Origin of the sequence: Mesorhizobium sp. M0243, assembly GCF_040321775.1 — a bacterium.
GTDB lineage: Bacteria > Pseudomonadota > Alphaproteobacteria > Rhizobiales > Rhizobiaceae > Mesorhizobium.
Genome location: NZ_JAMYSF010000039.1, coordinates 1 through 44,230, shown reverse-complemented (window position 1 = coordinate 44,230; position 44,230 = coordinate 1). Strand labels below are relative to the sequence as shown.

Below are 44,230 nucleotides of genomic sequence, written 5' to 3'. Positions count from 1 at the left end.
AAACACGGGGGCGATCATGCCCCCGTGTCGTCAAAAAGCTACCAGCCAAATATCCTGTCAGAACACTGAAGGTGCCTAAGTGAACTGCATTAGCCTCGACGGGCGGCCTTTGCTTGGTATCGCAGAACGCGCTCGTTTTAGCGCGAATAGAATTCGACGACCAGGTTCGGTTCCATCTGCACGGCGAACGGAACGTCCGCAAGGCCAGGGATGCGCGAGAAGGTCGCGACCATCTTGTTGTGATCGGCTTCGATGTAGTCCGGCACGTCGCGCTCGGCGAGACCGACCGCTTCCAGAACGATGACCAGCTGCTTGGACTTTTCGCGCACTTCGACGACATCGCCCGGCTTGCAGCGATACGAGCCGATATTGACACGCTTGCCGTTGACGTTGACGTGGCCGTGGTTGACGAACTGACGGGCGGCGAAAATGGTCGGCACGAACTTGGCGCGGTAGACGACCGCGTCGAGACGCGATTCGAGCAGGCCGATCAGGTTCTCCGAGGTGTCGCCCTTGCGGCGGTCAGCCTCTTCATAGACCTTGCGGAACTGCTTTTCCGAAACATCGCCATAGTGACCCTTCAGCTTCTGCTTGGCGCGCAGCTGCAGGCCGAAATCGGAAAGCTTGCCCTTGCGGCGCTGGCCATGCTGGCCAGGACCGTATTCACGCTTGTTGACCGGGGACTTCGGGCGGCCCCAGATATTTTCGCCGAGACGGCGGTCGATCTTGTACTTCGCGGATTCGCGCTTGCTCATCGCATTCCCTTTTCAAAACAATACACCCGGAACCTCATGGTCCGGGTGAAGGAAACGCGCCCTCCTCTGGCCTCCGTTTTCGAGACCTGACAGGGTTTTCCCACGCAACGCGGCGGAAAACCCACGGGACACGTCAGTTCAAACAAGATAGTAGAATTGGATTTCCACGCATCTTGCCCACATAAAGAAAACCACCGGGCATTGCGGCCCGGTGTTGGCGCGCTGATTAAACGGAGATTTAACCGGTGTCAAGCTTGTGGCTGGCGTAGGCCATGGCGACGATATAGCGTCTCTGGGTTGAGTACAGTGCCGGATGTGGCGGGAGGTTGCGCCAGCGGCATCAGGAAGGGACCGGAGCAGAGGAGCTACATTCGCATGAAGAAATTCTTCCTTACCCTGACAGGAGCCGCTGTGTTGGCGGGATCCATGGCGGTCCTGACACCGGAGCCGGCGGAGGCCAGGCATTGGCAAGGACACCGGCATCACCAGGCTTGCCGCATCGTGATCAAGAAGAAGGTTATCTGGCGGCACGGCCACAAGAAGGTCATACGCTACAAGATCAAGCGCTGCAGCGGGCGCTGGTAGGCTCCTATCCGGTCTCAGGCGGCCGATATCATTTCAAAGCCCGCGGTCTTGGCCGCGGGCTCTTTGATTCCGGATGCTTAACCCTTAGTCTTTCGACTTCTTCTCCGGCAGGCCCTTGCGCTTCGTTCGGCGAATTCCTCGAGCTGCTTTTCGCTCATCGATTCGTACATTCCCTTGGAAGCGCCCTGGAGTTCGCTCTTCTTGGTCTCGCCGCGCTTGGCCGACAGAGCCGCGCCGGCGGCTTTCTGCTGGGCTTTCGAGGTGGCTGGCATGGCTCTTTCTCCCGTTAGAATCTGGAGAAAAACGCAACGACTGCCGTGATGTTCCGCTTCGGAATCACGACATCGCCAGCCCGAAGCCCTGTATTAGGCGACGGGTCGGAAAATCGGCTCTTTTCGATGTGAAGACGGCAAGGTCGGGGCCTTCAGGCAGCATCTCGCCACGACCGCTCGGATCGATGTCGGCGAGAAGCGACAGCGCCCGGCGCGCGATCGCTTCAGCGGGGTCGAGCCAATCGACCGGCCAGGGCGCCGTCTTGCGCATGCGATTGGCCAGAAAGGGGTAGTGTGTGCAGGCGAGCACGACGATATCCGTACGCAGCGCATCATGTACGACGAAGCACGGCGTAATCTCGGTGCGCACGGCTTCTTCATCGACGAAGCCCTCACGCATGTAGATCTCAGCCAGTCCCGCCAGCCTGTCGCTGCCGACCAGGCGGACATGGCATTTCTGCGCCCATTTGCTGATCAGGTCGCGCGTGTATTGGCGCTTGACGGTGCCAGGCGTCGCCAGCACCGAAACCAGCCCTGAGCGCGTGCGTTCCGCCGCCGGCTTGATCGCAGGCACCATGCCGACGAAAGGATGCTCGGGAAATCTATCGCGCAACGCATCGATCACCAACGTCGAGGCGGTGTTGCAGGCGATGACGGAAATGGCCGGCGCAAAGCGCTCCAGCAGTTTGCCGAACAATTCGAGTATATGCGCCCTCAGCGCCGGCTCTTCCCAAGCGCCGTAGGGAAACGCAGCGTCGTCGGCGACATAGATGAAGCGGCGGTCGGGCATCAGCACGCGTGCCTCGCGCAGCACGGTAAGCCCGCCGATGCCCGAATCGAACATCAGGATCGGCCGCTCAGTCATTGTCGGTTCCTTTTCCGCCAAGCGGCGGTATGTCATCGTCCTTGCCGGTGTCGGCAAAGCGCGCCGCCTCCGCCTTGCGGGCACGCGCGGCGGCCGCGGGCAAGCGCCGCGGATCGTCGCCAGGGGACCCGTCGCCGCGCGGCATCGCCGGAGAAAACCTGTCGAGCGACGAGATGATGCCGCGCAGCACCTTGAGCTCCGGTTCGGCAAAGCCGGGGCGTGTGAGCACCGCGCGCAGATTGTCGACCATTTTCGGCTTCTTCGGCGCCGGCCGGAAATAGCCGCGCGCTTCCAATGCGCCTTCCAGATACGCAAACAGGCCGTGCAATTCTTCCTTGCTTGCCGGCTTCATGTCCGGGCCGGAAAAATTGGTCTTGGTCTCATCTTCCAGGCCGGACTTCATCCATTCATAGGACATCAGCAGCGCGGCCTGGGCGATGTTGAGCGAGGAGAAATCGGGATCGACCGGGAAAGTGACGATCTCGTCGGCCAAGCCGACCTCGTCATTGTAGAGGCCGAAGCGTTCGCGTCCGAACAGGATGCCAGTGCGTTGTCCCATTGCATGATGGGTCCGAAGCATCCTGCCCGCCTCCACCGGCCCGCGCACGGATTTGAAGCCGTCGCGCTGCCTGGCCGTGGTTGCGAAGACAAAATTCAAGTCGGCGAGCGCCGAGGCCAGGTCGTCGAACACTCTCACGGCGTCGATGACATGGTCGGCGCGGCTGGCCGCCGCGCGTGCCTTCTCGCTCGGCCAACCATCACGCGGGTTGACCAGGCGCAGCTCCGACAGACCGAAATTGGCCATGGCGCGCGCGACCATGCCGATGTTCTCGCCAAGCTGCGGCTCGACGAGGATGATCGCCGGGCCGGCGACTGCAATGCTATCGGGATCTTTGATGACGGGCATGATTGTCAATGAACTGCTGTTTGCGGCATTTCAGCGTCCCTGCCATATTCGGCCGGGAAAATGAAGCATTCGCAAATGACGACGGCTCTGGCCTCCAATTCGTGACCGATCGCCGTTTGCGTGGCCAAAAGCGCTTTGATATACGGGCGACATCTCCCGGCCCAACGCCACGCGGGCAAGGCCGTCCCATATCCCAGCAACGAGGCATTCTTTCCATGGCGAAGATCAAGGTGGCGAACCCGGTCGTCGAACTCGACGGCGACGAGATGACCCGCATCATCTGGCAGTTCATCAAGGACAAGCTGATCCACCCTTATCTCGACCTCAAGCTTGAATATTACGACCTCGGCATCGAGCATCGCGACGCCACCAACGACCAGGTGACCATCGATTCGGCCAACGCCATCAAGAAACACGGCGTCGGCGTGAAATGCGCGACGATCACGCCCGACGAACAGCGCGTCGAGGAGTTCAAGCTGAAGAAGATGTGGAAGTCGCCGAACGGCACCATCCGCAACATCCTCGGCGGCACCATCTTCCGCGAGCCGATCATCATGAAGAACGTGCCGCGCCTGGTGCCCGGCTGGACCAAGCCGATCATCGTCGGCCGTCATGCCTTCGGCGACCAGTACCGCGCCACCGATTTCCGCTTCCCCGGCAAGGGCAAGCTGACCATCAAATTCGTGGGTGAGGACGGCCAGGTGATCGAGCACGATGTGTACGACGCGCCCGGCGCCGGTGTCGCCATGGCCATGTACAATCTCGACGACTCGATCCGCGAGTTTGCCCGCGCCTCGCTGAACTACGGCCTGCTGCGCAACTATCCGGTCTATCTGTCGACCAAGAACACTATCCTCAAGGCCTATGACGGCCGCTTCAAGGACATCTTCCAGGAGGTCTACGAGGCTGAATTCGAGGCCGAGTTCAAGTCGAAGAAGCTGTGGTACGAGCACCGCCTGATCGACGACATGGTGGCCTCCGCCCTGAAATGGTCGGGCGGCTATGTCTGGGCCTGCAAGAACTATGACGGTGACGTGCAGTCCGACACGGTTGCTCAGGGTTTCGGCTCGCTCGGCCTGATGACATCGGTGCTGATGACACCGGACGGCAAGACCGTGGAAGCCGAAGCCGCGCATGGCACCGTCACCCGCCATTATCGCCAGCATCAGAAGGGCGAGGAAACCTCGACCAATTCGATCGCCTCGATCTTCGCCTGGACGCGCGGTCTCGCGCACCGCGCCAAGCTCGACGACAATGCCGACCTAAAGCGTTTCTCCGAAACGCTGGAAAAGGTCTGCATCCAGACGGTCGAGTCCGGCTTCATGACCAAGGACCTGTCGCTCTTGATCGGCCCCGACCAGCCCTGGCTGTCGACCACCGGTTTCCTCGACAAGATCGACGAGAACCTGCAGAAGGCGATGGCCTGACAAGTAAGCAAGATGGGCAAGCCCATCGTCTACGGGGTGGAGTACAGCGTCTATGTACGCATCGTCCGCCTCGTACTCGCGGAAAAAGGCATCGACTACGAGCTTGTGCCGGTCGATGTCTTTGCCACTGATGGCATTCCCGCCTGGTATTTCGAGCACCACCCGTTCGGCCGCATCCCGGCCTTCGAGCATGACGGGTTTCGCCTCTTCGAGACAAGCGCGATTGCGCGCTATGTCGAGGAGGCGTTCGACGGGCCGACGCTGCAGCCTGCCGACGCGCGCGGCCGCGCCAGGATGGGCCAGATCATCGGCATGCTCGACGCCTATGGCTATCGCGCGATGGTCTGGGATGTTGCCGTCGAGCGGCTGGAGAAAGAGGCCCCCGACGAGGCGCTGATCGCCAGCGGGCTGCGCCAGGCCGAAACGGTGCTCGGGGTGCTTACCTCACTCAAGGCTCCCGGACCGTGGCTGCTCGGCGACCAGCTCACGCTGGCCGACCTGCACGCGGCACCCATCATCGCCTATTTCCTCAATGTCGCCGAAGGGCAAGGCCTGTTGGCACGGTTCGCGGACATCCAGGACTGGTATGCGCGCATTGCGGCTCGGCCGAGCTTCGTGCGGACTGAACAAGCCCGCGATAAGTATTGAGAGGCCTGCGGGACAGCGCCCCCCTCTGTCCTGCCGGACATCTCCCCCACGAGTGGGGAGATTGGCAGCGTCCGCTAAGGCGCCTATTCCGGCGCGGTTTTATTTCCACGTGGGAGATTGGCGAAAGCCGACGCGACGTCCGATCTCCCCACTCGTGGGGGAGATGTCCGGCAGGACAGAGGGGGGCGCTGGCCCTCCAACCGTTGCTATAAATTCAGCCCACTAGCCTACGCCGCTTCGAGTGCCGCCCTCACCGCTGCAATCGCATCATCGGCCTTGGAAGCGTCGGGGCCACCGGCCTGGGCCATGTCGGGCCGCCCGCCGCCGCCCTGCCCGCCCAATGCGGCGGAGGCCACGCGGACAAGGTCGACGGCGCTGAAGCGGCCGATGAGGTCGTCGGTGACGGCCACCACGACGCTTGCCTTGTTGTCTTCGCCGGCGCCGACGAAGACGACGACGCCGGAGCCGAGCGAGCTCTTGCCGGCATCGGCCAGCGGCTTCAAATCCTTCGGCGAGACACCGGAGACCGTCTTGCCGAGGAAGCCGACACCGGCGACCGTCTCATTGGCGGCTGGAGCATCGGCTGACGATCCCCCGCCCAGCGCCAGCTTCTTGCGCGCCTCGGTCAATTCCTTCTCGAGCTTCTTGCGCTCTTCGAGCAGCGTCTCGACGCGCGCCGGCACATCGGCCGGCGAAATCTTGAGCACGGCCGCCGTCGCCTTCAAACGCCGGTCCTGCTCGTCGAGATGTTTGCGCGCGGCTTCGCCGGTCAGCGCCTCGATGCGGCGCACGCCGGCGGCGACCGCGCTGTCCGACACGACACGCACCAGGCCGATATCGCCGGTCGCCCGGACATGCGTGCCACCGCAGAGCTCGACCGAATAGGGCCGGTTGGCCTTGGCGCCGTGCACCCCGGTGCCCATGGACACGACGCGCACTTCGTCACCATACTTCTCGCCAAACAGCGCCATGGCGCCTTCGGCAATGGCATCGTCGACCGACATCAGGCGCGTGGACACCGGGCTGTTCTGCACGACGATCTCGTTGGCCATGCGCTCGACCTCTTCGAGGTCCTCCGATGAAATGGGTTTGTTGTGCGAGATGTCGAAGCGCAGGCGCTCGGGCGCCACCAGCGAGCCCTTCTGCGCGACATGGCTGCCCAGCACCTCGCGCAGCGCCTCATGGATCAAATGCGTCGCGGAATGGTTGGCGCGCAACCTGGAGCGGCGCGCATGATCTACCTTCAGTTCGACGGCGGCGCCCGTCTTGACCGTGCCGCTGGCAACCTTGCCGATATGCACGAACAGCCCGTCGGCCTTTTTCTGCGTATCGGAAACCTCGATCGAGAAGCCCTCGCCTGAAATAACGCCGGTGTCGCCCATCTGGCCGCCGGACTCGGCATAGAACGGCGTCTGGTTGACGACGATCGCCACTGCGTCACCCTTGCCGGCGCTGTCGACGGTCTTGCCGTCCCTGACCAGCGCCTGGATGATGCCTTCGGCAGCTTCAGTCTCATATCCGAGGAACTCGGTGGCGCCGGCCTTCTCGCGCACGGAGAACCAGATGGTCTCGGTCGCCGCGTCGCCGGACCCAGCCCAGTGCTTGCGCGCCTCGGCCTTCTGCTGCTCCATCGCATTGGTGAAGCCGGCAAGATCGACAGAGATGCTGCGCTGGCGCAGCGCGTCCTGCGTCAGATCGAGTGGGAAGCCATAGGTGTCGTAGAGCTTGAATGCCGTCTCGCCATCCAGCATGTCGCCGGCATGAAGCGTTTCGGTCGCCTCCGAAAGCAGGCCGAGGCCGCGCACCAGCGTCTTGCGAAACCTGGTCTCCTCGAGCTTCAGCGTCTCGGTGATCAACTGTTCGCCGCGCAGCAGTTCCGGATAGGCCTGACCCATTTCGCGCACCAGCGCCGGCACCAGCTTCCACATCAGCGGTTCGTTGGCACCGAGCAGCTGCGCATGACGCATGGCGCGGCGCATGATGCGGCGCAGGACATAGCCCCGGCCTTCGTTCGAAGGCAGCACGCCATCGGCGACCAGGAAGGAGGACGAGCGCAGATGATCGGCAATGACCCGGTAGGACGCGACAGTCTCCTTGTCGGGACCATGCCCGATCGCGGACGAGGCCGCGTCGATCAGGTGACGGAACAGATCGGTCTCGAAGACGCTTTCCACCCCTTGCAGGATGGACGCCATGCGCTCCAGGCCCATGCCGGTGTCGATCGAGGGGCGCGGCAGGTCGATGCGCTCTTCTTTCGTCACCTGTTCATACTGCATGAACACCAGGTTCCAGAATTCCAGGAAACGGTCGCCATCCTCCTCCGGGCTGCCGGGAGGGCCGCCCCAGATGTGCTCGCCGCGGTCGATGAAGATCTCCGAACACGGACCGCACGGGCCGGTATCGCCCATCGCCCAGAAATTGTCCGATGTCGCGATGCGAATGATGCGGTCGTCGGAAAACCCGGCGATCTTCTTCCAGAAACCGGCCGCCTCGTCGTCCGTATGATAGACGGTGACCAGCAGCTTGTCCTTGTTCAGCCCGAACTCCCTGGTGATCAGGTTCCAGGCGAGCTCGATGGCTCGCTCCTTGAAATAGTCGCCAAAGGAAAAATTGCCGAGCATCTCGAAGAAGGTCAGATGGCGCGCAGTGTAGCCGACATTGTCGAGATCGTTGTGCTTGCCGCCGGCGCGCACGCTCTTCTGGGCGGTCGACGCGCGCGAATAGGGCCGCTTCTCCAAACCGGTGAAGACATTCTTGAACTGCACCATGCCGGCGTTGGTGAACATCAGTGTCGGATCGTTGCGCGGCACCAGCGGGCTCGACGCGACGATCTCGTGACCCTCCTTGCGGAAGTAGTCGAGAAATGTCGACCGGATCTCGTTCACGCCACTCATGAATGCTGCCTTTTCGGAAGAGCCGCCGGCAAACCGGCGGAAATGGGCTCTGCGATTTTAGAAGATTAGGACTTGGCCTTTTAGCCGCCGCGCCTCACCCTGTCCAGAAACACGGAGTTGGTCCAATCCACGGCCTTTGCCGGCCATTCGAACCGGCCTGTTTTCGCTGCCGAAACGCAAAACCGCCGGCACTGGGCCGGCGGTTTCGAAACGCAATAACGCGGAACTCAATTACATAAGCCTGAGATAATAGAACGCGATTATGGCCGAACTCCGGCCGGCATCGCGCACGAAGCTGTTACATGGCGCCGGATTCTTCCTCGAAACCGTCGTCTTCGCCGCGCTCAGGGCCGCCATTCTCGAGGAATTTCTCGGCGATCAGCCCGGCATTCTGCCTGATCGACAACTCGATCTCGCGTGCCGTGTCGGGATTGTCACGCAGGAACAGCTTGGCATTTTCGCGGCCCTGGCCGAGACGCTGCGAATTATAAGAAAACCAGGCGCCAGACTTCTCTACAATACCGGCCTTGACCCCGAGATCGACCAGTTCGCCGGTTTTGGACACGCCCTCACCAAACATGATGTCGAATTCGACCACCTTGAAGGGCGGCGCCAACTTGTTCTTGACCACCTTGACGCGGGTCTGGTTGCCGACAACCTCGTCGCGGTCCTTGATCGAGCCGATGCGGCGGATGTCAAGACGCACCGAAGCGTAGAATTTCAGCGCGTTGCCGCCCGTCGTGGTCTCGGGCGAACCAAACATGACGCCGATCTTCATGCGGATCTGGTTGATGAAGATGACCATGGTGTTGGAGCGCGAGATCGAAGCGGTCAGCTTGCGCAGCGCCTGGCTCATCAAGCGGGCCTGCAGGCCGGGCAGCGAATCGCCCATCTCACCTTCAATTTCGGCGCGTGGCGTCAGCGCCGCGACCGAATCGACCACCAGCACGTCGATGGCGCCGGAGCGCACCAGCGTGTCGCAGATTTCCAGCGCCTGCTCACCGGTGTCCGGCTGCGAGATCAGAAGGTTTTCGAGATCGACGCCAAGCTTGCGGGCATAGACCGGATCGAGCGCATGCTCGGCATCGACGAAGGCGCAGATGCCGCCCTTCTTCTGGGCTTCGGCCACGGTGTGCAGCGCCAGCGTCGTCTTGCCCGAGCTTTCCGGCCCGTAGATCTCGATGATGCGACCGCGCGGCAAGCCACCAACACCAAGCGCGATGTCTAGGCCAAGCGAGCCGGTCGGCACCGTTTCAATCTCGACGACCTGATCGTTGGCGCCGAGCCGCATGATCGAGCCCTTGCCGAAAGCCCGCTCGATCTGCGACAGCGCCGCATCCAGAGCCTTTGATTTGTCCACTGCCTTGTCCTCTACAAGCCGCAAAGAATTCTGAGCCATGATACATCACCCCTTGGTCGTCAATGAAGGCCGGACAATCCGTAATCCCTGCCTATTTGTACCTTTTTTGTTCTCATTTGGCAAGAGGGGTCAAATATCTGAAAAACAAAGAATATCCGGATTTGTTCTTTTTTTGTCCAAGGATTCGATCAGGGATGCACCACACATTGGGCCAGACGGCTCGGTTGTTTCGATCTGCCGAATCGCCGCCTTGCATGCGAAGCTCCGTTGCACAGCCTAGCGCTTGTGCGGCTGGAATAACAAAGGTCATATCGCCGGCATGCTGAAATCCGCGAAAATACTGGCCGTAGGCGGCGCCCATATCGACCGGCGCGGCCAGGTGTCCGGCGCTTACGTGCCGGCTGCCTCCAATCCCGGCACGATGCGCGAGGATGTCGGCGGCGGGGTCTTCAACGCTTTGCGCAGTGCGGTGCGGCGCGGCGTCTCCGCGTCGCTCATATCGGTTCGCGGCGGCGATGCCGCTGCCGACACCGTTTCGCGAGCCATTGCCGAGGCAGGCATTACCGACCTGTCGGCGGTCTTCCTCGACCGCACGACACCGAGCTACACGGCGCTGATCGACAGCGAAGGCGAGCTGATCGTCGGCTTTGCCGACATGGCGCTCTATGATTTGGCGTTTCCCAAGCAGATCAGGCGCTCCAAGGTGCGGGAGGTGATCGCTGCCGCCGATGCGATCCTGTGCGACGCCAACCTGCCCTCTTCGGCGCTGGAACGGCTGGTCGCGCTCGCCACGGGCAAGCCGGTTTTCGCCATTGCAATTTCGCCTGCCAAGGTAACGCGGCTGATACCGGTGCTGAAGGAGCTCTCGCTCGTCTTCATGAACCGGCGCGAGGCCATGGTGCTGGCCGGCGTCGCCGCGACTGCCACGGAGCGCGAGGTCGTCGACGGGTTGCGATGCAGCGGCCTCGTCAGCGGCGTGGTGACGGCGGGCAGCGAGCCCATGCTGGGCTTCGATGAAGCCGGCGCCTTCTCGATCCTGCCGCCGCCGCCAAGAAAGGTCGCTGACGTCACCGGGGCCGGCGATGCCCTGGCGGGCGCAACGGTCGCTGCTTTGCTGCGCGGACTGCCCCTGCGGTCAGCACTGCGCGAAGGCATTGCCGGGGCGACGCTTGCCATCGAAAGCGCCAACGCCGTTCCGGAGTTCACCGCGGCTGATTTCACTGAGGCATTGGCTCTTGTGCCGGATGCCAGGGAAGTGGCATGAGACCGGCAAATTCATAGTGCCACGATGTTGCCTGATGTCCCGACGGACGCGCTGCATTCCGGATTGGAGACCCTGATGACCCCTGAGACCGCCCGCCCCTTCATCGACATCCACGCGCCGGTGGCGCAGGCCCTGGCTGCCGGGCGGCCGGTGGTGGCGCTGGAAAGCACCATCATCACCCATGGCATGCCCTACCCCGACAATGGCGCCATGGCGGCCGATGTCGAAAAGATCATCACCGACGGCGGCGCCGTGCCGGCGACCATCGCCGTGGTTGGCGGCCGCATAAAGATCGGGCTTTCGGACGGCGAGCGCGAATCGCTGGCGATGACGGGCGACGCCATGAAACTGTCGCGCGCCGATCTCGGTTTTGCCGTGGCGCAAGGGCGCACCGGTGGCACCACGGTCGCCGCCACGATGATCGCGGCGCATATGGTCGGCATAAAAGTGTTCGCCACCGGCGGCATCGGCGGCGTGCACAAGGGCGCCGAAAAGAGTTTTGACATTTCCGCCGATCTCGACGAGCTGGCGCGCACCCCGGTCATCGTCGTCTCGGCCGGCGCCAAGGCCATCCTCGACATCGAAAAGACGCTGGAGGTGCTGGAGACGCGCGGCGTGCCGGTGATCGGCCTTGGCTGCGAGACGATGCCCGCCTTCTGGTCGCGGCAGTCGCCGTTCCGCGCGCCGCTGACCTTGCACGAGCCGGAAGCGATCGCGCATTTCTACCAGACGAGGGCAGCGCTGGGGCTCGCCGGCGGCATGCTGATTGCCAATCCGGTGCCGGAAAACCATGAAATCCCGGCTGAGGAGATGGCGGGCTATATCGACGCCGCGCAAAAGGCCGCAGAAGCGCTCAGCGTGACCGGCAAGGCGGTGACACCGTTCCTGCTGTCGAAAATCCTCGAACTGACCGGCGGCAGGAGCCTGAAGACCAACATCGCGCTGGTAGAGAACAATGCGCGGCTGGCGGCGAGGATTGCCAAGGCGTTGTAGGCCAACGTCGGCGGGACAGCACCCCCCTCTGTCCTGCCGGACATCTCCCCCGCAAGGGGGGAGATCGAATGTCGTCAACGCCTCTGCAATCTTCAACGTTGAAAAAGCAGGCAGACGGTGAAACCGCCAATCTCCCTCCTTGCGGGGGAGATGGCCGGCAGGCCAGAGGGGGGGGTGCTGTCCCGCTAGCGTTCCAAGGCTGGCATCACTTCCCCGCCCGCCGTCCAGCCGCATACGCCCGCCGTACCCAGGCCGCCATCTCGTCGGGATCATCGAAAGCGCTGTCGGGAACGCCCCAGTAGGGCATGGCGACCAGCTTGCCGTGGCGCGAGCCGGTATAGGTCCATTGCGTGCAGCCGGCGGCCTCGAACTCGGGCGCGCTTTGCTCGTCGGCCTTCAGCATCAACTCACCGTGCAGCACGATGGCGACGATGACACCGTCGAAATAGATGCCCTTGCCGCCGAACAGTTTTCGGATGCTGACAGGGCCGAGGCCCTCGAACAGTTCGGCGATGCGTTCATTGTCCATGCCGCGATCATGTCACCGGCGTTTGGCCTTGTCATCGCCGCAACCAAAATCATGCTGACAGGTTGTGTGAGGTCGATCGGAGTTTCCCGCCATGCCCGTCCTGCTCAAAGGGTCCTGCCGCTGCAATGCCGTGCGTTTCGAGGTGGAGAGCCACACGCCGGCGCCATTCATGCTGTGCTACTGCTCGATCTGCCGCAAGCAGCAGGGCGGCGGCGGGTTTGCCATCAATCTCGGTGCGGACAACGAAACACTGAACATCAGGGGCAAGCGCAGCCTCGGCGTCTTTCGGGCGGAGATCGAGGACGACGAGCATCCGCATTGCGAAATCTCGACCGGCGAGCGCAATTTCTGCAAGAAATGCGGGGCGGCCCTTTGGCTCTACGATCCGACATGGCCGGAACTGGTGCATCCCTTCGCCTCGGCGATCGACAGCGATTTACCCATTCCGCCAAGCAAGGTGCACCTGATGCTGAAATACAAGGCGAACTGGGTGGAGCCGGAGGTTGGCAAGCATGACAAGGTCTTCGACGTCTATCCCGAGGAATCGATCGCCGACTGGCACAAGCGGACGGGCATGTGGGTGGATTAGCGTCCTTCACCCCGTTTACGGCGGGGCGATTGCATATGGGTTTTTACGAAGAGGACCCCCACCCTAACCAAAAGGGGGAGGGAACGCTGCCGCGCGCCATCCTTTTGGCGTCGAAACCTCGGGGATTTGCGGAATCAGCGCCTACCGAGTCTCCCTCCCCCTTGTGGGGAGGGATTAAGGGTGGGGGTATTCGTAGAGCGCAAGCCAGTCATATGCGATCACCCCTGCCGCTTACGGGGCTGGAAGATCAGGCCGAGGCGCGTGCTTCTGCCAGCGCCTTGAGGTCCGCCGGCTTCAACTCGACGGACTCACCGCAGCCGCAGGCCGAACTCTGATTCGGATTGCGGAATGTGAAGCCAGTGCGCAGCGTCGTCTGCTCGAAATCCATCTCCGTGCCGAACAGGAATAGCGCTGCCTCGGGCGCCACATAGACATGCGCGCCATCGCGCTCGATATGGTCGTCCTTGGTGTTGGGCTCGGTCACCAGATCGACCGTATATTCCATGCCGGCGCAGCCGCCCTTCTTGATGCCGAGGCGGATGCCGTGCGCGTTGTCGCGGGTGGCAACGATCTCGCGCACCCGGTCGGCGGCCTTTTCGGTCATCGTGATGACGGCGAAGCGTCCCATTCTTTTTCCTTCCATTCCATGCAGGTTCAAGGCCTGCCGAATGATTCCTCACCTAAAATGGTGAAGTTTTATCCCTGGCGCAAGTGCACCAGCCTCTGTCGGGCTAGTACCAACCCACCGCGACCTGCGCCTCTTCCGACATGCGATCGGCCGACCATGGCGGGTCGAAAGTCATGTTGACCTCGACGCCGGACACGCCTTCGACGGCGCCGACGGCGTTTTCCACCCAGCCGGGCATTTCGCCGGCGACAGGGCAGCCGGGCGCGGTCAGCGTCATGTCGATCTTGACCGAGCGATTGTCCTCGATGTCGATCTTATAGATCAGGCCGAGTTCGTAGATGTCGGCCGGAATTTCCGGATCGTAGACGGTCTTCAGGGCCGAGACGATGTCGTCGGTCAGCCGCGCCAGTTCGTCGGCTGGAATGGCCGATCCCGAAACCAGCGCATTGGGCGCGGTTTCCGGAATGGTCTCGGCAGCGATGCTTGCATCATCCATGGTCGTCACCCAAAAAAATCATCATCCGAAGAATTTGCGCGCTTTTTCGAGCGCCTCGGCCAAAGCGTCGACTTCGGCCCTGGTATTATACATGCCGAACGATGCCCTGCATGTGGAGGTTACGCCGAAGCGTTTCAACAGCGGCTGGGCGCAATGGGTGCCGGCGCGGACAGCAACGCCCTGCCTGTCGATCACCATCGACACGTCATGCGCATGAATGCCTTGCAGCTCAAACGAGATGATGGCGCCCTTGCCGGGCGCATCGCCGAAGATGCGCAGCGAATTGATGGCGCGCAGCCGCTCATGCGCGTAGTTCTTGAGGTCTTCCTCATGGGCGGCAATGCGCTCGCGGCCGATTTTTTCCATATAGTCGAGCGCAGCACCCAGCCCGATCGCCTGGACGATCGGCGGCGTGCCGGCTTCGAAACGGTGCGGCGGCTCGTTGTAGGTGACGATGTCTTCCGTCACCTCCTCGATCATCTCGCCACCGCCCATGAAGGGGCGCATGCCCTGGAGAATGTCCTTCTTGCCGTAGAGCACGCCGATGCCCGAGGGGCCGTAGACCTTATGGCCGGTGAAGACGAAGAAGTCGCAGTCGAGATCCTGCACATCGATCGGCATATGCACGGCGCTCTGGCTGCCGTCTACAAGGACGGGAATTCCACGCGAATGCGCAATGCGCACGATCTCCTTGATCGGCGTCACCGTGCCCAGCGCATTCGACATCTGTGTGATGGCGACCAGCTTGGTGCGGTCGGTCAGGCGCTTCTCGAATTCCTCGATGTGGAAGACGCCGAGATCGTCGACCGGCACCCAGACGAGTTTCGCGCCCTGCCGCTCGCGGATGAAATGCCAGGGAACGATGTTAGAGTGGTGCTCCATGATCGACAGCACGATCTCGTCGCCCTCGCCGATGTTGGGCATGCCATAGCCATAGGCGACGGTATTGATGGCCGACGTCGTGTTCGAGGTGAAGACGATGTTGTCGGTGCTCGGCGCGTTGAGGAAACGGCGCACCGTTTCCCGCGCCTTTTCATATGCGTCGGTCGCCGCATTGGAGAGGAAGTGCAGGCCGCGATGGACGTTGGCATATTCCTGGGAATAGGCGTGCTGGATGGCGTCGAGCACCGCCTGCGGCTTCTGTGCCGAGGCGCCATTGTCGAGATAGACCAGCGGCTTGCCATAGACTTCCCGCGACAGGATCGGGAAATCGCGGCGGATCGCTTCGACGTCGTAGAAATCTCCGATCTTGCCTGGAGCGTTCATCAGGTCACCCGTGTGCCACGAACCAGTCGTCGAGCCGCGCTTCCAGCGCCTCGACGATCGCTTCGTCGTCCAGTTCCTCGATCACCTCCGCGACGAAGGCCTTCACGAGCAACCCCCGCGCGCTTTTCTCGTCGACGCCGCGCGCCATCAGGTAGAACAGATGGTTGTGGTCGATCTCGGTCACCGTCGCGCCGTGGCCGCAAATCACGTCGTCGGCGAAGATTTCAAGCTCGGGCTTGGTCGAGAACTCGCCATCGTCCGACAGCAACAGCGTGTTGCAGGCCATCTTCGCGTTGGTCTTCTGCGCATATTGATGGACGTTGATGCGGCCCTGGAACACACCGCGCGCCTTGCCCGTCACCACATTGCGGATCACTTCCGTAGAGGTCGTGTGCGGCACGGCGTGGTCGAGCACCATGGTCACGTCTGTGTGGGTGTCGCCGGCCAGCAGGTTGATGCCGCGAAGCTTGAAATCGGCGCCTTCGCCAGTCGTCCTGACCATGATCTCCTGGCGCACGAGCTTGCCGCCGGCGTTCATGACGAACAGCGTCAGTTTCGCATTCTTGCCGATATGGGCCTTGAACTGCGCCAGATGCGTCGCCGTTTCCGGCTGCTCCTGGACGACCAGCCACGTCACCTCGGCGCCCTCGTCGAGCACGATCTGACTGACCGAGCTGCTCAAGGCAGCGCCATCACCCGTCTGCCGTTCGACGATGACGGCCTTGGCGCCGGCGCCGACGCGCACGGGCAGGCGCACATGCGTCTGGCCGCCGGCCTGCAGGTTCTGCAGTTCGATCGGCTTTTCAAGTTCCACACCATCGGCGATGTCGACAAAATACCCGTCGGCGACGAAAGCCGTGTTCAGCGCGCCGATTGCGTCGTCGCTGCCATAGGGATCGAGCCCCGGTGCGATGCTGCCGTCGACCAGCTTTTCCGAAAGGCGCTGGAAGGTGACGCCTTCAAGGACAGGCACCTTCGCGTCGGACTTGCCGTTCAGGATCGACACCACGGCAGAACCCTCGACGATCGGTGCGATGGCTTTAGCCATGGCGGCCGGGTCGAAGTCCGGCACGGTATTCAGCAACCGCCGCAGGTCGGTATAGTGCCAGGATTCGACGCGCCGCGTCGGCAGGCCGTGCTTGATCGTCTCGATGGCGTCGTCGCGCTTCAGCATCACCGCGCCGTCGCCCGGCAGCAGCGACAATCGGTCGCCGAACGCGTCGATCAACGCTGTCTCGGCCGGTGTCCGCTGGGGCTGTGCGTGCATATTCATTAGTTTGACCTTGCCCTCTGGCATCTCACGCGGCTTCGCCGATCACGCCGGCATAGCCATTGGCTTCCAGGTCGAGCGCCAGCGACTTGTCGCCTGACTTGATGACCTGGCCCTTGTAGAGCACGTGCACGGTGTCGGGCACGATGTGCTCAAGCAGGCGCTGGTAGTGGGTGATGACCAGGAACGCCCGGTCCGGCGCGCGCAGCGCGTTGACGCCGTCGGAAACGATCTTCAGCGCATCGATGTCGAGGCCGGAATCAGTCTCGTCGAGCACGCACAATTTCGGCTCCAGCAGCTTCATCTGCAGGATCTCGGCGCGCTTCTTCTCGCCGCCGGAGAAGCCGACATTGAGCGGCCGCTTGAGCATCGCCATGTCCATGCTGAGCGAGGCGGCGGCTTCCTTCACGCGCTTCAGGAATTCCGGGATCTTCAGCGGCTCCTCGCCACGTGCCTTGCGCTGCTCGTTCATCGCCACTTTCAGGAATTCCATGGTCGCAACGCCCGGTATCTCCATCGGATACTGGAAGGCGAGGAAAATGCCTGACGTGGCGCGCTCGGCCGGATCCATTTCGAGGATCGACTGGCCGTTGTAGAGGATGTCGCCTTCGGTCACCTCATAGTCCTCGCGGCCGGCGAGGATGTAGGACAGCGTCGATTTTCCCGAGCCGTTCGGCCCCATGATCGCGGCGACCTCGCCGGCTTTCACCGTCAGGTTCAAGCCACGGATGATCTCGGTGCCGTCATCGACGATGCGGGCGTGCAGGTTTCTGATTTCAAGCATTTTTTCGTTTCCTGAATATATATCCGGTCAGCCGACCGAGCCCTCAAGGCTAATCCCGATCAGCTTCTGTGCTTCGACCGCGAATTCCATCGGCAGTTGCTGGATCACGTCCTTGACGAAGCCGTTGACGATCAGCGCGATCGCTTCCTCTTCCGGGATGCCGCGCTGCATGACGTAGAATTTCTGGTCCTCGGAAATTTTCGACGTCGTCGCTTCGTGCTCGAACTGCGCCGTCGAATTCTTGGCTTCCATGTAGGGCACGGTGTGCGCGCCGCACTGGTCGCCAATCAGCAGCGAGTCGCAGTTGGTGAAATTGCGGGCGTTGGTCGCTTTGCGATGCGCCGAGACCTGGCCGCGATAGGTGTTCTGCGAGTAGCCGGCGGCGATACCCTTGGAGATGATGCGGCTCGACGTGTTCTTGCCAAGATGGATCATCTTGGTGCCGCTATCGACCTGCTGATAACCGTTCGACACGGCGATCGAATAGAATTCGCCTTGGGAATCGTCGCCACGCAGGATGCAGCTCGGATATTTCCAGGTGATGGCCGAGCCGGTCTCCACCTGCGTCCACGAGATCTTCGAGCGGTCACCCCGGCAGTCGCCGCGCTTGGTGACGAAATTGTAGATGCCGCCCTTGCCCTCGGCGTCGCCGGGGTACCAGTTCTGCACCGTCGAATATTTGATCTCGGCATCGTCGAGCGCCACCAGCTCGACCACCGCGGCATGCAGCTGGTTCTCGTCGCGCTGCGGGGCCGTGCAGCCCTCGAGATAAGAGACGTAAGCCCCCTCCTCGGCGATGATCAATGTGCGCTCGAACTGGCCGGTGTTCTTCTCGTTCATGCGGAAATAAGTCGACAGCTCCATCGGGCAGCGCACGCCCTTGGGCACGAAGACGAAGGAGCCGTCGGTGAACACGGCGGAGTTCAGCGTCGCGTAGTAATTGTCGGAGGTCGGCACGACCGAACCGAGATACTTCTGCACCAGCTCCGGATGCTCGCGGATGGCTTCCGAGATCGAACAGAAAATGACGCCGGCCTGCGCCAGCTCCTTCTTGAAGGTGGTGACGACGGAGACGGAATCGAACACGGCGTCGACAGCGACGCGGCCCGATTTGTAGACGTTATCGCTGACCTCCTCGAGCTCCGAGGCATCGGTCTTCTGCACACCGGCAAGGATTTCCTGCTCCCGCAGCGGAATGCCGAGCTTTTCATAGACCTTCAAGAGTTCGGGATCGACATCGCTGAGCGAGGTCGGGCCGGGCGTGCTCTTGGGCGCCGCATAGAAATAGATGTCCTGGAAATCGATCTTCGGATAGTGGACGCGCGCCCAGGTCGGCTCGTCAAGCGTCAGCCAGCGGCGATACGCTTCCAGACGCCATTCCAGCATCCAGGACGGCTCGTCCTTCTTGGCCGAAATGAAACGGATGATGTCTTCGCTGAGGCCCTTGGGGGCCTTGTCCATCGCGATTTCGGTCTGGAATCCGTATTTGTATTGGTCGACGTCGATCTTTCGGACCCGATCGATCGTGTCCTGCACAGCAGGCATATGCGTTCTCCATCCACGCCGGGGTCAAGGCCCGACAGTTTTCAAACTATGGCACCGCCAAAACCGAACCCCAAGAGGTGCTCGCGGCGGCGTAAGTTTAATATAGTGCGCTTCGACCGGGAATTCACCCGGCCAGCATGAAACGCACGGCTCTACCAGGCCGAAAGGCCCAAATTCGTCCAACCGCTACGCGGCCCGTTCTCTATCCGCCCTACGTGCGGCAATACCCGCAAGCGCGGTGCGGAAAAGCTCAACGTCTTCCGCGCCGGTCGCCGGTCCGATGGACACCCGCAAGGCGCCGAGACTGTCGCCGTATCCCATGGCTTTCAGCACATGGCTCGGTCCGACCTTGCCAGACGAACAGGCAGAGCCGGCCGACAGCGCCACACCGGCCAGATCGAAGGCGATCTGCGCGGTTTCGGCTTTGACGCCCGCAATAGCGAAGAATGCCGTATTGGCAAGCCTTGGCGCACCGGTTCCGAAGATTTCCGCGTCCGGCACCAGCGTTTTCACGATGGCCTCGATCTCGTCGCGGCGCCGGCGCACCGCATCCATGGCCGGCAATCCGGCAAGGGCCTCGCGGGCGGCCGCGCCAAAACCGGCAATGGCAGCGAGGTTTTCAGTGCCGCCGCGATGGCCCTTTTCCTGGCCACCGCCAGTGACCAGCGGCTTCGGCATCATCAGATCCGAAGCCGCGACCATGGCGCCGACGCCCTTGGGACCGCCGATCTTGTGCGAGGACAGAATCAGATAATCGGCGTAACCAGCTGATAGATCGATCGAAACACGCCCGGCGGCCTGCACGGTGTCGACAATGAGGATACCGCCCGCCGCCTTGACAATCCCGGCGATGCGATCGATCGGCTGGATGACGCCGGTTTCGTTGTTGGCGGTGTGGATGGCGACCAGCGGCAGGCCTTCGCTCTTGTCATGACCGCCGAGCACCGATGCCAAGGCGCCGAGATCGGCGATGCCGTTGGCGTCGACACCGATCCGGGTAACCTGCGCTGCCGGGAAGTGTCCGCCATTCAACAGGCAGGGATGATCGGCCTCGGACACGTAAAGCCGGCTCATGCGCACGGTGCCGCGCCCCATCCGCCAGTCTGGTGACAGCAGCGTCGAGGCTGCTTCCGTCGCACCGGAGGTGAACACGATATGCTCCGCCTTGGCGTTGACGAGCGCCGCCACGTCACGCCTGGCGGTCTCGATCAGGCGGCGGGCCGCACGCCCCTCGGCGTGAACCGATGACGGATTGGCGGCGACGTCAAGCGCCGCGACCATAGCCTCGCGGGCCGCGGCAAGCAGCGGCGCACTGGCATTATAATCGAGATAGGCGCGTTTTGCGGCCATTTTCGTCCGTCAAGTCCCGTCAGAAGCCATTCCGATGTCGTATGGCGTTATTTCCTTGAAATTCCAAGGCGAGCCGTCCTATTTACGCGGCTTGCGGCGCGGGTGGCCGGGCTCGATGTCTTGCCACCCAGTTTTGAACAATTCTAAACTAGCTTCTAAGAAGACGCTCGCCCTGCGTCAAGGCCAGAGGAAACGTTCCAGGCACCGCGCGTTCGTATTACCAAGTGGAGTATTTTATGCCTGAGGTCATTTTCACCGGTCCTGCCGGCCGCCTGGAGGGTCGCTATCAGCCTTCCAAGGAAAAAAGCGCGCCGATTGCCATCGTCCTGCACCCGCATCCGCAATTCGGCGGCACGATGAACAACAAGATCGTCTACGACCTCTTCTACATGTTCCAGAAGCGGGATTTCACCACGCTGCGCTTCAATTTCCGCGGCATCGGCCGCAGTCAGGGCGAATTCGACCACGGCACCGGCGAGTTGTCGGATGCCGCCGCGGCGCTGGATTGGGTGCAGTCGCTGCATCCCGATTCCAAGAGCTGCTGGGTCGCCGGCTACTCCTTCGGCTCCTGGATCGGGATGCAGCTTCTGATGCGCCGGCCGGAGATCGAAGGCTTCATCTCGATCGCGCCGCAGCCCAACACCTATGATTTCTCGTTCCTGGCGCCCTGCCCGTCATCGGGCCTGATCATCCATGGCGATGCCGACAAGGTGGCGCCGCCGAAGGATGTGCAGGGCCTGGTCGACAAGCTGCACACGCAGAAGGGCATCACCATCACGCAAAAGACGTTGCCCGGCGCCAACCATTTCTTCGCCAACGATGCCGACCTGCTGCTCGAGGAATGCGCCGACTATCTCGACCGCCGGCTGGCCGGCGAATTGTCGGATCCGCGTCCGAAGCGGCTGAGATAAACAAGAAAAGAACGGACGGCGATGTACGAGCCTCCTCATTTCAGGGAAACGCGGCCGGAAATCCTGCACGGGCTGATCCGGACGCATCCGCTGGGCCTGTTGATTTCCAACGGGTCCGATGGGCCGGTCGCCAACGCTGTCCCGTTCCTGCTCGACGCGGAAATCGGGCCTAACGGCAGGCTGCGCGCCCATCTGGCGCGGGCCAACCCGCAATGGCGCCTGCTGGCCGACAATCCGGCTTCACCGGTATTGATCGTCTTCCAGGGCAGCGATGCCTATGTGACGCCGTCCTGGTACGAGACCAAGCGCGAGACCGGCAAGGTGGTGCCGACCTGGAATTATGCCATCGTGCAGGTTCGCGGCACAGTCAAGGTGATGGATGACCAGGATTGGCTGGCGCAGCAGATCGCCGATCTGACGGCGTCGCAGGAAGGCGCTCGCCAAGCGCCCTGGGCAGTGACCGACGCGCCGGAGCCGTTCATCCAGTCGCAGATCAAAGGCATTATCGGGCTGGAAATCGAGATCAGCGAAATCCACGGCAAGTGGAAGGTCAGCCAGAACCGGCCTGTGGCCGATCGCGTCGGCGTTGCCCAAGGGCTGGAAAGCGAAGACCACCAGTCGCCCGGCATGGCCGGCCTAGTCAGATCCTATGGCGGGCTGGACGGCAACTGAACTTCGGATGCTCAGGCAGCCTTCCTTGTCGGTCCGATCAGCCAAAACGTTGTCTTGCGGACCGGCAGTCCCGAAGGCATCGGCCGGAAGATGAAGCCGAGCCGGGCAAAGACCAGCCCGCAGGCCAGCGCGAAACCGCAGCCAAGGCCGAAGCCGGCGACGGTGTCGCTGGGATAGTGCGCGCCAACGAAGATACGGGTCGAGGCGATGCAGGCAGTGATCGCCAGGGCGATGTACCAGCGCCGCGGAAACAACAGCAAAGCGACCCCGAACACCGCGCCCATCGTCGTACCATGGCCGGATGGAAAGCCGGCGAAGCGCGCATCGAAAGCGAAGGGGTGCAGGGTAAGCACGCCAAAGTCCTCGTAATAGAGCGGGCGAGCCCGGCCAATCGCATATTTCAGCACATTGACGGCGATTCCCGACAGGCCGGTGGCGCACAGCACCAGAAAAGCCAGGCAGGTCCAGTTGTAGAGGAGCATCAGCGAGCGCCGGGAGAGGCTTCGCCAATCCGTCAGGTTCGCGGCGACAAGCAGAAGCGCCGACGGAATGAGATACCAGCCACCCAGGCCGAACTGGGTGAAAAAGTCGGCAGTCCGGGCAAATCCCGCCGACCACTTGCCGTGAAGCATTCCGGCCGGAGTGTCGAGACGAACAAACGCTGCCGCCGTCAGCAAAATCCAGACCAGCACCCAGACCGACCACAAAACGTTCGGGTATCTGGCCGGACGGGTGGCAAGGCGGCTTTTGGCGATCTGCATCGTATCGCGAAAATTGTCGAGCGACCGGCGCCCTACCCCAAGGAGCAGGCTCGAAACGGGCGGGCGTGATTTCACCAGCATAGGAAATTCGACCCCATTGTTGCCGTCATGGGCATCGGCGAGCCGTCACTGGGTTACACGATAGAGGCCGAGCGACAGCTTGTCTCCCGATGAATAGTTGAGGCCGTCGACCTCGGCAACGCGGTTCGCCGACTTGCCTTGCGCCGCCAGCAGCCCATTCAGTTTCTGCTCGTCGCCGACCTGCGCCAGCGCCAGGGCGCAGGCAGGATCGCCGAGCAGATGCTTGGCGACGCCATCGACATCGGTCAGGACGGTCTTGGTGCCGACCAGGAACACCAGGCTCGGCTCGTGATATTCCGCCGAAGCGAGCACCGTGGTGTCGCAAGGCCTGTTGGCCTGGAACGCCGCCTCGATCGCCGGGCTCAGCCAGATCGGCTTCAGCGAAGGCGCGATGACGCCGAACAACAGCCCATAGGTGATGCCCGCGCAAGCCGCGACGGCGCCGATGCGAGGAAGCGGAACCTGCAACTCCCGCGAGAAGGCAAGGTAGCCCGCCCCCAGTGCTGCCGCGGCGGCCGGAATGCTCCACCAGGAGAAGGTGCCGGTGAGGTAGATCGGCGCTCCGACGCAGACCGCCGCCAGGCCAAGGCTGACCACGGCAAGACCGAATGCGGTCGACCACCACAACCAATCCTGCCAGCGCCTGAGCGGCGCATTCGCCTCCTGCGGCGGCAAGGTCAGCAGCCAGCCGATCAGCAGCGCCATGCCGGGATAGGCCGGCAGGACATAGTGCGGCAGCTTGGTCGGGATCAGCTCGAACACCAGCCAGAACGGAATGTACCAGGCCAGGCAGAAACGCAACCGCGGATCGTCGCGCAGACGGTTGAGGGCCTGCAGCCCGGCGCCGACCGCGATCAGACCGAACGGCCACATGAACAAGGAATAGGTCAGCATGTAGAAGCCCGGCGGCAGGCCGTGCGATTCCTCGCCCGAGGCGACCTTGGCCATCATGTCCTTGCCGACGGCATCACTGAGAAAGGCGCCGCCGCTCTTCCAGGTGATGAGGGCCACCCAGGGCAACACGATGAGCACCACCAGAGCGACACCGCGCACGAGCTTCAGCTTCAGGAGCCAGCGCCAGTCGCGCTCGAAGGCAAACAGGGCGGCGACCGTCAGCACCGACAGGAGCGGAGCCACCGGCCCCTTGATAAGGATTCCGAGGCCTTGAGCCGCCCAGAAGATCCACGGCAAATGGGCGGCCACCGGTTCGTTGCGGCGCGATGCCAGATAAATCTGGGCGAGCGCGCCTTGCGCCGCCACGCAGCAGGCCAGCAGCATGGCGTCGGTCTTGGCGTCACGGCCCTCGAAGGCTGTGGCGAAGATAGCCGCCATTATCAGGCCGGCGGCGAGACCGGCATTGGCCCCGAACAGCTTGGTGCCTGTCCAGGCAATGCCGACGACGGCCAAGGCAATGCCAAGCATGGAGACGAGGCGGTAGACCCAGATCGGCGCCGCCGCCCCCTCGCCGCTCAGCGCCACGGCCGCCGATTGCAGCCAGTAGATGCCGATCGGCTTCTTGTAGCGCGAGGCATCCTGAAAACGGATGTCGACATAGTCGGAGGTTTCGACCATCTGCTTGGTGGCCTGGACAAAACGGGATTCGTCCCGGTCGACGGGTGGAAGGCTCGCCAGTCCGCTGAATGTCATCAGCACGCTGAACAGAAAGAGAAAGAGATAGTTCCTGTTCATCGCGGAGCTTTCCGGATCTGATCTGCGGGATGGCCCCGTCGCGGCGCCTCAGGCCCTGCCCCTGCGCGGCGCCTCAATACGCCAGCCCAAACGACGAAGCAAGGATTCGCAAACGCCATCCGCGTGGGCACCAAAACAGGAACCCGCTTTTGCTGATCGCTGGACCTTTGTCTGGCGCGCGATCAGACGCAAAACCGGAAACCACTTTTGCTGATCGCGCTTGGATGCTAAACGCCCGCGTTCATGCACATCCGAGCCACAGCGGCCGGGCGCTTTCGGGAAAGAAACAATGTCCGCCTTCAAATCCGATTTCCTGCGCACGATGAGCGAGCGCGGTTTCATCCACCAGACTTCGGATGATGCCGGCCTCGACAATATCTTCGCCAAGGAGACGGTGACGGCCTATATCGGCTTCGACGCCACCGCCAAGAGCCTGCACGCCGGCTCGCTGATCCAGATCATGATGCTGCACTGGCTGCAGCAGACGGGTCATCGGCCGATCGCGTTGATGGGCGGCGGCACCTCGATGATCGGCGACCCGTCCTTCAAGGACGAGGCGCGCAAGCTTTTGACCCCGCAGGACATCGAAGACAATCTAGCCGGCATCCGCCGCAACTTCATGCCCTACCTCAAATTCGGCAGCGGTCCGAACGACGCCATCATGGTCAACAACGCCGACTGGCTGATGGAGATCAACTACGTCAATTTCCTCCGCGATGTCGGCCGTCACTTTTCCGTCAACCGCATGCTGGCGTTCGATTCCGTCAAGTTGCGGCTCGATCGCGAGCAGTCGCTGTCGTTCCTCGAATTCAACTACATGATCCTGCAGGCCTATGATTTCGTCGAGCTCTACAAGCGTCTCGGCTGCCGCCTGCAGATGGGCGGCTCCGACCAGTGGGGCAATATCATCAACGGCATCGATCTCGGCCGCCGCATGGAGGATGCGCAGCTCTATGCGCTGACGACGCCGCTGCTCACCACCTCGTCGGGCGCCAAGATGGGCAAGTCGGCTTCGGGCGCGGTCTGGCTCGATGCGGAGATGCTGAGCCCCTACGAATTCTGGCAGTACTGGCGCAACACCGAGGATGCCGACGTCGCCCGCTTCCTGAAGCTCTACACGACGCTGCCGCTGGACGAGGTGGCGCGGCTCGAACAGCTCGGCGGATCCGAGATCAATGAGGCCAAGAAGATCCTCGCCACCGAGATCACCGCCCTGCTGCACGGCCGTGCAGCCGCCGAGCAAGCCAGCGATACGGCGCGCAAGACGTTCGAGGAAGGCGCGCTCGCGGAGTCGCTACCGACCGTCGAGGTCGACAAAACGGCGCTTGAAACCGGCGTCGGTATCCTGTCGCTGCTGGTCGCTGCCGGACTGGCGGCATCGAACGGCGAAGCGCGGCGGCATGTGCAGGGCGGTGCCGTGCGCCTGAACGACGAGCCGGTGAGCGACGAGCGCCGCCTGGTGACATCAAAGGATTTGAGTCCGGAAAACATCGTAAAGCTGTCTTTGGGAAAGAAAAAACACATTCTGGTGCGGCCAGTCTGAACTCGATCACCGGTACTCGAAGATCGACCTGAATATTCCAGGCGCGATCACCGACAGCGGATTGATGTCCAGCAGCGGCTTGTTGGCATTGCCCTTGAGCCGGTAGGTGACACCGATCAGGCCACGGTCGCGGCCATTGCCGAGCAGCGCGCCAACGATGGGCAATTCCCCGAAGATGCGATTGAGGCCATAGACCGGCATGAACGTGCCGGTCATGTCCATGTTGTTGTTCTGGTCGTAGAGCGTGCCCTGGAACGTCGTGCCGATGCGCGGACCGCGCAGCACGCCATTGGCCAGTTTCAGATAGCCGCTGCCCTTGTCGATCTCGGCGTAACCGCGTTCGAACTTCACCCGCGACGTGTCCAGCTTGCCCTTGACCGCCTGGTTGAGGCTGCGGTTGTCACCGGCCGGCGTGGTCGAGACGATGGAGGCGAGTTTCGGTTCGTTGACGACGAAAAAGTTGCTGGTGTCGACCTTGCCCTTGAGCGATCCGTCGCTCGGCCCGGCCAGTGCGAGCGTGATCACGCCGCCTTCCATATGTTCGTAGATGTTGAGGAATCTCAGAATGGCGCCGGCGTCCGCGGACTGCATGTTGAGCGTGCGCCGGCCGGCGCCGGTGGTGTTGCTGATTGATATGGCCGCACCTGAACTGGCCGTGGCGCTGACCTTCAGCCCGTTCACCCGCGAGCCGGCCGCGCTGTAGTCGAGCTTCAGATTGGACAATTGCTCGTCGTGGAAACCGGTCAGCCGGTCGACATCGGCGCTGACGGAAATGGCGTCGGAACCGGTCGTCTTGGTCGCTGTGTCGACGTCCGAGGTGAACTGCTTGATGAGCGAGCGGGCATCCAGCGCATTGCCTGATATGTCGACCGCGTAGCCCTTGCCGGATCGCTTCACCGACACCGCAACGTCGTCGCCCCTGTTCAAGGTGACCTTGCTGAACCGCGCCGACGACAAGGCGCCATTGACCAGCACGATGCTGCCGTCGACGGAGAACGTCTTTCCGTCGAGGTCGAAATCGGACAGCGTCATGGTCTCGCCGGACCTGGTCATGACGAAGGTGACCTTGGCGGGGACCCCTGCCCCCTTGCTCCAGCCCGCCCAGGGAATGTCCAGCCTGGCGTTGGTCAGATCGGCCGAGACGTTCTGGTCGCCGCTGCCGTTCTTGTCGATCGCCACCTTTACCGTTCCGGCAAGCAGCGGCTTCAGGCCGGGCATGGCGGCGGCGCGGATCTTGTCGTCAAGCACCAAGGCCACCTTGCGGCTGCGCGCGGGCCCGTCATCCCTGAGCGGCTCGATCAGATCGAGTTCAGCCGGAATGCCGTTCAGCGATGCCTTGGCGGAGATCACCGCCTTTACAGGGTCGACCGTGATCGAACCGTCGGCATCCGTCACGGTCTGTCCCTCGAAAGGCTTGGCCAACGACATACCGGTGTAGTCGAGCGACACCAGCCAATCGAGCTTCGAACTGTCGACGCCCGACTGCAGCGGAATATCAGCCTTGACGTGGCCGGTGACGCTGCCCGACAGCTCTTCCGGCAGAATGCCGACATGGCGCATGGCGTTGATCGGCTCGTAGGATGCGAGTTCGGCGACGGCCGACGCTTCGCCGTCGACGTCGATATCGAGCGCGCCGACGACCGGCGGGCGGTTGGCCGCCTTGACCGTCAGCGTGCCGTTGCTGGCCGCCACGGTGCGGCCGCTGGGCATGTAGACGGTGCCCGAGGACAGGGAGATATCGACATCGTTGCCGTGGAAACCGACGACACCGACCGCGTCGCGTATCGGCGGGATGCGGCCGGCGGTGTCGAAGCGCGATCCCTCGATCTGGAAGCGGCCGAACACCTCATCGGCCGAAAGCGGCACGCCGTTGCCAAGCCGGCCCGGCACAACCTGGAACTGAAGGTTGGCGTCGACGACACGGCCGCCGAACAGATTGGCCAGCACCCAGAGCCGGGCATTGCGCGCCGAAAACCACGGCCACAGCTGCTTGACGTGAGAGACCTGCATGTCGTGGATGTTGAACGCCAAATTGATCCCCGGCACTTTGCCGTCGACGAACGCCACGGCAGCGGTGCCAAGCACCTCGCCGGAGCCGGCGGACCGAAGCGCGATCTGCTCGGCGACCAGTTTGTGGCTCACCGTATTGTAGACCCCGGCAATTCGGGCGAGGAAGGTGAGCGCCGGCTCGGGCGACTCCGAAGGCGCAAGCGACGACCCGTCGCTGGTCAGGTCGTAGCGATAGGAGGGTTCTTCACCCACCGCTCCGCTTGCCGGCTTCGGCCCGATCGACCCGGCGAAATCGAATGTCGAGCGGCCGGTCTTCAGCAGCAATCTGTCGACCTGGATCTTGTTGCTGCCCGCAACCAGCGTCGCATTGATATCGACGTCCGCCGGAAGCAGTCCTCGCGTGCCGAGATCAAGGACAGAACCCGTCGACGACAAAGCGGCCGTCAGCCGCGATGCGTTCGCGCCGAACCCTTCCGATCCCGTCAGCTTCAGCGCGACGGTTCCCAGCTTGCCTGCAGCGGCCGCCATGTCGCCGGTATCGGCCAGATCGACGCTCGCATCCAGTGCCGTGACGCGGTGCGCCGCGATATCGCGGGAGGCGGAAGCGGCAACGGTAGCCGTCCTGCCGTCGATGTCCGCCGTGGACGAGAACTGCATGCCGCCCGGGCCTGACTGCACGACGGTGGCGTCGGTGAGCTTGACGAGCTTGATCGCTCCGGTTTCGGGCAGCACGAATTCGACATTGCGAAGGTCGATCCGGCGCAGCGAATCCTCCCGCACGGCATCGAGTGCGTGGTTGATGTTTCCGAACACCGCGGCGGACAGCTTCTCCGGATCGATGAGGCCGTCCGCATTGCGCAGGCCGGCGGTCCAGTCGCCGCCGGACGGCATCGCAGCCACGACGATGCGGGCATCCGAGATCCTGGCGCTGGTCAGCCGCACATCCCCCCACAGCAGCGGGAACAGACGCACGCCGAAGCGCACGCGGCCGGCATCGGCCATCGGCTTGCCGTCTGATGTCTTCAAGCTGACGTCGCTGACCTGAAGCGCGATGAAACTCGAACCGTCGAGCGTGATGCGGGCAGGCCCGACCGCGACATTGACATCGACGCCCGCCAGTTTCTCGAGCGCCGTTTCCGCCTCGGTGCGAAGCCGGTCGGCCCCGATGCCGGAGGCGCCAACCAGATAAACGAGCATGGCGGCCAGCAGCACGAAAGCGACCAGACCTGCGAACAGTCGCGACAGGATGCGAAAACCGCGTCCGATCGACGCCTGACCGAGCGGCGGCACACGGCAGGCGGACGGAAAGGTCCCCAGGTCGGTGATCTCATCACGCCTGAACCGGATCTTCTCGTGCTGCGGTCGCTCCTGATCCACGCAATTTTCCGTTGTACGAACTCGATCGTGGACGAATCCCCGTCCGACACTATATCGGTGTGGCTTCGCGCGTAACCTCAAACAAGGGCATCGGTATGGCTGACCTCGACGTAGGCGATCTCGCGCCGCAATTCGACCTGCCGCGGGACGGCGGCGGATCAGTCAGCCTTGCCGCATCGTCCGGCAAGCCCATCGTGCTCTATTTCTATCCGCAGGACGACACAACAAGCTGCACGCAGGAGGCGATCAGCTTCTCGCAGCTGAAGCCGGAGTTCGAGAAGGCCGGCGCCGTGGTGATCGGCCTGTCGCCCGACCCCGTCAAGAAGCACGACAAGTTCAAGTCGAAGTACAATCTGACCATCGACCTCGCCGCCGACGAGGAGCGCAAGGTGATCGAGGCCTACCATCTGTGGGTCGAGAAATCGATGTATGGCCGCAAGTATATGGGGGTCGAGCGCGCGACGTTCCTGATCGGCCGCGACGGGCGGATCGCCAGGATTTGGCGCAAGGTCCGCGTCAAGGGCCATGCGGAAGAGGTGCTTGAGGCCGTTCGTGCGCTTTGAGATTTTACCGGCGAGGCCGGCCCGGTTTCCCTTACAACCTTGCGCACGCCTGGCGGGCAACCGCTGCGGACAAGTCGGCGCTGCAAGCCTTTGTTAACCTTAATAATGTGTAGTCAAGCTGTCGTGGTGTCGTAAACGAAAGCTTGGTCCCGTGAACGCAACCGGTCAGTCCGCAGTATTCGGCAGACGTAAGGAGCCCCATACGGTCATCATCGCCCGGGGCAACGAGATCAGGCATTTTACGATCCGACCGTGGCTGGCGGCCTTTATCGGCTCGGCGCTGGCCGCCATTGCCATAGGCTACCTCATGGCCACCTCCTATCTCGTGCTGCGCGACGATTTGATCGGCGCCACCACGGCGCGTCAGGCGCGCATGCAGCAAGCATATGAAGATCGCATTTCGGCGCTTCGCGCCCAGGTCGACCGCATCACCAGCCGGCAGTTGCTCGACCAGCAACTGATGGAAACCAAGGTCAGCGAACTGCTTGAACGGCAGAGCCAGCTGAGCCAGCGTCACGGCCGCCTTGGCCCGCTGCTCGAACGCGCCGAGAGCGAAGTCGGCGCAGCGCCGGCCGAATATCCGGCAGCGGTTGCGAAGCCGGACAAACGCGCCGAAGTGACCGGCAGCATCAAGGAGCCCGCGCGGAACTATGCGGTCGCCAGCCTGAGCGCCGATCCCGGGGCCGGCGACACAAGGCCGTTCTCGCGGTGGTCGACCCGCTCCGATCCGCTGCCCAACGATTCAGCCGCCGATCGTGCCGACAAGCTCTTCGTCTCGATCAACCAATCGCTGAGATCCATCGAGAGCGATCAACTGACCCGCATAAGCACGCTTGCCGACAATGCCTACAAGAGCGCCGATGCCATCACCCAGGCGCTCGAGGCGGCCGGACTGCCCGTCGACAGCGACTTCGGCAAGGGCGACAGCGATGTCGGCGGACCGCTCATCCCGGTCGACAGTTCGATGATGTTCGACAGCAAGGTCAAGGAGTTGGACGAAGCGCTTGACGCGCTCGACCATCTCAAGAAGGAAGCGCGCCAACTGCCGCTGACCAACCCCGCGCCGGGCCACTCCGTCACCAGCCCGTTCGGCGTGCGCACCGACCCGATCCTCGGCACCGCGGCACTGCATTCCGGCATGGATTTCAGGGCGCCGATCGGCATGGCCGCCAAGGTCACCGCGCCCGGCACCGTCACCAAGGCCGGCTGGAACGGCGGCTATGGCCGCATGGTGGAAGTCGACCACGGCAATGGCTTTGCGACACGTTACGGGCATCTCAGCGAGATCGACGTCACCGTCGGCGAGAAACTGGACGCCGGCGCCGTCATCGGCAAGACCGGCAGCAGCGGCCGCTCGACCGGCCCGCATCTGCACTACGAAGTCCGTCACAATGGCGAAGCGATCGATCCCTTGCGCTTCCTCACGGTCGGCAAGAAGGTCGCCCAGTATCTGTAAGCGATCCTGGGCTCCTGCCCCATGCGCCGATGACCATCATGATGGCTGACTAAGGCGCTTCCATCGACAGAAACGCCGTCGCTGCCGCAACCAGGGTGGCCGCGCCGACCTTCAGCGCGGCCTCGTCGACACGAAACCGGGCATGGTGGAGCGGAAACACCGATCCGATCTCCTCGTTGCGGATTCCCAGCCGAAAATAGACCGACGGGCGTTTCTCGCTGTAGTAGCCAAAGTCGTCCGCGATCGTCCATCCGGGCGTTTTGAGGACGTTGTCGGCACCGATGCAGGCCTTGGCGCTGGCGGCAATCAGCTCTGTCATCTCGACATCGTTGACGACACCAGGTTCGCCCTTGTGGATGTCGACCTCGACACGCGCGCCGTGGCTTGTCGCTACCCCATCGGCTATCGTACGAACGCGGTGCCAGGCCCGCTCGCGGGTGGCGTCGCTGCCGCTTCGGATGGTGCCTTTCAACGTGACCTTGCCGGCGGTGACATTGTAGGCGTTGCCGCCGTTGATGGCCGTCACGGAAATCACCAGCGGATCGTACGGGTCGATCTCGCGCGAAACGATCTTCTGCAATTCGCTCACCAGGGAGCAAGCCACGGCCAACGCATCGACACCCTCATGCGGTTTTGCCGCGTGCGCCGCCGAGCCGATGACGACCACATCGAAAGTGTCGCAGGCCAGAGTGTAGGGACCGGAGCCGACGGCGATCTTGCCGGTCGGTGTGTACGGATCGACGTGGACGCAGATGGCGGCGTCGATATCGTCGAGAAGCCCCTCTTCCACCACCCGCCTGCCGCCCGACGGTTCGTCCTCCTCCGCCGGCTGGAAGATCAGGCGAACGGTGCCGCCAAAACTGTCCCGCGACTGGTGAAGATGCGCGGCGACCGCGAAAGCCATCGATGCATGGGCGTCGTGGCCGCAGGCATGCATCACGCCTGGATTCGTCGATGCATAATCGACGCCGGACTCCTCCTCGATCGGCAAGGCATCGATGTCGGCGCGAATGGCGACCTTTCGATTTGACGGCTTGCCGGTGCCGACAATATCGACGGCAAGGCCAAAGCCGGCGACGTCGCGAATGTCGGCAATCCCCTGATCCACCAGCATCTGCCTGAGATAACGCTGCGTGCCGGCCTCTTGGTTCGAGAGCTCGGGATTGCGGTGCAGATGGCGGCGGACCTCGATCATCCGATCGAGAATTCCGGCGGCGATATCGGTCGTCACGGTTTTCGCAACACCACCCGCCGTGGCCGAACCCTCAGGATTTGACATGGATCTCTCGCGGGAACTTCGTCAGGGTCTCATGGCCGGTTTCGGTGACCAGGATGGTCTCGCTGATCTCGATGCCCCAGCCGTCCATCCACATGCCGAGGATGGAATGAACGACATTGCCCGGTTCAAGCACGGTCTTGTCGCCCGGCCTGAGGCTGATCGTGTGCTCGCCCCAATCCGGCGGATAGGCAACCCCGATGGAGTAGCCGATGCGCGATTCCTTCTTCAGTCCGTAGCGCTGGATGACCTTGCGCCAGGCGGCTTCGACGGCTTCGGCTGATGTTCCCGGCCTGACCGCGTCGAGCACCGCATCCATGCCCTCGATCACCGCTTTTGCCGTGTCCGAAACATTTGTCGGCGTCTTGCCAAGCTGCATGGTCCTGGCGAGGCCGGCGGCATAGCGGCGGCAGACGCCGGCAAGTTCCAGCGCGATCGTCTCGTTTTCCCCGAACCGCCTGTCGCTCCACATGATGTGCGGCGCCGAGGCATTCTCGCCACCGAGGATTGTCGGTGGAAGCGCGGTGATGTCGCCGGCAAAATCCGGGCTGCCCGCAATCTGCGCCGCCTGGATGGCGGCGATGGCATCGCATTCGCGAACACCCGGCGCAATCACCTCGAAGGCCCGCGTGACGGCCGCTTCGGCCAGGGTCGATGCCTTGCGCAAATACGCGATCTCGGGCGCCGATTTGACCGCGCGGATCCAGTTCACCAGCAGGTCGGCATCGTGCCATTTTGCGTTGGGAAGTCCGGCGACAAGCCGGGCGTGCGCCTTGGGGGAGAAATAATAGGCTTCGAGTTCGATGCCGATATGTCTGCTCCCCCAGCCCCTGGCGACGATCCAGTTTGCGATCCAGTCCATCGGATGGCGATCGACGCGCTGAACATGGTCTTCCGGGAAGCCAACCACGTTTTCCGGCTTCATCCAGGCTGTCAGAAGACCGCCGGCCGCATCCATGGCGCGCCCGATCCAGACCGGCTCGACCTCTTCGATTGGCACGAGCACGACCTGGGGCGTATAGAACGACCAGCCATCATAGCCGGTGATGTAATGCTGGTTGGCAACGTCGTTGACAACAAGGAGCTCGAGACCGCGCTTGGCCATCTCGGTGCGGATTTTTCGTAGCCGCTGTTGGTACTCGTCGCGGGCAAACGGCAATTCGATCATCTTTGCTCCATGCTTTGTCGGATCAACGGTCGCGGGGTTCGCCCACCTTTGAAACGGTTTCGACATGGCGGCAATCAGCCAGGGCGGCGTGTGAGCAGGTCCTGAACCGAATACGTCCTCGAAGGCCTTCCCTGGAAAACTTCGTCGTGAATTTATTTTTGAATTCCATTTGACTGAATAAATAAGCAATGCAAAGCTGCGCTCTCCTAAGGGGCGCAATCATGGCACTGCGGGGGACCAATCAGGAGTTCGGGCGGCCGTACAACCGGCGCATCGTGCTTGAGTCCATCCGCCTGCATGGACCGATCGCCCGCGGCGAGATCGCCCGGCGCGTCGGCCTCACCGTCCAGACGGTGTCGACCATCGTTCGCGAACTGGAAGATCAGGGCTACATCCTGTCGCTGCGCGAAGAGCCGAAGGGGCGCGGCCTGCCGCCAGCGACGCTCCGGATCAACCCCGATGGGGGCTATGCCGTCGGCATCCACATCACTCCGCTTGGTATCAGCGCCGCCTTGATCAATCTGAGCGGCGACGTGATCGAGAGCATCTACCGCGAGGCGCCAAATGCGACGCCGGACCACGCCTTCGAGCTGATCGGGGCGATGGTGGTGGAATTGACCAGACTACGGGCTGGCGGACGGGTGCTGGGCGTCGGCATGGCCCTGCCCGGCCCATTCGACGTGGAGTCCATGAGTTTCGTGGGGCCGACCACCATGACCGGCTGGAAGGATGTAGCGCTGCGCGAACGGCTGGCGGCCTCCACCGGATTGCCGGCCTTCTTTGAAACCGATATGGCAGCAGCCGCCATGGGCGAGCGCCTCTACGGCCTCGGCGCCCAGTTTTCCGAATATTACTATCTCTATTTCGGCGTCGGCCTTGGCGGCGTCATGGTTCATGATGGCAGCGCCTTGCGCGGCGCCTGGGGAAATGCCGGCGAGATCGGGCACATTCCCGTTATTCCGGGCGGCGAGGCTTGCCCGTGCGGCAACAGCGGCTGTCTCGAAAGATATTTGTCGCTCGAGGCGCTCCGGCGCTGGAACGGCAGCGAGGCGGATTGGGTCGCCGAAGTCGCACCGATCTTTCACAACGCCGTCGCCGTCATCGAGAACCTGTTCGACCCGGAGACGGTCATCCTCGGCGGGCTGGCGTCCGCCGACCTGCTCGAAATGCTGGCTGGTTCGGCCGGAGGCCTGCACAACTCCGTCTCGGCTCGCAAGGACCGCACGACGCCCAGGGTTGTGGTCGCACGCGGCGGGCAGCATTCCGTGCTGCGCGGCGCCGCCGCCCTTGCGGTTTCCGGGGTGCTGTCACCTCGCTTCGGGCAGATGTTCGCGGCCGAACGCGAACGCGAGCGCGACCTTCTCAAAGGCAGGGAGATTGCGGCATGAGTGAACCCCTGCTGGTGCTCGACAACGTCACCAAGAACTATGGCGCGATCGAAGCGCTCAAGGGCATCAGCTTCTCGATCGGCAAGGGCGAGGTCGTGGCGCTGCTGGGCGACAACGGCGCCGGCAAATCGACACTGGTCAAGATTATCGCCGGCGGACTGGAGCCGACCTCCGGCCGAATGCTGTTCGAGGGCAAGGAGTTCCTTGCCCGGTCGCCCGCAGAGGCCAAGGCAGCCGGCATCGAGACCGTCTACCAGGACCTGTCGCTGTGCACCAATGTCGACGTGGTCGCCAATTTCTTCATGGGCCGCGAAATCACCAGACAGGTTTTCGGCATTCCCGTGCTCGACGAGCGCGCCATGGAAGCCGTCGTCGGAAAGGCGCTGGCCAGTGCCGGCACCCGCATTCCCTCGCTGCGCGCCAATGTCGAGCACCTTTCGGGCGGCCAGCGGCAAGCCATCGAGCTCAACCGGTTCGTGCATTGGGGCGGCAAGCTGGTGCTGCTAGACGAACCGTTCGCAGCGCTCGGGGTCGAACAGACGCGGCGCGGCCTCGACATGATCCGCCAGGTGGCGAACCAGGGCATCGGCGTCGTCATCATCACCCATATCATGCAGCAGGCTTTTCAGGTCGCCGACCGGATCGTGGTGATCCGCCAAGGCGTCGTGGCCGGCGATGTCGCACGCAATAAAACAAGTCCCGATGCGGTGATCAACATGATCACCGGGTGAGACGCTTGCCGGTGCCGGACCGACAGGCTGAGGGACAAAGAGGGGTCCGGCTTAAGAGGAGCGAACGACATGAAGCGAATACTTCTTGCTGTCTTCGGTATCCTTGCACTGGCCTTTGCCACGCTCACGCCGGCATTCGCCCAGTCCAAGGGTATCGTCTACTATATGGTGCCGACCCTGCTGGACGAGTTTCAGACCGGCTCGGTGAGCGCGCTGGAACTGTTCCTGAAGCAGACCGGCTACGAGATGAAGACGCTGAACGCCGACAACAAGACCGACGCCCAGCAATCGCAGATGAACGATGTCATCGCGCTGAAGCCGGCGGCCATCATCCTGGCGGCAGTTGACTTCAATGCACTGAAACCGTCGATCGAGGCAGCCCGCGCCGCCGGCATCCCGGTGGTCGAGTTCGACCGCCAGATCACCTCGACGCCATCCGACTTCACCTCTGTCGCCGGAACGGTCGAGATCGGCTACGTCGCCGCGGACCAGGCCGAGAAGCTGCTGAAAGCCAAGAACGGCTCGGTGAAGGGCAAGGTTCTGCAGGTGCTCGGCGATCCCGGCGATCCCTATACGCTCGACATCCAGAAGGGCTTCGAGGAGAAGATGAAGGCGTTTCCGGACGTCAAGATCATCTCGCTTCCGGCCATGCAATGGGAAGCCAGCAATGCCGGCACAATCGTTGCCGACCAGATGTTGGCCAACCCCGACATCGACCTGATCTTCAGCCATGCCGCGCACCTATCAGTCGCCGCCGTCGCCTCGCTCGAGGCGGCCGGCAAGAAGCCGGGCGACGTCATGCTGATGAGCTCGAACGGCGCGCCGGTCGGCCTCGACCTGATCCGCAAGGGCTGGCTCAACGCCGAAATCGAGCAGCCGCTTTACGCGCAGGCCGCGGCTGTCGCCATGTTCATGGACAAGATCGTCAAGAAGCAAGAGATCAAGCCCGGTGAATACGACGTGCTCGGCTTGAAATCGACCGTGACCAAGGAAGCCTGGGGTCCGAACATCAAGATCCCCGGTGCCGCCATCACCAAGGAAAACGTCGACAATCCGGCCTTCTGGGGCAACCAGAAGCCGCCGACGGACACCGTCAAGTCGGTCGAATAGTCATTGAAAGCGCTCCGGGCCGTAACGGCCCGGAGCCTGCCCCTTCACACCGCCGCGTCCGAAAGGATGCCGTGGCGAATTTGAATCCGCGCCTTAACCCGACGAAATCGAGTTGATTTCGCGGGGGCGCCAACCGGATCAGCCCATGAACCCGCGCACACGCAAAGCCCTGGAGTTCGTACTCGACAACCTCGTCTGGTTCATGCTGCTGTTCGTGCTGGTGGTCTTCTCCATCTTCGTCCCGAACTACTTTCAGCTCGGCATCTTCGCCAACATCATCGAGGCTTCCAGCGTGCTCGGCGTCATGTCGATCGGCCTGGCGCTGGTGATCATCGCCGGCCACATGGATCTGTCGGTCGAATCCGTCGCAGCGCTCAGCGCCATGGCGGTCGGCATCCTGTTCTGCTCGTCGGGCATCGGCATGGGCGTGCAGCTGCATCCCGAATGGCTGATGGTTCCGGTTTCGCTGCTGCTGGCGCTGGCCGTCGGCGGCCTCATCGGCGCCTTCAACGGCTATCTGGTGGTCAAGGTGAAGATGAGCGCCTTCATCATCACGCTGGCGTCCTACATCTGGGTGCGCGGCCTCGTGCTGGTCGTGTCGGGCGGCCGCTCGGCGCAGGACCTGGCGCCGGCCATCCGCTGGTTCGGCATCCAGCGCCTGGTCGGCCTGCCGCTCACCGCCTGGATCGCGGTTGGCTGTTTCGTGGTCTTTTCGCTGGTCATGGCCAAGACGCCGTTCGGCCGGCATCTGGTGATGATCGGCGGCAACGAGACCGCGACCTTCCGCGCCGGCATCCGGGTGAACCGCAATCTCATCATCGCCTTCGTGCTTGCCGGCGCCATTGCCGGCCTTGCCGGCTGGCTGCTGGCGATCCGCACGTCGGGCGCCACCGCCAATCTCGGCGTCGGCTTGCTGTTCAACGCCTTCGCCGCCGTCGTCATCGGCGGGGTCAGCCTGAAAGGCGGTGTCGGCACCCTCCCCGGCGTCTATGCCGGCGTGCTTTTGCTCTCGGCCATCAACACGGCGATCAATTTGATGGGCCTGCCGGCCAATTTCACCCAGGTGATTCATGGCCTGCTGGTGTTGGCCGCCGTGCTGCTCGACGCCTTCAAGCAAACCATTCGCCAAAGACTCGCATGACAGGACGGCTCGCATGACCAATCGGTTACAAGACAAGGTAGCGCTGATCATCGGCAGTGCCCGTGGCATCGGCAAGGGCATCGCGCTACGCTTTGCCGAGGAAGGCGCGAGGCTGGTGCTCGCCGACACCGAGGTCGAGGCCGGGCAAGCCACCGCTGGCGAGTTGGGCGTCCCCTTCATCCGCACCGACATCTCGCAAATGAGCGACGCCGAGGCCGCCGTGGCGCTGGCGCTCAAACTCCATGGCCGCCTCGACGTCATCGTGCAGAATGCCGGCATCTATCCCTGGCAGCTGATCGAGAACACCAGCGCCGAGGACTGGGACCGCGTCATGGCGGTCAATCTGCGCGGCACCTTCAATGCCAGCCGCGCGGCCCTGCTGCCGATGAAGGCGCAAGGCTTCGGCCGCATGCTCTACACCTCCTCCATTACCGGCCCGCATGTCACCAGCCCGGGCCATGGCCACTATTCGGCCAGCAAGGCCGGCATCAACGGCTTCATCCGCGCCGCCGCACTGGAATTCTCCGGCTACGGCATCACCGTCAACGGCGTCGAGCCCGGCAACATCCTGACCGAAGCCATCGAGCTGCATCGCGGCGCGGCTTACATCAAGAACATGGAGGACTCCATTCCGCTCGGCCGCCTCGGCAGCCCGCGCGACGTCGCCAACGCCTTCCTGTTCCTCGCCTCCGACGATGCCAGCTACATCACCGGCACGACCATTGTCGTCGATGGCGGGCAGTTGCTGCCGGAGGGCAATGATTTTCGACTGTTGCCACCGTGAGTGCAGCACGAACCAGACGACTCGGTTCCGTGTCTGGGAACAGTTTGAATGGACTATGGAATGGTGGGCGATGACGGGCTCGAACCGCCGACATCTTCGGTGTAAACGAAGCGCTCTACCAACTGAGCTAATCGCCCGCTCCGGGCCGGACCTTTAAGCGGTCAGGGTCCGCTTCGCAAGGCCAAATGAATGCAGGACGCCCTGGTTGGATGCCGGTTTTGCCAACAAAACGCCGGCTGTCAAAAAACCTTCTCCTGTTTGCTGTTATGCTGTCCTGTCACGCTTGACACCCGGTGGCGAACCCCTTATCCAGCGCCCCAACGACGAACACGGCTGACACGTGTTCGCCATGCGCGGGTGTAGCTCAGTTGGTTAGAGTGCCGGCCTGTCACGCCGGAGGTCGCGGGTTCGAGCCCCGTCACTCGCGCCATTTCTCTCAAGGGATACAACCCCTTGGCTTCGGAGAAATGTCGACATTGATTGTCAAAAATATTGTCTTGCAAGAGACCTGAGGTCACTCAGGTCCTTTCAGCCCTTGCCTACGCCTGGCCCTGCAAGATCACCCCTCGCCAGCAGCGCCTCGACCTCCTGCAGCGTCGGCATTGACGGCGCGGTCCCTGGCCGGGTCACCGAAATGCCAGCGACGGCACAGGCGAAGCGCACCGCTTGCAGCGGCTCCACGCCCCGCGACAACGCGGCGGCCAGGCCGCCATTGAAGGCATCGCCTGCCCCCGTGGTTTCGGCCACCGGCCCGGCACTGACGGCTGGAACATGGTCGGAGTGGGTCGTCGAGTGCAAAAGCGCGCCCTTGTCGCCGAGCGTGACGATGACCGTGCCGACCCCCTTTTCGAGCAGGCTGTCCGCGGCGCGCCGCGCCTCGTCGACCGAGGACACCTTCATCCCGGTCAGTTCCTCCGTCTCGGTCTCGTTGGGTGTGAGATAGTCGCAGAGCGTGTAGATGCGGTCGGGAAGCTTTGCCGCGGGGGCCGGATTGAGGATCGTCGTCACCCCTGCCGCACGCGCGATCTCCAGCGCCCGCATGGCTGCTTCGATCGGCTGTTCGAGCTGGGTGACGAAGACGCCGGCACCGCTGATCAGCCCGGCATTGGCTTCGATGTCGGCTGGTGAGATCAGCATGGCGGCACCGGGGCTGACGATGATGGCGTTGTTGCCGGTCGTCTCCTCGACGAAGATGTAGGCCGCGCCGGTGTAGCTTTCCGGCGTGTCGATGACGGCATTCCTGACGCCCGCCTGCGCCCAGGTCTGCCTGGCCATGTCGGCGAAGGGGTCTACGCCGAGGCGGGTGAGGAAGGTGACGTCGGCGCCGAGCTTGCCGGCGGCCACCGCCTGGTTCGAACCCTTGCCGCCCGGACCCAGCGTGAAGGATGTGCCGAGGATGGTTTCGCCCATGCGCGGCTGCCGCTGCGCCCTGTAGGCGGTGTCGGCGACGAAGACGCCCAATATCACCACAGGCTTCATGACGACCGGCTTGCCCGAAGCCATGCCGCTACTCCGCATCCGGCGGTACGACGCCCTTGCGGAAGGCGAAGCAGCCGTAGAAGCGGCGTTCGCCGGTCTGGATGACGCAATAGGCCTGTTTGGCGCGCTCGTAGAAGGCGTAGCGCTCGACCGCGATCATCGGCCACGACTTTCCCTCGGCCTTGTCGACTTCCTTTTGCACTTCGCTTTGCACGGGCGGAATCTCGTCGGGCTTGCCGACAATCTCCATGCGTGCGGCGGAGTCGTCGACGAATGTGTCGAGCGGGTAGAGCGACAGCACCGCCTTGACCACTTGCGCCGCCGACGCATCGATGCGCAACACGCGGCCGAGCGCCGTCTGGCGCGCCACCGAATCGGACGGAAAATTGGTGTCGGCGATGATCAGATCATCGCCATGCCCCATTGCCCGCAATGCCTGCAGCACGTCGGCATTGAGCAGCGGGTTGATGCCTTTGAGCATGGTATTCCTCGTGAGTTGGGATCAGAGACGCTTGCCGGTCTCTGCGTCGAAAAGGTGGATCTGATCGAGCCGGGGCTTCAGGGTCAGCGTGTCGCCGGGCTTGAAGTCGTGCCGCTCACGAAACAGCGCCACCATCTCGCCGTCGCCGAAGCGCAGGAACACCAGCGTTTCCGAGCCGGTCGGCTCGACCACCGAAATCTTCGCTGGCACGCCATCGGGATGGATCTCGAGATGCTCCGGGCGCACGCCATAGACGACAGCCTGGCCATCCTGCGCTGCATTGCCTGGTGCAATCGGGAACAGCGTGCCTGCAATGTCGACACCGGGCCTGGCACCCTTGCGCATGACGCCCTTGAGCAGGTTCATCGAGGGCGAACCGATGAAGCCGGCGACAAACAGGTTGGCCGGTCTGTCGAACAGTTCGAGCGGCGCGCCGACCTGCTCGATGCGGCCGTCGCGCATGACGACGATCTTGTCGGCCATGGTCATGGCTTCGATCTGGTCGTGGGTGACGTAGATGGTAGTGGTCTTCAGCCGCTGGTGCAGCTCCTTGATCTCGGTGCGCATCTGCACGCGCAGCTTGGCGTCGAGATTGGAGAGCGGCTCGTCGAACAGGAACACTTGCGGATTGCGCACGATGGCGCGGCCCATGGCCACGCGCTGGCGCTGGCCGCCGGAAAGCTGGCGGGGATAGCGCTTCAGATAAGGGTTGAGGTCGAGGATATCGGCGGCGCGCTTGACCCGCTCGGCGACCACGGCCGGATCGGTTTTCCTGAGCTTGAGGGCAAAGGCCATGTTCTGCTCGACCGTCTTGTGCGGATAGAGCGCATAGTTCTGGAACACCATGGCGATGTCGCGCTTGGCCGGCGGCAGATGATTGACGACGCGGTCGCCGATGGCGATCGTGCCGGCGGAGACGGTCTCCAACCCAGCCACCATCCTGAGCAACGTGGACTTGCCGCAACCCGAAGGGCCAACCAGCACCACGAACTGTCCGTCTGCGATATCGACGCTGACTTCGTGCAGAACCTTGACCGTTCCAAAGGCCTTGGCCACCTTGCTGATCGCGACTTGCGCCATATCTCCCCCATCGGCTCCATTAGCCGTAGGCGCAGAAGCTACCCAACGCGACCTGCCAGGGCAAGTCGGTCTCTTATAGATAAAAACCCGCTCTCGTTGACACGGCGTTTGGTTGTGAGAATAGTGGCAGGCGCTGGTCAAAATGTCGGTACCCGATCCGCAGGGAATTTCAATCGACGCAGGGTGGGGTCCTGCCTAATTCGTTTCCGAACCGGGGAGCATCCTTGGCGCTCCAGCGTCCGACAGTTGGCCGATTTATTCACACTGATGTTCTGGGAGGAATAGGCGATGAGAACGGGTCTTTACGACAAACTGGTTCGAGCCGGCGCCACAAGGCGCGATATATTGAAGGGTGCGGCCAGCATGGCCGCGATCGCAGCCGCATCCGGCGCCGGACTTGGCGCCTTGACGCGCCCGGCCTCGGCGGCAAGCGAATTGCGCACAAAAATCCTGCAGATCCCCGGCGTCGGCAAAGGCCAGCCGACGGACGCCGATTTCCAGAAGGTCGGTGAACTCTGCCTCGAGGCGACCAAGGCCAATGTCAAGGAAGGCGAATTCGCCGGCGTCGAGCTGACCTTCATGGGTCTCAACAACCAGAACCTGCACAATGTGCTGTTCCGCGGCTTCCTGAAGCCATGGGAGACCTACACCGGCGCCAAGATCAACTGGATCGACCTGGCGCAGGCCGATTACAACGCCCGCCTGCAGCAGTCGATCGCGACCGGCACCGTCGACTTCGACATCATCGAAATGGGCGCGCCGTTCGAAGGCGATGTCTGCGGCAAGGGCCTGACCTCGGAAATGCCCGACTGGGTCAAGACCCAGATCGATTTCGACGATCTGGTCAGCTATCTGAAGCCGCCGGTCGGCACCTGGGACGGCAAGCAATACCGCGTGACCGTCGACGGTGACGCGCACAACTTCAACTACCGCACCGACGTGTTCGCCGATGCCGACCTCGCCAAGGCCTGGAAGGACGGCGGCGGCGAAGGTGAATGGGGCGTGCCGAAGACCTGGCAGCAGGTTCAGGCGGCGACCAAGTTCCTCAAGGGCAAGAAGCTCAAGGACCAGGACGTCTACGGCTATCTCGACGCGCCAAAGCCCTGGGGCGGCTTCGGCTTCTATTTCCTTGGCAGCCGCGCCACCGCTTATGCCAAGCACCCCGACGACAAGGCCTGGCTGTTCGACGCCGACACGATGAAGCCGCGCGTCAACAATCCGGCCTGGGTGCGCGCCATCCAGGACGTCATCGACGCGCTGCCGTCCGAACCCGCCGACCAGATCAACGCCGATCCGAACACGACCGCCTTCCAGCAGTTCCTGGCCGGCACCGGCTCGATGGTCACCTGGTGGGGCGATGTCGGCTCCAACGTCAAGACCAACGACTCTTCCGTCGTCGGCGACGTCACCGGCTTCTCGATCCTGCCTGGCTCGGACGATGTCTACAATGCGAAGACCGGCGCCTGGGACAAGCTCGCCAGCGGCCCGAACTATGCGCCCAACTGCGCCTATCTCGGCTGGGGCGTCTATGTCATGGCCCGCGTCGATGCCGACGAAAAGAAGAAGAAGGCGGCATGGTCCGCCGCCGCTCATCTCGGCGGCAAGGACCTGTCGATCTGGACGGCGATGTATCCATCGGGCTTCCAGCCTTACCGCAACTCGCATTTCGACATTCCCGAATGGGTGGCGGCCGGCTACGACGAGGCGTTCATCACCTCCTACCTCAAGTCGGAATCCGACAGCTACAACCATCCGAACGCGGCGATCGAGCCACGCATCCCCGGCATCTTCCAGTACTACAGCGCCGCCGAGGACATCCTGGCCAACACTTTCGCCGGCAAGATGAAGGCGCAGGAAGGCGCCGACGCCATTGCGGCGGCCTGGGAGAAGCTGACCGACCAGATCGGCCGCGACAACCAGATCAAGCTCTACAAAGCTTCGCTCGGCATGTAGGCTGGCCTATGAACCGTGGGGGGGGGGGGGACGCGGGCCCCCATTAAAAACCGCACCGGCGGCGACGGGCGGGAAAACGGCGCGCTTTTTGTGTGGGCCGACGTGTGGCGCGCACCACGGTGCGGGCGAGTTCCGCCCGGACGCAGTGT

Annotated in this window: 37 protein-coding genes, 2 tRNA genes and 2 pseudogenes; 18 read left to right on the top strand and 23 right to left on the bottom strand. The window is 62.9% G+C overall.

Translation table 11 applies throughout. The annotated features are described in order from the left end of the window. Positions 1 to 137: 137 nt before the first annotated feature. Positions 138 to 755 (bottom strand): 30S ribosomal protein S4, encoded by a 618-nt coding sequence (gene rpsD / locus NKJ11_RS31080; protein ID WP_023759539.1) that lies wholly within the window; start codon positions 753 to 755, stop codon positions 138 to 140. A gap of 375 nt (positions 756 to 1,130) precedes the next feature. Here rpsD and NKJ11_RS31075 point away from each other — a divergent pair, with 375 nt between their 5' ends. After that, on the top strand, positions 1,131 to 1,340 hold the full coding sequence (locus NKJ11_RS31075; protein WP_023810329.1) for a hypothetical protein: 210 nt from the start codon (positions 1,131 to 1,133) through the stop codon (positions 1,338 to 1,340). Between the two features lie 84 nt (positions 1,341 to 1,424). Here NKJ11_RS31075 and NKJ11_RS31070 read toward each other — a convergent pair. The 3 genes and pseudogenes from NKJ11_RS31070 to NKJ11_RS31060 all read right to left on the bottom strand — a co-directional run bounded on the left by NKJ11_RS31070 (position 1,425) and on the right by NKJ11_RS31060 (position 3,384). After that, positions 1,425 to 1,612: pseudogene (locus NKJ11_RS31070) on the bottom strand (DUF3008 family protein). 64 nt (positions 1,613 to 1,676) lie between these two features. Continuing rightward, complete coding sequence (murI, locus tag NKJ11_RS31065; protein ID WP_352794987.1) at positions 1,677 to 2,477, bottom strand: glutamate racemase; 801 nt, start codon at positions 2,475 to 2,477, stop codon at positions 1,677 to 1,679. After that, on the bottom strand, positions 2,470 to 3,384 hold the full coding sequence (locus NKJ11_RS31060) for an RNA methyltransferase (RefSeq protein WP_128303273.1): 915 nt from the start codon (positions 3,382 to 3,384) through the stop codon (positions 2,470 to 2,472). The genes murI and NKJ11_RS31060 overlap by 8 nt, the downstream gene beginning before the upstream one ends. Positions 3,385 to 3,599: 215 nt before the next feature. Here NKJ11_RS31060 and NKJ11_RS31055 point away from each other — a divergent pair, with 215 nt between their 5' ends. Together NKJ11_RS31055 and NKJ11_RS31050 are read left to right on the top strand one after the other, a co-directional pair. Next, positions 3,600 to 4,811, top strand: a complete 1,212-nt coding sequence (locus NKJ11_RS31055; protein ID WP_127321786.1) for an NADP-dependent isocitrate dehydrogenase — start codon at positions 3,600 to 3,602, stop codon at positions 4,809 to 4,811. Between the two features lie 12 nt (positions 4,812 to 4,823). Further along, positions 4,824 to 5,459 carry a glutathione S-transferase family protein gene (locus tag NKJ11_RS31050; protein WP_352794986.1) on the top strand — a complete coding sequence of 212 codons (636 nt, stop codon included), beginning with the start codon at positions 4,824 to 4,826 and terminating at the stop codon, positions 5,457 to 5,459. Positions 5,460 to 5,686: 227 nt separating this feature from the next. On the opposite strand, the gene alaS is transcribed toward NKJ11_RS31050, so the two are convergent. Continuing rightward, positions 5,687 to 8,353 carry an alanine--tRNA ligase gene (gene alaS, locus NKJ11_RS31045; RefSeq protein ID WP_352440144.1) on the bottom strand — a complete coding sequence of 889 codons (2,667 nt, stop codon included), beginning with the start codon at positions 8,351 to 8,353 and terminating at the stop codon, positions 5,687 to 5,689. 298 nt (positions 8,354 to 8,651) lie between these two features. Then, a complete protein-coding gene (gene recA / locus NKJ11_RS31040) occupies positions 8,652 to 9,752 on the bottom strand; it encodes a recombinase RecA (protein ID WP_023810321.1) in 1,101 nt (366 codons plus the stop codon). Between the two features lie 280 nt (positions 9,753 to 10,032). Between recA and NKJ11_RS31035 the strand changes: the two genes are divergently transcribed. Then, entirely contained in the window at positions 10,033 to 10,977 is a 945-nt protein-coding gene (locus NKJ11_RS31035; protein ID WP_128303269.1) for a carbohydrate kinase family protein, read from the top strand. Between the two features lie 75 nt (positions 10,978 to 11,052). Further along, complete coding sequence (locus NKJ11_RS31030) at positions 11,053 to 11,970, top strand: pseudouridine-5'-phosphate glycosidase (protein ID WP_352630283.1); 918 nt, start codon at positions 11,053 to 11,055, stop codon at positions 11,968 to 11,970. Positions 11,971 to 12,175: 205 nt separating this feature from the next. Here the strand turns inward: NKJ11_RS31030 and NKJ11_RS31025 are convergent, their stop codons facing one another. After that, positions 12,176 to 12,499, bottom strand: a complete 324-nt coding sequence (locus tag NKJ11_RS31025; RefSeq protein WP_352630285.1) for a TfoX/Sxy family protein — start codon at positions 12,497 to 12,499, stop codon at positions 12,176 to 12,178. A gap of 91 nt (positions 12,500 to 12,590) precedes the next feature. On the opposite strand from NKJ11_RS31025, the gene NKJ11_RS31020 reads away from it, so the two are divergent. Continuing rightward, on the top strand, positions 12,591 to 13,088 hold the full coding sequence (locus tag NKJ11_RS31020; protein WP_352552740.1) for a GFA family protein: 498 nt from the start codon (positions 12,591 to 12,593) through the stop codon (positions 13,086 to 13,088). Between the two features lie 247 nt (positions 13,089 to 13,335). Here NKJ11_RS31020 and sufA read toward each other — a convergent pair whose 3' ends face one another. The 7 genes from sufA to NKJ11_RS30985 form a co-directional block, all read right to left on the bottom strand. Further along, entirely contained in the window at positions 13,336 to 13,716 is a 381-nt protein-coding gene (sufA, locus tag NKJ11_RS31015) for a Fe-S cluster assembly scaffold SufA (RefSeq protein WP_023810316.1), read from the bottom strand. Between the two features lie 103 nt (positions 13,717 to 13,819). Continuing rightward, positions 13,820 to 14,212 (bottom strand): SUF system Fe-S cluster assembly protein, encoded by a 393-nt coding sequence (locus NKJ11_RS31010; RefSeq protein WP_023810315.1) that lies wholly within the window; start codon positions 14,210 to 14,212, stop codon positions 13,820 to 13,822. Between the two features lie 21 nt (positions 14,213 to 14,233). Next, the gene (locus NKJ11_RS31005) at positions 14,234 to 15,478 is read right to left on the bottom strand and encodes a cysteine desulfurase (protein ID WP_352610554.1); all 1,245 of its coding nucleotides are present in this window, start codon (positions 15,476 to 15,478) and stop codon (positions 14,234 to 14,236) included. Between the two features lie 4 nt (positions 15,479 to 15,482). Then, positions 15,483 to 16,751 (bottom strand): Fe-S cluster assembly protein SufD, encoded by a 1,269-nt coding sequence (sufD, locus tag NKJ11_RS31000; RefSeq protein ID WP_352610552.1) that lies wholly within the window; start codon positions 16,749 to 16,751, stop codon positions 15,483 to 15,485. Positions 16,752 to 16,776: 25 nt separating this feature from the next. After that, a complete protein-coding gene (gene sufC, locus NKJ11_RS30995) occupies positions 16,777 to 17,532 on the bottom strand; it encodes a Fe-S cluster assembly ATPase SufC (RefSeq protein WP_023810312.1) in 756 nt (251 codons plus the stop codon). Between the two features lie 27 nt (positions 17,533 to 17,559). After that, positions 17,560 to 19,077 (bottom strand): Fe-S cluster assembly protein SufB, encoded by a 1,518-nt coding sequence (gene sufB, locus NKJ11_RS30990; RefSeq protein WP_352610551.1) that lies wholly within the window; start codon positions 19,075 to 19,077, stop codon positions 17,560 to 17,562. 186 nt (positions 19,078 to 19,263) lie between these two features. Further along, positions 19,264 to 20,427 carry a cysteine desulfurase family protein gene (locus NKJ11_RS30985; protein WP_352610550.1) on the bottom strand — a complete coding sequence of 388 codons (1,164 nt, stop codon included), beginning with the start codon at positions 20,425 to 20,427 and terminating at the stop codon, positions 19,264 to 19,266. A 236-nt stretch (positions 20,428 to 20,663) separates the two neighbouring features. Between NKJ11_RS30985 and NKJ11_RS30980 the strand changes: the two genes are divergently transcribed. Both NKJ11_RS30980 and NKJ11_RS30975 read left to right on the top strand, forming a co-directional pair. Next, positions 20,664 to 21,338: an alpha/beta hydrolase gene (locus NKJ11_RS30980; protein ID WP_023669128.1), complete on the top strand. Its 675-nt coding sequence runs from the start codon at positions 20,664 to 20,666 to the stop codon at positions 21,336 to 21,338. Between the two features lie 21 nt (positions 21,339 to 21,359). Next, a complete protein-coding gene (locus NKJ11_RS30975; RefSeq protein ID WP_352440138.1) occupies positions 21,360 to 22,010 on the top strand; it encodes an FMN-binding negative transcriptional regulator in 651 nt (216 codons plus the stop codon). 11 nt (positions 22,011 to 22,021) lie between these two features. Here the strand turns inward: NKJ11_RS30975 and NKJ11_RS30970 are convergent, their stop codons facing one another. Beyond that, positions 22,022 to 22,852 carry a phosphatase PAP2 family protein gene (locus NKJ11_RS30970; RefSeq protein WP_352610549.1) on the bottom strand — a complete coding sequence of 277 codons (831 nt, stop codon included), beginning with the start codon at positions 22,850 to 22,852 and terminating at the stop codon, positions 22,022 to 22,024. Between the two features lie 45 nt (positions 22,853 to 22,897). Further along, a complete protein-coding gene (locus tag NKJ11_RS30965; RefSeq protein WP_352720377.1) occupies positions 22,898 to 24,541 on the bottom strand; it encodes an ArnT family glycosyltransferase in 1,644 nt (547 codons plus the stop codon). 289 nt (positions 24,542 to 24,830) lie between these two features. Between NKJ11_RS30965 and tyrS the strand changes: the two genes are divergently transcribed. After that, positions 24,831 to 26,084, top strand: coding sequence for a tyrosine--tRNA ligase (gene tyrS, locus NKJ11_RS30960; protein WP_352794985.1), 1,254 nt, complete (start codon positions 24,831 to 24,833; stop codon positions 26,082 to 26,084). Between the two features lie 6 nt (positions 26,085 to 26,090). Here the strand turns inward: tyrS and NKJ11_RS30955 are convergent, their stop codons facing one another. Beyond that, on the bottom strand, positions 26,091 to 29,471 hold the full coding sequence (locus NKJ11_RS30955; protein WP_352794984.1) for a hypothetical protein: 3,381 nt from the start codon (positions 29,469 to 29,471) through the stop codon (positions 26,091 to 26,093). 95 nt (positions 29,472 to 29,566) lie between these two features. On the opposite strand from NKJ11_RS30955, the gene NKJ11_RS30950 reads away from it, so the two are divergent. Continuing rightward, complete coding sequence (locus NKJ11_RS30950) at positions 29,567 to 30,034, top strand: peroxiredoxin (RefSeq protein WP_023810305.1); 468 nt, start codon at positions 29,567 to 29,569, stop codon at positions 30,032 to 30,034. 151 nt (positions 30,035 to 30,185) lie between these two features. After that, complete coding sequence (locus tag NKJ11_RS30945) at positions 30,186 to 31,490, top strand: M23 family metallopeptidase (RefSeq protein ID WP_352794983.1); 1,305 nt, start codon at positions 30,186 to 30,188, stop codon at positions 31,488 to 31,490. A gap of 49 nt (positions 31,491 to 31,539) precedes the next feature. On the opposite strand, the gene NKJ11_RS30940 is transcribed toward NKJ11_RS30945, so the two are convergent. Beyond that, a complete protein-coding gene (locus NKJ11_RS30940) occupies positions 31,540 to 32,769 on the bottom strand; it encodes a M20 metallopeptidase family protein (RefSeq protein WP_352794982.1) in 1,230 nt (409 codons plus the stop codon). Further along, positions 32,756 to 33,934 carry a M24 family metallopeptidase gene (locus NKJ11_RS30935; protein WP_128305436.1) on the bottom strand — a complete coding sequence of 393 codons (1,179 nt, stop codon included), beginning with the start codon at positions 33,932 to 33,934 and terminating at the stop codon, positions 32,756 to 32,758. Before NKJ11_RS30935 ends, NKJ11_RS30940 begins: the two co-directional genes overlap by 14 nt. Before the next feature lie 221 nt (positions 33,935 to 34,155). Here NKJ11_RS30935 and NKJ11_RS30930 point away from each other — a divergent pair, with 221 nt between their 5' ends. The 5 genes and pseudogenes from NKJ11_RS30930 (at position 34,156) to NKJ11_RS30910 (ending at position 39,088) form a co-directional block, all read left to right on the top strand. After that, positions 34,156 to 35,322: an ROK family transcriptional regulator gene (locus NKJ11_RS30930; RefSeq protein ID WP_128305437.1), complete on the top strand. Its 1,167-nt coding sequence runs from the start codon at positions 34,156 to 34,158 to the stop codon at positions 35,320 to 35,322. Then, positions 35,319 to 36,084 (top strand): annotated as a pseudogene (locus tag NKJ11_RS30925) (ATP-binding cassette domain-containing protein). The gene NKJ11_RS30930 and the pseudogene NKJ11_RS30925 overlap by 4 nt, the downstream one beginning before the upstream one ends. Positions 36,085 to 36,122: 38 nt before the next feature. Beyond that, positions 36,123 to 37,163, top strand: coding sequence for a sugar ABC transporter substrate-binding protein (locus tag NKJ11_RS30920; RefSeq protein ID WP_013532176.1), 1,041 nt, complete (start codon positions 36,123 to 36,125; stop codon positions 37,161 to 37,163). 145 nt (positions 37,164 to 37,308) lie between these two features. Then, on the top strand, positions 37,309 to 38,304 hold the full coding sequence (locus tag NKJ11_RS30915) for an ABC transporter permease (RefSeq protein WP_352794981.1): 996 nt from the start codon (positions 37,309 to 37,311) through the stop codon (positions 38,302 to 38,304). A 13-nt stretch (positions 38,305 to 38,317) separates the two neighbouring features. Beyond that, complete coding sequence (locus NKJ11_RS30910; RefSeq protein WP_352794980.1) at positions 38,318 to 39,088, top strand: SDR family oxidoreductase; 771 nt, start codon at positions 38,318 to 38,320, stop codon at positions 39,086 to 39,088. 61 nt (positions 39,089 to 39,149) lie between these two features. Here the strand turns inward: NKJ11_RS30910 and NKJ11_RS30905 are convergent. Continuing rightward, positions 39,150 to 39,225: transfer RNA gene (locus NKJ11_RS30905), tRNA-Val, on the bottom strand. A 216-nt stretch (positions 39,226 to 39,441) separates the two neighbouring features. Between NKJ11_RS30905 and NKJ11_RS30900 the strand changes: the two genes are divergently transcribed. Next, positions 39,442 to 39,518: transfer RNA gene (locus NKJ11_RS30900), tRNA-Asp, on the top strand. 98 nt (positions 39,519 to 39,616) lie between these two features. On the opposite strand, the gene rbsK is transcribed toward NKJ11_RS30900, so the two are convergent. The 3 genes from rbsK to NKJ11_RS30885 are packed head-to-tail and all read right to left on the bottom strand — an operon-like array spanning position 39,617 to position 42,128. Beyond that, complete coding sequence (gene rbsK, locus NKJ11_RS30895; RefSeq protein ID WP_352794979.1) at positions 39,617 to 40,591, bottom strand: ribokinase; 975 nt, start codon at positions 40,589 to 40,591, stop codon at positions 39,617 to 39,619. A 4-nt stretch (positions 40,592 to 40,595) separates the two neighbouring features. Further along, a complete protein-coding gene (locus NKJ11_RS30890; protein ID WP_352794978.1) occupies positions 40,596 to 41,048 on the bottom strand; it encodes an RbsD/FucU family protein in 453 nt (150 codons plus the stop codon). A gap of 21 nt (positions 41,049 to 41,069) precedes the next feature. Next, a complete protein-coding gene (locus NKJ11_RS30885) occupies positions 41,070 to 42,128 on the bottom strand; it encodes an ABC transporter ATP-binding protein (RefSeq protein ID WP_023810294.1) in 1,059 nt (352 codons plus the stop codon). A 288-nt stretch (positions 42,129 to 42,416) separates the two neighbouring features. Between NKJ11_RS30885 and NKJ11_RS30880 the strand changes: the two genes are divergently transcribed. Continuing rightward, entirely contained in the window at positions 42,417 to 44,081 is a 1,665-nt protein-coding gene (locus tag NKJ11_RS30880) for an ABC transporter substrate-binding protein (RefSeq protein ID WP_127288684.1), read from the top strand. Positions 44,082 to 44,230 lie beyond the last annotated feature (149 nt).

Bases quoted from the DNA above. Each gene is read 5' to 3' on its own strand.
- recA (WP_023810321.1), bottom strand. From the start codon at position 9,752: ATGGCTCAGAATTCTTTGCGGCTTGTAGAGGACAAGGCAGTGGACAAA.
- sufA (WP_023810316.1), bottom strand. From the start codon at position 13,716: ATGGGACGCTTCGCCGTCATCACGATGACCGAAAAGGCCGCCGACCGG.
- NKJ11_RS30950 (WP_023810305.1), top strand. From the start codon at position 29,567: ATGGCTGACCTCGACGTAGGCGATCTCGCGCCGCAATTCGACCTGCCG.
- NKJ11_RS31005 (WP_352610554.1), bottom strand. From the start codon at position 15,478: ATGAACGCTCCAGGCAAGATCGGAGATTTCTACGACGTCGAAGCGATC.
- NKJ11_RS31055 (WP_127321786.1), top strand. From the start codon at position 3,600: ATGGCGAAGATCAAGGTGGCGAACCCGGTCGTCGAACTCGACGGCGAC.
- NKJ11_RS31030 (WP_352630283.1), top strand. From the start codon at position 11,053: ATGACCCCTGAGACCGCCCGCCCCTTCATCGACATCCACGCGCCGGTG.
- NKJ11_RS31075 (WP_023810329.1), top strand. From the start codon at position 1,131: ATGAAGAAATTCTTCCTTACCCTGACAGGAGCCGCTGTGTTGGCGGGA.
- NKJ11_RS30890 (WP_352794978.1), bottom strand. From the start codon at position 41,048: ATGCTCAAAGGCATCAACCCGCTGCTCAATGCCGACGTGCTGCAGGCA.
- NKJ11_RS30980 (WP_023669128.1), top strand. From the start codon at position 20,664: ATGCCTGAGGTCATTTTCACCGGTCCTGCCGGCCGCCTGGAGGGTCGC.
- sufC (WP_023810312.1), bottom strand. From the start codon at position 17,532: ATGCTTGAAATCAGAAACCTGCACGCCCGCATCGTCGATGACGGCACC.
- alaS (WP_352440144.1), bottom strand. From the start codon at position 8,353: ATGAGTGGCGTGAACGAGATCCGGTCGACATTTCTCGACTACTTCCGC.
- NKJ11_RS31020 (WP_352552740.1), top strand. From the start codon at position 12,591: ATGCCCGTCCTGCTCAAAGGGTCCTGCCGCTGCAATGCCGTGCGTTTC.
- sufD (WP_352610552.1), bottom strand. From the start codon at position 16,751: ATGAATATGCACGCACAGCCCCAGCGGACACCGGCCGAGACAGCGTTG.
- NKJ11_RS31035 (WP_128303269.1), top strand. From the start codon at position 10,033: ATGCTGAAATCCGCGAAAATACTGGCCGTAGGCGGCGCCCATATCGAC.
- NKJ11_RS31010 (WP_023810315.1), bottom strand. From the start codon at position 14,212: ATGGATGATGCAAGCATCGCTGCCGAGACCATTCCGGAAACCGCGCCC.
- NKJ11_RS30985 (WP_352610550.1), bottom strand. From the start codon at position 20,427: ATGGCCGCAAAACGCGCCTATCTCGATTATAATGCCAGTGCGCCGCTG.
- NKJ11_RS30935 (WP_128305436.1), bottom strand. From the start codon at position 33,934: ATGATCGAATTGCCGTTTGCCCGCGACGAGTACCAACAGCGGCTACGA.
- NKJ11_RS30940 (WP_352794982.1), bottom strand. From the start codon at position 32,769: ATGTCAAATCCTGAGGGTTCGGCCACGGCGGGTGGTGTTGCGAAAACC.
- rpsD (WP_023759539.1), bottom strand. From the start codon at position 755: ATGAGCAAGCGCGAATCCGCGAAGTACAAGATCGACCGCCGTCTCGGC.
- NKJ11_RS30910 (WP_352794980.1), top strand. From the start codon at position 38,318: ATGACCAATCGGTTACAAGACAAGGTAGCGCTGATCATCGGCAGTGCC.
- murI (WP_352794987.1), bottom strand. From the start codon at position 2,477: ATGACTGAGCGGCCGATCCTGATGTTCGATTCGGGCATCGGCGGGCTT.
- NKJ11_RS30965 (WP_352720377.1), bottom strand. From the start codon at position 24,541: ATGAACAGGAACTATCTCTTTCTCTTTCTGTTCAGCGTGCTGATGACA.
- NKJ11_RS30915 (WP_352794981.1), top strand. From the start codon at position 37,309: ATGAACCCGCGCACACGCAAAGCCCTGGAGTTCGTACTCGACAACCTC.
- NKJ11_RS30885 (WP_023810294.1), bottom strand. From the start codon at position 42,128: ATGGCGCAAGTCGCGATCAGCAAGGTGGCCAAGGCCTTTGGAACGGTC.
- NKJ11_RS31050 (WP_352794986.1), top strand. From the start codon at position 4,824: ATGGGCAAGCCCATCGTCTACGGGGTGGAGTACAGCGTCTATGTACGC.
- NKJ11_RS30970 (WP_352610549.1), bottom strand. From the start codon at position 22,852: ATGCTGGTGAAATCACGCCCGCCCGTTTCGAGCCTGCTCCTTGGGGTA.
- NKJ11_RS30975 (WP_352440138.1), top strand. From the start codon at position 21,360: ATGTACGAGCCTCCTCATTTCAGGGAAACGCGGCCGGAAATCCTGCAC.
- rbsK (WP_352794979.1), bottom strand. From the start codon at position 40,591: ATGGCTTCGGGCAAGCCGGTCGTCATGAAGCCTGTGGTGATATTGGGC.
- NKJ11_RS31025 (WP_352630285.1), bottom strand. From the start codon at position 12,499: ATGGACAATGAACGCATCGCCGAACTGTTCGAGGGCCTCGGCCCTGTC.
- NKJ11_RS31060 (WP_128303273.1), bottom strand. From the start codon at position 3,384: ATGCCCGTCATCAAAGATCCCGATAGCATTGCAGTCGCCGGCCCGGCG.
- NKJ11_RS30920 (WP_013532176.1), top strand. From the start codon at position 36,123: ATGAAGCGAATACTTCTTGCTGTCTTCGGTATCCTTGCACTGGCCTTT.
- NKJ11_RS30880 (WP_127288684.1), top strand. From the start codon at position 42,417: ATGAGAACGGGTCTTTACGACAAACTGGTTCGAGCCGGCGCCACAAGG.
- tyrS (WP_352794985.1), top strand. From the start codon at position 24,831: ATGTCCGCCTTCAAATCCGATTTCCTGCGCACGATGAGCGAGCGCGGT.
- NKJ11_RS30930 (WP_128305437.1), top strand. From the start codon at position 34,156: ATGGCACTGCGGGGGACCAATCAGGAGTTCGGGCGGCCGTACAACCGG.
- sufB (WP_352610551.1), bottom strand. From the start codon at position 19,077: ATGCCTGCTGTGCAGGACACGATCGATCGGGTCCGAAAGATCGACGTC.